This window comes from Rheinheimera sp. 1928-s (assembly GCF_029269265.1).
In the GTDB taxonomy this organism is placed as follows: Bacteria; Pseudomonadota; Gammaproteobacteria; order Enterobacterales; family Alteromonadaceae; genus Pararheinheimera.
On sequence record NZ_JARIXP010000003.1, the window covers coordinates 460,445 to 518,115 of the forward strand.

At 47.0% G+C, this 57,671-nt stretch carries 44 protein-coding genes (2 of these 44 running past the window's edge); 12 read left to right on the forward strand and 32 right to left on the reverse strand.

The features are described from left to right. Window positions 1-579: the 3' portion of a hypothetical protein gene (locus P3C17_RS09815; RefSeq protein WP_300929273.1), read on the forward strand. Its footprint begins 1,293 nt before the window's first position; the window shows 579 of its 1,872 coding nt (coding positions 1,294-1,872); its start codon lies beyond the left edge, outside the window; the stop codon is at window positions 577-579. 50 nt (window positions 580-629) lie between these two features. On the opposite strand, the gene P3C17_RS09820 is transcribed toward P3C17_RS09815, so the two are convergent. The 4 genes from P3C17_RS09820 to P3C17_RS09835 form a co-directional block, all read right to left on the reverse strand. Then, a complete protein-coding gene (locus P3C17_RS09820; RefSeq protein ID WP_300929274.1) occupies window positions 630-2,132 on the reverse strand; it encodes a HAMP domain-containing sensor histidine kinase in 1,503 nt (500 codons plus the stop codon). An 11-nt stretch (window positions 2,133-2,143) separates the two neighbouring features. Then, window positions 2,144-2,827 carry a response regulator gene (locus P3C17_RS09825; RefSeq protein WP_300929275.1) on the reverse strand — a complete coding sequence of 228 codons (684 nt, stop codon included), beginning with the start codon at window positions 2,825-2,827 and terminating at the stop codon, window positions 2,144-2,146. 81 nt (window positions 2,828-2,908) lie between these two features. Then, window positions 2,909-3,907: an SMP-30/gluconolactonase/LRE family protein gene (locus P3C17_RS09830; RefSeq protein ID WP_300929276.1), complete on the reverse strand. Its 999-nt coding sequence runs from the start codon at window positions 3,905-3,907 to the stop codon at window positions 2,909-2,911. 225 nt (window positions 3,908-4,132) lie between these two features. Further along, complete coding sequence (locus P3C17_RS09835; RefSeq protein ID WP_300929277.1) at window positions 4,133-6,559, reverse strand: TonB-dependent receptor; 2,427 nt, start codon at window positions 6,557-6,559, stop codon at window positions 4,133-4,135. Window positions 6,560-6,833: 274 nt separating this feature from the next. Between P3C17_RS09835 and P3C17_RS09840 the strand changes: the two genes are divergently transcribed. The 3 genes from P3C17_RS09840 to P3C17_RS09850 are packed head-to-tail and all read left to right on the forward strand — an operon-like array spanning window position 6,834 to window position 8,756. Next, window positions 6,834-7,442, forward strand: a complete 609-nt coding sequence (locus tag P3C17_RS09840; RefSeq protein WP_300929278.1) for a PepSY-associated TM helix domain-containing protein — start codon at window positions 6,834-6,836, stop codon at window positions 7,440-7,442. Window positions 7,443-7,453: 11 nt separating this feature from the next. Next, entirely contained in the window at window positions 7,454-7,948 is a 495-nt protein-coding gene (locus P3C17_RS09845) for a DUF2271 domain-containing protein (protein WP_300929279.1), read from the forward strand. A 4-nt stretch (window positions 7,949-7,952) separates the two neighbouring features. Then, entirely contained in the window at window positions 7,953-8,756 is an 804-nt protein-coding gene (locus P3C17_RS09850; RefSeq protein ID WP_300929280.1) for a DUF4198 domain-containing protein, read from the forward strand. A 52-nt stretch (window positions 8,757-8,808) separates the two neighbouring features. Here P3C17_RS09850 and P3C17_RS09855 read toward each other — a convergent pair whose 3' ends face one another. From P3C17_RS09855 to P3C17_RS09895, 9 genes are all read right to left on the reverse strand, one after another. Continuing rightward, on the reverse strand, window positions 8,809-9,804 hold the full coding sequence (locus P3C17_RS09855) for a LacI family DNA-binding transcriptional regulator (protein ID WP_300929281.1): 996 nt from the start codon (window positions 9,802-9,804) through the stop codon (window positions 8,809-8,811). A 100-nt stretch (window positions 9,805-9,904) separates the two neighbouring features. Continuing rightward, the gene (locus tag P3C17_RS09860; RefSeq protein WP_300929282.1) at window positions 9,905-11,236 is read right to left on the reverse strand and encodes a glycoside-pentoside-hexuronide (GPH):cation symporter; all 1,332 of its coding nucleotides are present in this window, start codon (window positions 11,234-11,236) and stop codon (window positions 9,905-9,907) included. 51 nt (window positions 11,237-11,287) lie between these two features. Then, window positions 11,288-12,616, reverse strand: a complete 1,329-nt coding sequence (locus P3C17_RS09865; RefSeq protein ID WP_300929283.1) for a GH1 family beta-glucosidase — start codon at window positions 12,614-12,616, stop codon at window positions 11,288-11,290. A gap of 143 nt (window positions 12,617-12,759) precedes the next feature. After that, on the reverse strand, window positions 12,760-13,521 hold the full coding sequence (locus P3C17_RS09870; RefSeq protein ID WP_300929284.1) for a DUF6445 family protein: 762 nt from the start codon (window positions 13,519-13,521) through the stop codon (window positions 12,760-12,762). After that, on the reverse strand, window positions 13,481-14,974 hold the full coding sequence (locus P3C17_RS09875) for a tryptophan halogenase family protein (RefSeq protein WP_300929285.1): 1,494 nt from the start codon (window positions 14,972-14,974) through the stop codon (window positions 13,481-13,483). Before P3C17_RS09875 ends, P3C17_RS09870 begins: the two co-directional genes overlap by 41 nt. Window positions 14,975-15,018: 44 nt before the next feature. Then, window positions 15,019-16,047: a cupin-like domain-containing protein gene (locus tag P3C17_RS09880; RefSeq protein ID WP_300929286.1), complete on the reverse strand. Its 1,029-nt coding sequence runs from the start codon at window positions 16,045-16,047 to the stop codon at window positions 15,019-15,021. A gap of 6 nt (window positions 16,048-16,053) precedes the next feature. Beyond that, entirely contained in the window at window positions 16,054-16,779 is a 726-nt protein-coding gene (locus P3C17_RS09885) for a SapC family protein (RefSeq protein WP_300929287.1), read from the reverse strand. 180 nt (window positions 16,780-16,959) lie between these two features. Continuing rightward, on the reverse strand, window positions 16,960-19,926 hold the full coding sequence (locus tag P3C17_RS09890) for a TonB-dependent receptor (protein ID WP_300929288.1): 2,967 nt from the start codon (window positions 19,924-19,926) through the stop codon (window positions 16,960-16,962). Window positions 19,927-20,169: 243 nt separating this feature from the next. Next, entirely contained in the window at window positions 20,170-20,415 is a 246-nt protein-coding gene (locus P3C17_RS09895; RefSeq protein WP_300929289.1) for a hypothetical protein, read from the reverse strand. 32 nt (window positions 20,416-20,447) lie between these two features. Here P3C17_RS09895 and P3C17_RS09900 point away from each other — a divergent pair, with 32 nt between their 5' ends. Next, the gene (locus P3C17_RS09900) at window positions 20,448-22,994 is read left to right on the forward strand and encodes a glycoside hydrolase family 3 protein (RefSeq protein WP_300929290.1); all 2,547 of its coding nucleotides are present in this window, start codon (window positions 20,448-20,450) and stop codon (window positions 22,992-22,994) included. A gap of 64 nt (window positions 22,995-23,058) precedes the next feature. After that, entirely contained in the window at window positions 23,059-24,279 is a 1,221-nt protein-coding gene (locus tag P3C17_RS09905; protein WP_300929291.1) for a sugar MFS transporter, read from the forward strand. Between the two features lie 67 nt (window positions 24,280-24,346). Here the strand turns inward: P3C17_RS09905 and P3C17_RS09910 are convergent, their stop codons facing one another. From P3C17_RS09910 to P3C17_RS09920, 3 genes are read right to left on the reverse strand one after another with little or no spacing between them, the layout of a single operon-like run. Further along, the gene (locus P3C17_RS09910; protein WP_300929292.1) at window positions 24,347-27,433 is read right to left on the reverse strand and encodes an efflux RND transporter permease subunit; all 3,087 of its coding nucleotides are present in this window, start codon (window positions 27,431-27,433) and stop codon (window positions 24,347-24,349) included. Beyond that, window positions 27,430-30,522: a multidrug efflux RND transporter permease subunit gene (locus tag P3C17_RS09915; RefSeq protein ID WP_300929293.1), complete on the reverse strand. Its 3,093-nt coding sequence runs from the start codon at window positions 30,520-30,522 to the stop codon at window positions 27,430-27,432. Before P3C17_RS09915 ends, P3C17_RS09910 begins: the two co-directional genes overlap by 4 nt. After that, the gene (locus P3C17_RS09920; protein ID WP_300929294.1) at window positions 30,523-31,719 is read right to left on the reverse strand and encodes an efflux RND transporter periplasmic adaptor subunit; all 1,197 of its coding nucleotides are present in this window, start codon (window positions 31,717-31,719) and stop codon (window positions 30,523-30,525) included. Window positions 31,720-32,026: 307 nt separating this feature from the next. Here P3C17_RS09920 and P3C17_RS09925 point away from each other — a divergent pair, with 307 nt between their 5' ends. Both P3C17_RS09925 and P3C17_RS09930 read left to right on the forward strand, forming a co-directional pair. Beyond that, window positions 32,027-32,350: a nuclear transport factor 2 family protein gene (locus tag P3C17_RS09925; protein WP_300929295.1), complete on the forward strand. Its 324-nt coding sequence runs from the start codon at window positions 32,027-32,029 to the stop codon at window positions 32,348-32,350. 35 nt (window positions 32,351-32,385) lie between these two features. Next, window positions 32,386-33,321, forward strand: coding sequence for a YafY family protein (locus P3C17_RS09930; RefSeq protein ID WP_300929296.1), 936 nt, complete (start codon window positions 32,386-32,388; stop codon window positions 33,319-33,321). Here P3C17_RS09930 and P3C17_RS09935 read toward each other — a convergent pair. The 3 genes from P3C17_RS09935 to P3C17_RS09945 are packed head-to-tail and all read right to left on the reverse strand — an operon-like array spanning window position 33,318 to window position 38,795. Continuing rightward, window positions 33,318-33,752 carry a response regulator gene (locus tag P3C17_RS09935; protein WP_300929297.1) on the reverse strand — a complete coding sequence of 145 codons (435 nt, stop codon included), beginning with the start codon at window positions 33,750-33,752 and terminating at the stop codon, window positions 33,318-33,320. The genes P3C17_RS09930 and P3C17_RS09935 overlap by 4 nt on opposite strands. Then, the gene (locus P3C17_RS09940) at window positions 33,742-38,226 is read right to left on the reverse strand and encodes a response regulator (protein WP_300929298.1); all 4,485 of its coding nucleotides are present in this window, start codon (window positions 38,224-38,226) and stop codon (window positions 33,742-33,744) included. The genes P3C17_RS09935 and P3C17_RS09940 overlap by 11 nt, the downstream gene beginning before the upstream one ends. After that, window positions 38,226-38,795, reverse strand: coding sequence for an Hpt domain-containing protein (locus P3C17_RS09945; RefSeq protein ID WP_300929299.1), 570 nt, complete (start codon window positions 38,793-38,795; stop codon window positions 38,226-38,228). The genes P3C17_RS09940 and P3C17_RS09945 overlap by 1 nt, the downstream gene beginning before the upstream one ends. 133 nt (window positions 38,796-38,928) lie before the next feature. On the opposite strand from P3C17_RS09945, the gene P3C17_RS09950 reads away from it, so the two are divergent. Beyond that, window positions 38,929-41,013, forward strand: coding sequence for an EAL domain-containing protein (locus P3C17_RS09950; RefSeq protein WP_300929300.1), 2,085 nt, complete (start codon window positions 38,929-38,931; stop codon window positions 41,011-41,013). A 42-nt stretch (window positions 41,014-41,055) separates the two neighbouring features. On the opposite strand, the gene P3C17_RS09955 is transcribed toward P3C17_RS09950, so the two are convergent. The 10 genes from P3C17_RS09955 to P3C17_RS10000 form a co-directional block, all read right to left on the reverse strand. Beyond that, window positions 41,056-41,490: a DUF6691 family protein gene (locus P3C17_RS09955; protein WP_300929301.1), complete on the reverse strand. Its 435-nt coding sequence runs from the start codon at window positions 41,488-41,490 to the stop codon at window positions 41,056-41,058. 10 nt (window positions 41,491-41,500) lie between these two features. Next, window positions 41,501-41,926, reverse strand: coding sequence for a YeeE/YedE thiosulfate transporter family protein (locus tag P3C17_RS09960; protein ID WP_300929302.1), 426 nt, complete (start codon window positions 41,924-41,926; stop codon window positions 41,501-41,503). Between the two features lie 218 nt (window positions 41,927-42,144). After that, window positions 42,145-43,974 carry a glutamine--fructose-6-phosphate transaminase (isomerizing) gene (glmS, locus tag P3C17_RS09965; protein ID WP_300929303.1) on the reverse strand — a complete coding sequence of 610 codons (1,830 nt, stop codon included), beginning with the start codon at window positions 43,972-43,974 and terminating at the stop codon, window positions 42,145-42,147. Window positions 43,975-43,980: 6 nt separating this feature from the next. Continuing rightward, window positions 43,981-44,760, reverse strand: a complete 780-nt coding sequence (locus tag P3C17_RS09970) for a DeoR family transcriptional regulator (protein ID WP_300929304.1) — start codon at window positions 44,758-44,760, stop codon at window positions 43,981-43,983. A gap of 222 nt (window positions 44,761-44,982) precedes the next feature. Next, window positions 44,983-45,738, reverse strand: a complete 756-nt coding sequence (locus P3C17_RS09975) for a ZIP family metal transporter (protein ID WP_300929305.1) — start codon at window positions 45,736-45,738, stop codon at window positions 44,983-44,985. Window positions 45,739-46,090: 352 nt separating this feature from the next. Then, window positions 46,091-48,421: a TonB-dependent hemoglobin/transferrin/lactoferrin family receptor gene (locus P3C17_RS09980; RefSeq protein WP_300929306.1), complete on the reverse strand. Its 2,331-nt coding sequence runs from the start codon at window positions 48,419-48,421 to the stop codon at window positions 46,091-46,093. Between the two features lie 212 nt (window positions 48,422-48,633). Continuing rightward, window positions 48,634-49,962, reverse strand: coding sequence for a DUF2271 domain-containing protein (locus P3C17_RS09985; RefSeq protein ID WP_300929307.1), 1,329 nt, complete (start codon window positions 49,960-49,962; stop codon window positions 48,634-48,636). Beyond that, window positions 49,962-50,873: a hypothetical protein gene (locus tag P3C17_RS09990; RefSeq protein WP_300929308.1), complete on the reverse strand. Its 912-nt coding sequence runs from the start codon at window positions 50,871-50,873 to the stop codon at window positions 49,962-49,964. The genes P3C17_RS09985 and P3C17_RS09990 overlap by 1 nt, the downstream gene beginning before the upstream one ends. A 9-nt stretch (window positions 50,874-50,882) precedes the next feature. Next, window positions 50,883-51,671 (reverse strand): DUF4198 domain-containing protein, encoded by a 789-nt coding sequence (locus P3C17_RS09995; protein ID WP_300929309.1) that lies wholly within the window; start codon window positions 51,669-51,671, stop codon window positions 50,883-50,885. A 150-nt stretch (window positions 51,672-51,821) separates the two neighbouring features. Further along, the gene (locus tag P3C17_RS10000) at window positions 51,822-52,391 is read right to left on the reverse strand and encodes a DUF1439 domain-containing protein (protein ID WP_300929310.1); all 570 of its coding nucleotides are present in this window, start codon (window positions 52,389-52,391) and stop codon (window positions 51,822-51,824) included. A 145-nt stretch (window positions 52,392-52,536) separates the two neighbouring features. Between P3C17_RS10000 and P3C17_RS10005 the strand changes: the two genes are divergently transcribed. Both P3C17_RS10005 and P3C17_RS10010 read left to right on the forward strand, forming a co-directional pair. After that, a complete protein-coding gene (locus P3C17_RS10005) occupies window positions 52,537-52,722 on the forward strand; it encodes a hypothetical protein (RefSeq protein ID WP_300929311.1) in 186 nt (61 codons plus the stop codon). An 84-nt stretch (window positions 52,723-52,806) separates the two neighbouring features. Next, complete coding sequence (locus P3C17_RS10010) at window positions 52,807-53,235, forward strand: hypothetical protein (RefSeq protein WP_300929312.1); 429 nt, start codon at window positions 52,807-52,809, stop codon at window positions 53,233-53,235. Between the two features lie 67 nt (window positions 53,236-53,302). Here the strand turns inward: P3C17_RS10010 and glmU are convergent, their stop codons facing one another. The 3 genes from glmU to P3C17_RS10025 all read right to left on the reverse strand — a co-directional run bounded on the left by glmU (window position 53,303) and on the right by P3C17_RS10025 (window position 56,265). Beyond that, on the reverse strand, window positions 53,303-54,667 hold the full coding sequence (gene glmU, locus P3C17_RS10015) for a bifunctional UDP-N-acetylglucosamine diphosphorylase/glucosamine-1-phosphate N-acetyltransferase GlmU (protein WP_300929313.1): 1,365 nt from the start codon (window positions 54,665-54,667) through the stop codon (window positions 53,303-53,305). Between the two features lie 389 nt (window positions 54,668-55,056). Next, entirely contained in the window at window positions 55,057-55,944 is an 888-nt protein-coding gene (locus P3C17_RS10020; RefSeq protein WP_300929314.1) for a TraB/GumN family protein, read from the reverse strand. 66 nt (window positions 55,945-56,010) lie between these two features. Then, entirely contained in the window at window positions 56,011-56,265 is a 255-nt protein-coding gene (locus tag P3C17_RS10025) for a hypothetical protein (RefSeq protein WP_300929315.1), read from the reverse strand. A 323-nt stretch (window positions 56,266-56,588) separates the two neighbouring features. Here P3C17_RS10025 and P3C17_RS10030 point away from each other — a divergent pair, with 323 nt between their 5' ends. After that, a protein-coding gene (locus P3C17_RS10030; RefSeq protein ID WP_300929316.1) for a winged helix-turn-helix domain-containing protein crosses the window boundary here: on the forward strand, window positions 56,589-57,671 show its 5' portion. 1,071 nt of this gene lie beyond the right edge of the window; 1,083 of the gene's 2,154 nt are visible here — the first part of the coding sequence; the start codon lies at window positions 56,589-56,591; its stop codon lies off the right edge, out of view.

Sequence of the window (57,671 nt, forward strand, 5' to 3'; positions counted from 1 at the left end):
GGAGCTTCATTGTTAGGTATGCAGGTTTCAGGTGTAGACCCAGCTAAAGAAGGTCTGGTCAGTGGTCAGGCGGTTACCCAGGACGGAGCGGCCAGCTTTTTTCTGACTTATCCTGCTAATCAGGACACCCTTTTAACCAGCTGTGTTTCATCCAGTTTAGACACACGCCACTCCCCCCGGGGTTCGGCTCAGGTGTGGGTTGTTGCAGAAGCCAGCGGCAGCAGCGCTACAACCATTGATGATAGGGCCTGTTTTTCCTACATCAGCCCAGCAGTTATTACATCGGGTATAACCAATATCAGCGGAAATACCATTCTGAGTCTGGAAATCCGGGATCAGGGCTTAGTGCGCTTACCTTTCCTGAATTTTGAAGCGGGTATTAGTTACGATGACGACAATATAGGTAATCTGCTGGTGTCTGTTGGTAGCTGCTTAGTCACAGGCAGCCGCCGCACAGATTTAAATGGTCAATGTGAATTAAGCATAACGACCACGGGTGGAGTTTCAGGGGATAGAGCGACTATCACCTTAGGCGTCACAAATGGCACGCCTTTAGCTATAACTGTTACTGTGCCTTAAACATCCGACGCCTGCCGTGCGGGGCTTTTTAGGCGTTAGGGTTGTTCCTGTTATTTCAGCGGTAAGCTAATCACCGCCTGAAAACCACAGGCTATACCGGAAGCTGCATAAAGGTTATGCAGCTTCAATTCTCCGCCACAGCTTTCCACTGATCGTTTAGCAATACTTAAACCTAACCCCACACCGTCTTTTTTGCTTTGACCACGAAAAAAGGGAGTAAAAAGTTTGGCTACATCATCATGCGCCACACCAGGCCCCTGATCAGAAATTTTAATCTGTACCTGCTGTTCCTGCCGCAGTAGTTCTACAGTCACTTGTGTGTCTGCCGGGGTAAATTTAATGGCATTACGGATCAGGTTTTCCAAAGCCCGATAAAGTAAGTCCGGGTCAGCTTGTACCTGCACTGCAGCATCAGCTTTTACCAGCAATTGTTTATGCTGCGACAAAGCTTCAAGTCTGCCATCTTCAGCTACCGACTCCAAAAGCTCCAGCAAGTCCACTTGCTGCAACTTGACTGCGGCGGCACCGCTTTCCAGTCGCGAATAGGTCAGAATTTCTTCCACCAACGCATTGAGTTTCTGAGTTTCTGCTTCCACCTTGTCCAATACCATGGCACTTTCTGACGGAGTTTGCCGCGCCAGCCCAACCAGTATTTGTAACCGGGCCAAAGGCGAACGGAATTCGTGAGAGACATCATGCAACAAGCGACGCTGACCACTAATGGCTTGCTCGACACTTTGAGCCATCTGATTAAAACTGCGGGCAACAGCACCAAATTCATCACGCCGCCCTGTGACTTTGGGACCCAACTGAGTCAGCCAGTGATCGGATGCCAGCGACTGCAAAGCTTGTTTTAATTGGCGTACCGGAGAGGCGAAATACCAGGCCAGCCAGAAACTGACCAATAAACTGGCCCCCAAAATAGCAGCCAGTAAAAATGCCGGGTGAAACCAGACTGGTGGCCTAGGCATAGTGGCCCTGACAGCGACACCCTGCATTTCAGGGGGCGGTCCTTTGTCACCAAAACCAGTGGGGCCAAAAGGTTGCACTGCCTCACCAGGAGGAGGACCATGGGGTCTGGCAGCTTGTGAATGTTGAATATCAATATGCTGCGCCGGTATAGATCGGCTGGACATAATACCTCTGCCACTGCGCAGCCAGTCCAATAAAAACTCATGGCGGGGTACAGCTAACAAAAACCAGCTCTGGCCAGCTTTGTCCTGCACTTTGTATTCGGGGTGTTCTTGCAATAATTCTGCCCAGTTTTCGGGCACGCCACGCTGTAAGTAATCTTCGCCCCGGTGATTCAGCAGCAAAATTTTGTCGCGGGACATAGGATCTTCTTCCCAGCGCTGCAACACGTCGCCGAGCAATTGAATACCACCAGAGTCCATCATCAGTTGAGCTGAACCTAACACCAAACGCAGCTGCGGGCCTATCCAGACAGGTTTGGGTTCATCGTCCGCAGAACGGCTGACTTCGTTAACAGCCCAGACCAAAGTGCCCGCCAGAATTAACGCGCCCCAAAAGGCCAATAGAAACTTCCAGAACACCTGCCCCATGATTAGTATCGCTGCATCAGTTGATAACCTTTGCCACGCACGGCTTCAATCCAGGCTTGTTGGTCTTCTCTTTTGCCCAGTTTTTGCCGAATATTGCTGATATGCACATCCAGACTGCGATCATATTGAGTTAAGGTTTTACCCAAAGCCTGTAGCGATAATTCGGCTTTACTGACCAGTCGCCCGGCATGACAAGCCAAAACCCAGAGCACACTGAATTCAGCACCAGTCAACTGAATCAACTGACCATTGACCCAGGCTTTACGTGCACCAGGTTCAAGTGTTAAAGGCCCGACCTTCACTTCGGTTGGCTCAGTCTGCTGCTGTTGTATACGGCGCAAAATAGCCCGAATACGAGCCACTAATTCGCGCGGCAAACAAGGTTTGGCGACATAGTCATCAGCCCCCAGTTCCAGCCCCAGCACTTTGTCGATGTCATCGCCTTTAGCTGTAAGCATGATGACCGGTACTTTGGAATGCTGACGTATTTGGCGCAGCAAAGAGATACCGTCTAAGCCTGGCATCATCACATCCAGCACCAATAATTCATACTGCCCCGAAATGGCTTGCCGCAAGCCCAGCTGGCTGTCGTTTGCAACCTGCACCACAAAGCCCTCACGCTGTAAGTAAGTGCTTAATATGGAGGTCAGTTCACGATCATCGTCAATCAGCAGTAGTGGGTTCAAGGCTGGTACTCCGGGTTCAATAAACCCTAGTTTAACCTTAAGCTGCTCCGTTTCTGAGCAGCTTTACATTTCTATACACAGTCAGGCTGCTGTTTTCAGTTTAATCCGCAGTAAGTAGCTCGAGGCGGTAATGTATAAATACTGTTTATCCAAACTCAATGCCACATTGGCTGCTGCTACTCCGGTTTGAATAGTGCCTAAATGTTCACCTTTAGCGTTAAACACCAGCACACCACCAGGACCAGTCGCCAGCAAGTGGCCAGATGGCAGTACTTTTAACCCATCTGGTAAGCCGGGCTTACTGTTCACCCAGGCTGTCGCATCAAAAAACAGCTGACCTTCACCTGCCGTGCCATCTGCTGTTAGAGGGTATTTCCACCACTGTGCAGCTTGTGGATCTGAGTTGGCAACATAAAGCCATTGTTCATCCGGCGATAACGCCAAACCGTTAGGGCGGGTTAGTTTCTCTGTGACGACAGTTACATCACTGCCCTTAAGCCAATAGACACCGTTAAAGGTCTGCTGCTTTTGTTTGGAGTTGTCCGCATCTTTTAAGCCATAAGGCGGGTCGGTGAATAAATAGCTGCCATTACTGTGTTGCACCAGATCATTAGGGCTGTTAAACAACTTGCCCTGATAACTGGTGGTCAGGCTCTGGTATACCGGGCCTTTGGCATCGATTGACGTCAATACAGCCAGTCTTCTGTCACCATGCTGTGCCAGCACCAGCTGATTGTTCTGATTAAAAATTAAGCCATTAGAACCTTCTTTGATAGAAGGTTCGTCAATATAAGCTGTATGGCCTGAAGGGCTGAGATACAAGGTTAAACCGTCTTTTTTATTCCAGCGCCAGACTTTGTTTTCCGGTACATCGGAAAACAAAATATCACCTGTTTTGGGTTCGGCCACAGGGCCTTCAGCCCAGCGAAAACCTTCAGCTAATATCTCTAACTGAGCATCGGCAGCAATCACCTGAGCAAGCTCTGGTTTTAGTTGTTGTACCGGGTTGGCTGGAATAGGGGATGGATTGGCAAAAGCCAGTGAAGATGTAAAAAAAAGCAGCGTTAAACTATGTCGCATCCTTGTCACCTTTGTTGGGTTGGAAAAGCAACAATGTAGCATTGTTAGCGCAACCAAAGCACTGCAGATGGCAGATAAACTTAGTTTCAGTTTTACTTTTTTTCTGACATTGTGCTGCTGAGCTTCCACACTAAGAATCAAATCAGCATCTACAACTAATGCCGGTAGGCAAATAAAAACCGCAGAGATCATCTGCGGTTTTCTGTGGTTAGCCTGCGGATAAGCTTAGAAGCGAACGTTTACACTCACCCATAAGTTACGGGCTTTGTCTTTGTTGTTGTAATGGTCAGTGTAGCTGCCTATGTAGCCATTTTCGCCATTGGCATCAAACACACAGTTAGTGCCGCTGTCACATTCAACAAAGTTCAGGTCGTAGGTGGTGAAGTCTTTATCCATTAAGTTATTGATCCGAGCCGTGAAGGTGACAGTGTCACTGGCTTCATAGCTGGCACCTAAGTGGAGCACTTCATAGGCTTTAAAGTACAGAGCTTCGTCTTTAATAGTGTCCCAGGTGCGGTAGCGTTTAGTACGGATTTCTGAGGTCAGAAACACTTTTAAATCGTCAGTCGCAGCCCAGTCCAGTGTCAGGTTGGCCATATGTTTGGCGGTGTTGGTCAGGGGTTGTCCTGCATTAGCACCACTTTTTTGCTCACTGTCGGTGTAAGTGTAGTTAGCACGGAAAGCGACATTGTCGATAATCTGCCAGCGTCCTGCCAGCTCAGCGCCTTGTATCGTCACTTTGTCTATATTGACCGTTTTGCTGCTGGTGGCATAACCCAATTCAGCATATTCACCTGTTTCAGTACAGACCAACGTTGTGCCTGTACCACAAGGCTGAGAGGCGATCTTGTCTTCAAATTCATTATTGAAAATAGTGATGTTGAAGTTATGGTTATCCGGGTGTTCCCAATAGGCCGCAATTTCAGTGGAGGTACTGGTTTCTGGTTTCAGATCCGGGTTACCAAACATTGGGGATGTACCCTGGCCACCAAAACCAACTACACCGTCATACAGCTGAGTGGTTTTTGGCGTTTTATAACCAGTACTGACACCGCCTTTGATAGTCCATTCCGGGCTTAAGGTATAAACACCGTACAAACGTGGACTCATCTCACTGCCAAAGACTTCGTGGTCGTCACGACGTAAGCCTGCAGTTAATGCGAATTCCTGAGTAGCGTCCCAGGTATCTTCCGCAAAAATGGACCACATATTGTGTTCCTGCACTTCACCTGGAGTGCCGCTTTCCATACCAAATACGCCATCTTCCAGTTCACCACGGATCACTTGCGTACCCACTATGGCTGTATGCTGGCCCGCCAGTTCAAATGGCATATCCATTTTGGCGTCAAAAGTATATTGATTGCTGGCCATTTTACGTTTGGCTCTTGGCAGGAAGGTTTGTGCTGCTAATTCTCTGCGATCATCCACTGACAAACCTGCATAAGCCCCAGTGCCATCGATCATTGTCAATAACTGGGCACGTTCAGCCAAAGTAAAAGGTAAAGTACGGCCATGGTTTTGTGTATCGACATAAGATAACGACATAAAACTGTTACCCAGATCCCATTTACCTTCGTGACTTAAAGACCAGGTATCACGACTAAATTCCTGAGTTGGGCTATAACCGACTCTTGGGTTAGCGCGACGGGTCCAGGTGCCGCCATTAGTGGCACAAGCGTTAGCATTGGTGCCAGCTGCGCCCCGGCAAAAGTTACCAGCGGCCCAGATACTGTCGATGTTATCCACAGTGCCGACAGGATATTCGCGGCTACCATCGTCGTTGATGATGGGGCTGTTATCGTATTCCTGAGTAGAGGTTTCGATATCAAACCAAATCGCCTGATTATTAACCGGAGTCCAGCTCAGACGCCCCCCTAATACAGAACTTTTATTGTCTACTGTTTTACCGCCAGAACCAAAGCCTAAAGAGCGATTCAGCACTTGGCCATTGGGATAAACCACAGGAGCAAAAGTTGGAGTAGAAGCCATGCGGTCATAAGCACTGCCACGAACAGACATGCCCAAAACATTAGGGATTAACGGCCCCATGACGTTGAAGTCTGTCGTGACCTCTTCACCAAATCTGTCATCTGTTTGTGCGGTGCGGCTATGACTGACCGAACCAGCCCATTCATTCGTAACTTTTTTGGTAATGATGTTGATGACACCACCTAAAGCGTCGGCACCATACAAGGTAGAAGCCGGGCCACGCACCACTTCAATACGTTCTATGGTATCCAGTGGTGGCATATGACCAAACTGGTTACCACCAAAGTTATTTGGATAAATATCACCATGGTTATTCTGACGTTTACCATCCACCAAAATCAGTGTGTAGTCCGAGCCCATGCCACGCATACTGATAGTGCCCTGGCCTGTTTTATCGCGGGTTTCTCCAATATCAACACCTTCCAGATCTCGTACCGCATCCAGCAAAGTGGTATAAGGACGAGAGCGCAGCTCTTCTGCCGTAATCACTGAAATACTGGCAGGTGCATCCACCAGCTTTTGCTCAAAACCTGAAGCCGTGACGACAATGCGTTCAATATTGTTATCTCTGGTTACCGCTGCATCTTCTGCCTGCACTGTAGCAATCAGACCTAAAGCAAGCTGAGTGGCGACTACCAGTTTGGCCGGACGGGACTTGAACATAAAAACTCCTGTTATTCGGGCAGCTCACCACAACAAAGTGGATAAAACCAACACCCGGACTATGTAAAGAAACGTAATGAAAGGGCAATGGCCGCCAATGATAGTGATTCTCATTAAAAGATCAATAGCAATTGCGAACTATTTGCAATTGCAGTTGTCGTGATAAGCCATGCAAGAGCATTTTTGCGACGAACAGCAAAATCAATCACTTGTAGATCGCTTGCAAACAAGAACAATTCTCAGTAGCATGGCGGCAGTTTTTTATGGGGGTGTTGTGAAGAGTTCAGCTTTAGCTCGTTGGATGCGTTGGTTACATACCTACAGCGCTATGTTGGTATTGTTACTGCTGTTATTTTTTGCCATCACAGGTATCACCTTAAACCACCCCGAACTCAGCAGCAGTCTGGGCAAAACCAGCCAGCAGCTGCAGTTGGAACTGCCTGAACAGTTACCTGATTTGTTGAATACTCCTGAAGATCAGCAACAAGCAGCTATAGCCTTGTATGTCGATTGGTTAAAGCAGGAGCACCAATTACAAGGCGGCTATAACCTGAGTTTTTCGCCAGAAGATGAGCTATTGGAAGTTGATTTTAAACGCCCTGCCGGTTATGCCGCTGTGGTGATTGATTTAGCAGAGCGCACTGCAGAGCTTGACGCTGAATTTGGTGGTTACCTGGCTTTGGCCAACGATTTACATAAAGGCCGTTATGCAGGCAGCAGCTGGAAATGGCTGATTGATATTACTGCAGTGTTTTGTGTGTTGTTTGCGTTGTCCGGTTTTTACTTATTGTGGCGTCAGCCCAACAGAAGAGATTTTGGCAATGCCACGGCTGTAGCTGGTTTGGTATTAGCTTTGTTGGCTTATATAGCTTCGTTTCATTAAGAGGGAAAATTATGCACAAGTATTTAGTCGCTGTGATGCTGTTTTGCTGCGGCACTGTTATGGCTCAATCAGAACTGGAAGTTCAGGTTGAGCTGCCAAAAATTGAGACAGGAACTTACCACAGACCTTATGTAGCTGTATGGATTGAAAATGAACAACAGCAACCAGTGCGTTTAGTGGAAGCCTGGTTGGAAAAACCGGACTGGATTAAAGACTTACGCCGTTTCTGGCGCAAAATCGGCCGTAGTGAGCCGCAATTAGTGGATGCAAAAACAGGTGCCACCAAAGGTCCTGGCAGCTACAAAGTACGCTGGGATGGCAAAGACGAACAAGGTAAAGCCGTGGCTGCAGGTAACTACGTTCTTTTTGTCGAAGCGGCCCGTGAACAAGGCGGACGCAATCTGGCGAAGCAAGCATTCACCTGGGACGGCAGCGCTGTTCAGATCGAAATAAAAGCCAGCACTGAGCTGGGAAAAATTAAACTTACTTCAGTACAGGGAAACTAGTCCAATGAAAAAATCTATTCTGGCTTCATTGCTGCTTGCCACAGCGGTTAGCGCTCCGGCTTTGGCTCATACCTTATGGGTAGTACCAAGTCACTTTGTATTATCTAAAACTGGTAGCTGGGTGTCTGCTGATATCAGTGCCGCCAATATGACTTTTGTGGCAGACAAAGGTATTCCGGTAGACAACGTAGCATTGTATACGCCAGACGGCAAAAAACAGGCGATTGAACATAAATACCAAGGCAAACGTAAATCTCAGGTCGATGCAGAGCTGAATGCTGAAGGTACTTACAAGCTTGAACTGGGTGGTCCTGTACGTTTTGGCACTATGTACAAAGTTGGTGATGAACGTAAACGCCTGATGGCCGATAAAAAGAGCCGCGCTAAAGAACTACCGGCTAATGCGACTGACGTCGTAACCAGTCAAAGCCGCAGCCGCTCTGTTGCTTTTATCACAGTCAACAAACCAACCTCAGAAGTGCTGGCACTGAAGAACGAAGGTTTGGAATTTAAAAGTTCAGTTCATCCAGCTGACATAGTTGCAGGCGAGCCGGTCACTTTTACCTTTTTAGTTAACGGTAAAGCCCAGGCTGGTGTTGAACTGGAAGTGTCCTATGAAGGTGAGCGTTACCGTGATGAAGCAGGCCGTGTGCAACATAAAACTGATGCCACTGGCCAGTTTACGTACACCCCTGTTGAAGCAGGCGTATTTTTAATTGAAGCTTCGTATTCTGCGAAAGCCGACTCTGAGTTAGCGGATCAAATCCGTGAGGGTTTAACTTTAACTTTAGAAGCGACTTTACCTTAAGTCTGTGACTGGGCCTCTGTGTTTTTGGCACAGAGGCTGTTCTTCCTCACCGTTAGATCGGGATAGCTGAGTTACGCACCACCAGTTCTGGTTCAAAAACATTGGCTACTTCAACATCCTTTTTATACAGATTCTTCAGTAACCACAAAGCAGCCATTTTGCCCATTTCGTGGATAGGGTTGTTCACTGTGGTCAGTTTAGGTGAAACATAACGGGCAAAAGGAATATTATCGTAGCCGACAAAAGACAACTCCTGCGGAATTTTCATACCCCGTTCCAGGCAGACTGAAATAGCGCCTGACACCATCTGGTCATTGGCGCAGACCACAGCAGTAAAAGTTTTGTTTTGACTAAACAGGTAGTTCATCCCATCCACGCCACTGTCTTCTTTGTAGTCACCTTCAAAACACAAAGCCGGATCGTAAGAAATACCCACTTCGGCCAAAGCTCTTTTATGACCTTCAAGCCGCTCTATTGCATCGTGTTTTTTTGATGGGCCTGAAATATAGGCAATCTCTCTGTGGCCTAAATCAAGCAGATGCCGGGTCGCCATATAACCCCCTAGCTCATTGTTCAAATAAATACAGCAGTCACTGATTTCAGCAATGTATCTATTGATCAGCACTATAGGGGTAGAACTTTGGCTGAGTTTGATCAGGTAGTCATCGGAGATAGCTTCCACATCCAAAATCAGCGCGTCACAGCCTTTACTCAGCAAAAACTCTACGCTGTCTATTTCCTGAGCGGCGTCGCTGTGTCCTACAGCAATAATGACATGACGATTATCGGCTCGCAGTGCAGCTTCTATTTCCGCCATCATAGGACCGTAATAAGGACCATCCAGCTGAGAAACCAAAACCCCAACACTATTCGAGCAATTTGACGCCAAAGACTGAGCAAAAGTGTTAGGCCTGTAGCCCAGTTCAGCCATAGCGGCCAGCACTTTTTGTTTGGTCTTTTCACTGACATTGGTGTTTTTATTCATCACTCTGGATACAGTCGCCAGAGATACACCTGCAAGCTGAGAAACGTCGTAAATAGTCGCCATAAATAGTGCTGTCACTTCTGGTTAAGTCTAAGAAAGTCGGGAACTACAGAGTAATTCAGCAAAGACTGAATTGCTCTGCAGAGCGCCATATTATCAGCTTCTATTCTGCAGATCTCTTCAATTCCAGAGTGATTTCATCAACTTTTTGCGTATTGAGCTTATAAGCCCCCATGACAAAAGCTACAATCAACGACCCTATAGCCGGATATAAACTGAATGCCAGCAACAAACCTGCTTTGGTTTCTTCGGTTTGAGCCACATCTGCCTGATAGCCCATACCTGCTAGCAACCAACCGCCTAAAGCACCACCTATGGCTATGCCCATTTTGATAAAGAAGATAATAGAGGAATAGACCATGCCTGCACTACGAACCCCGGTACGCCATTGGCCATAATCAACTGTGTCAGCCATTTTCGCCCAGAGCAGCGGTGTTCCAGTGTTGAATACCAAATTCCACAGTACATACAAACCTATGGCCAAAGTGACATTGTCTGCTGCAACAAAATAGCTACTGGCACAAAGGGCTGCGGCCAATATCTGTATGCCAATATAGAGCTTCACCTTGCAGTAGCGCTGGGCCAGAGGCTGCGCAATAATACAGCCCACCATACTGCCAAGCATACCCAAAGTGATAAACAAGGTGATGCTATCCGGCATTTCCAGATAGTACTTCACATAGTAAATAGCCAGCGTAGTACGCAGTACATAACCACTCAGCAGGCATAAAGCGACCAGCGCCAATACCCGCCACTGATCGTTTTTCCACAACTGACGGAAGTTGTCCATATAGCTGCGGCTAATGCTTTCTTTAGGTGGATTGATCCGCTCTTTGGTGCCATAAAAACAAGCTAGGAACATCAATACGCCCAGCACGCTCATCGCCATAATAGTCAGTTGATAACCTTTGGCTCTGTCGCCCTGACCAAAAAACTCAACCAAAGGCAAAGTTAAAGCGGTCACCATCAGACCACCGAGCATGGCAAAGACAAAACGGTAAGACTGCACCGACACCCGCTCTTTTGGATCGGCAGTTAACACCGCCCCCAAAGCACAATACGGAATATTAATGGCGGTGTAGACCAGCATCAGCAAGGTGTAAGTGACAAAGGCATAGATCATTTTGCCTTCTTCGCCAAAATCCGGCGTAGTAAAGGCTAATACACTGATCAAACCAAAAGGTAAGGCAAACCAGAGCAAATAAGGCCGGAACTTGCCATATTTGCTTTGGGTGCGGTCAGCAAGAGCGCCCATCAGCGGGTCTGTTATCGCGTCTATGATACGCACAGCCAGAAACATGGTGCCAACAAAGGCCGGCGATATGCCATAAATGTCGGTATAAAAAAACGTCAGAAACAACATGACGGTTTGGAACACTATATTGCTTGCCGTATCCCCGAGGCCGTAAGCAATTTTCTCCTTTACACTAACCATGTCAGGCGCATCCTATAAATTGTTGATTTGAAATTATTATTTTTTTATTAGTTAACGATTACTGATCAATCGTTTGTAAGCCAGACCGCTGTTTTTCACAGTTCTTTGCTGGCTGTCGTAGTCGACATAGACAATACCAAAACGCTTTAAGTAGCCTTCGGCCCACTCAAAGTTATCCATTAAACTCCAGGCAAAATAGCCCTGAATATCCACACCTTGCTCAACCGCCTGATGCACCGCATTTAAATGCAACTGATAATAGGACAAGCGCAGTTGATCATCGACTTCAGCATTGTGCAGTTGATCGGCCGCAGCAGCACCATTTTCGGTAATGTAAACCGGCGGCAGTTTGTATTTCTGATGCAAAGACACTAACAGATCGGTAAAGGCCTGTGGATAAATTTCCCAGCCAATATCTGTTTTAGGCGCATCGACCATGTCCACTTCGATAAAATCGCGGCCTTCTGTGGCTTTATACACAGTGCGGGTGTAGAAATTCACACCAAGGAAATCCAGTGGCGCTTTGATAATGTCAAAATCACCAGCTTCAATCACCGGCTTGTCTTCATCAGCCAGCAAGGCAAAAGAGTCAGGGTAGGCACCATCAAACACAGGTTTGATATACCACTGGTTAAAGTAGTCGTCGGCAAGCTGGGCCGCTCTTTTATCTGCCGCACTGTCGGTCAGTGGATAAGCTGGCGTGAAGTTCAGCACTAAACCATTCATGCTGTTGGGGCTATTTTTCTGCAGCACTTGCATGGCCAGACCGTGCGCCAACAGTAAATGATGCGCCGATTGTCGGCCATAGGCTTTTTTAGTCAGTCCAGGCGCATGAATACCAGCCTCATAACCTAAGTAAGAGCTGCAAAACGGTTCATTTAAAGTGGCATAAGAATAGACTCTGTCACCAAAAGCTTTGCTTAACTTGTCAGCATAATCCTGGAACAAATAGGCGGTGTTGCGGTTCAGCCAGCCGCCTTGATCTTCAATATGCTGAGGTAAATCCCAGTGATATAAGGTGACAAAAGACTTAATATTTTTTGCCTTGAGCTCATCCAGAATATTGATATAGAAATCCACACCTTGTTGATTCAGGCTGCCGTCTTTATTCATTACCCTGGGCCAGGCGATAGAAAAACGATAAGCATCTACGCCCAGAGAGCTGATCAAGGCTATGTCGTCACGCCATAAGTTGTAGTGATCACAAGCCAAAGCGCCATTCGAGCCATCCTTCACTTTGCCCGGCGTGGCGCAAAACGTATCCCAGATGCAAGGTAAGCGCTGTTCTATGCCACCTTCAATCTGAAAGGATGAGGTAGCGACCCCATAAGTAAATTGTTTTTTCAGCAATCTCGAGCCTTTCGGCAGTTCATAATTCATCGTTATCTTCTTTTCATCTTTTTAAAATTAGAGGGTAAAAGTAGCTTGTTCAAAACTGGCCCAAACTTGTAATCGCTTTCATTTTTTGTGTTGTGCAGACCATACTCAAATCCTTGTTTGTTATTGTTCAGGGCTGTTTGGGCTTATACGAAATCAATAAACATATTGGCGGTTAAACGCCCAGTGACAGGCGAGCCATCTATGTCTGTTGTGTTGTCCACTAGTGAAGAATGCAACAAATTGCTGGGGTAAATAATCAGTCTGTTGGCCTGGTAAGGGACTTGGTGGTACAGCTCATAATGCTCGTTGCTTTGCACCTGATAACGCTGGGGTGGAGCCCCCTGCTCGTCAATAAACTTTTGAGCAGACTGGAAATACTCTTGTCGTCTTTGATCGGTCACCCGTTCAAAACCTGTAGGTTTATGCCGGAAAAAGCCTGTGCTGCCATGAGGACTGTCATTGAGGTAATGCAAGAGTGCAAAATAATAAGGGGCACTGGTATCAAAATGTGGCATACATTGCAGCGGATGCAGGCTGTTTTCGGCCTGAGTGATCAGCGCATAAAACAGCATCTGTGGTTTTAATCGCAACTGTTCCGGCACCTGATAGACTTTATAAATCAACTGATACAACGCATTTAAACTGGCCGCTACATAGTCTTTTGGTAATACGGCGCGCTGTCCCGGGTAATAGGTTTGATTTTCCCGCATAAAATCGCTTTGCTGCGCATGCCGACGAATAGCAGACAAATCCACAGCAAAGTCATCAATCATGATCAATGGCGTTTTTTCCTGCCCAAGATAAATAATTTCGGGCCGGATGCTGCTATTCACCTGATAATTCAGCGCGTCCATCATCGCCTGCTCAGACCAAAGACGACTTGCAGTAATGCTGAATAAACTCATGGTGAGTCGGGAACTGACTCACAGTGCGTTTCACATTGTGTTTAATGCTCATCAGGAAATCATTCAGCTCAGAATCCGGCATTAAATCCACAATAGGATGATACTGCTGCGGCATTAAGCCCTGACCAATCAGCACCTGCAACCAGGAGCTTTCGCCAAATAATTCCTGTGCAAACTTGTAAACTTTACCGGATTGTTTAAACAGCTCCATACGATGAGTCAAAGTGTCCGGGATTTGCATATCTTTGCAGTAACGCCAGAACTTGGTATCGGTGCGTTCGGTGGCTTTGTAATGCAGGATGATGAAATCGCGGATATTGTCCATTTCGATTTTGGTCTGGCGGTTAAACTCATCCACATCTGCAGAGGCTATGCCGTTTGACGGAAACATCTGCAGCAGACGAATAATACTGCGATGGATCAAATGAATACTGGTCGACTCCAGCGGTTCCAGAAAACCACTGGATAATCCAATGGCCACACAGTTTTTATTCCAGTGCAGGCGACGGGTACCGGTTTTAAATTTAATCAGCCGTGGCTCAAACAGCATTTCACCTTCGACATTGTCGATCAACCTTTGTTTGGCTTCAGCTTCTGTCATAAATTTGCTGCAGAACACCAGGCCATTGCCAACCCGGCTTTGCAACGGAATTTTCCATTGCCAGCCGGCATCACGGGCTATAGCGCGGGTATAAGCCACCGGCTCCTGCGTGGTTTTAGTTTGCACTGCATAAGCGCTGTCGCAAGGTAACCAGTGACTCCAGTCTTCAAAGCCGGTATTCAGCGTTTGTTCTATTAATAAAGCGCGAAAACCCGTGCAATCAATAAATAAATCGCCTTCAATCAGCTCGCCGGACTCCAGCAATAAAGCACTGATATTACCGTCCATATGCTGCTGCACTTCACGAATTTTGCCCTCAATACGTTTAATGCCATGCTGTTCTGACAAACGGCGCAAAAACTTAGCGTATAAAGACGCATCCATATGATAAGCGTGGTTCAGATCCTGATTCGGCAGTACGGCAAAACGGCCCTGGCGGGCACCTAGATGCTCTACGCAATAATCACCAATTTCACTGGCTATGCCTTTTTGTTTGCCTTTGACCCAGAAATGCTGAAAACCACAGGCCCAGCAGTCTTTGCCTAAAAAGCCAAAAGAGTGAATATAGTCTTCGCCCAGCGTTTTCCAGTTTTCAAACTGAATACCCAATTTAAAGGTGGCATTGGTGGCCGCCATCACTTCGGACTCTTTGATATTCAATAAACGGTGGAAAATATGCATAGTGGGAATAGTAGCTTCACCCACACCTACAGTGCCAATGTCGTCCGACTCAACTAAGACTACTTCAAGGTTTTTGCCCAGTAATTTAGTCAGGCCTGCTGCAGTCATCCAGCCAGCTGTACCGCCACCTGCGATCACCACTTTTTTAATTCTGTGTTGTTCGTTATTCATCTGTTCACCCTGTTGATTGGTGCTTTTATAGTTATAGTTTGTACTCAGCGTTTTAATTTATTCAGTAAATCAGCTCTGATCTGACGCGCGTTCAGCTCATCCAGCGGCTTAGTTAACATTTTTAAAGCCTCTGGCTGAATATGCTGCTGGGATACATCATCATGTTCAAAAATGTAGTAATCAAAAATGGCCTTCCAGGCCTGACGCTGCGCTTTAGGTAAGCTGCGCAAACTCAACACCGCCATAGACAAGGCATTATTCGGCCGGCCTAAATAAGCTGGGGTGTCGCGCCACCAATGGCTGATCAGTACATTAAAAGCATCTTTTGCTTCGACGTGGTGCCACCACATACTGGGAATAAATAACAGATCGCCAGGTTCAAGATGGGCTACCTGTGCATGCTGTAAAGCTTCAGCAAACTTAGGAAAACGCTCAAAGTCAGGCGCTGCAAAATCCACCATACTGACATCCTGGCCGCCAGGCGCAAATTCCATAGGGCCTGGATACAAATTGGCAATTTGTTCCGGCGGGAACAAGGTAAAAGTACGGTGTCCGACAGCGTTGCAGGCCAGATTCTGCGGAAAGTCATAATGAGCGGCTATTCTGGATTGATTGCCTAACCAGACACTGGTTAACGGGTTCACGCCCTCCAAAGCCAGACTGTTTTGTGCTGCTAAACCCGGAAACCAATGGTTGATTTCAGTAGAGCCCATGTAATATGTAGGTACTTCTTTTTGGCCATTCAGTGCAAATAAACGCTCAATCAGCTGATTAAAATCAATTTTTCCGCCCTGATAATTAAAGCCATTTTGCTCTGCGTTATAAAATACCCGGCCTTGCTGATCGGGCTCGATATAACAGGCGCTGACAGGATTCCCCTGATAAAACTGTCGAATATAATCGGCGGCTGCAGAGGCTGAAACCAAACCAGCCTGAACTAAAGGCCAGTCTTTACACAAGCCTTTAAACACCAGCGGTTGGTTGGCGTTTGTGATCAATGCCCATGCATCCGCTAAGTCGCATCCTTCCAGCGTTTTTACTTCTGCTAATGGCTTAGTGGTCAGCGTATTCATCAGGCGTTACTCAAACTGCTTATTTTTTAACTGCAGCAAATGCCGGATATTAGCCTGAGAAGCTATGGCCATATAAATCGCCTGCAGATAACCTTTTTGATGCAAGAGCGCCAACAGCTCTGGCGATAAAGTGGCAAGGTTTTCTTCGTGAATAGTATAAAAACCTGCCAGCTGCTGTTTTTGGCCATTGCTGAACGTCAGATCCAAAGTAAAAGATTCCAGCAATTGATGTTCAAGCAACAGGTCAATAAAAGCCTTGCTGTCGAGCATGCCGAAATGAATGGTTTCCAGCATGCTGGCGACTTGATCCAGATAAGGGCTGTTGCCACCAAAAGGTAAAAATAAGCTTTCGCCTTCAGTACTGCTGACCCGCGGATTGTCTAAATCTATATGAATAACACGCTGTGCGGTTTCAATACCGTCTTCACGCACCAACTGCTGACCAATTAAAAACGGCTGACGTCTGAGCATCAGCGGCACATAGCAACCACGCCAGTTATCCTGCTGTAAAAACAGGTTTTCCTGATCCTGAAAACCAAAAAGAGTCACGGCAAAAAACTGATTGCTGTGATTGTCTTTGTGGAAAAAAATCGGGTAATGGGTCTGAACGGTACGAAATTCTTGAGGAAAAGTGATGGCAAACCAGACTGCATCACCGTATTCAGCGCCTCTGGCCGTAATCACCTTCAGGTCTCGGTGTTCAACACTGTTCAGTAAAACATTGTGACTCATACTGTATCCCGGTCTGTTATTTATATTTTTAGTTATAGTTTGTCTGAAGTTTGTGAGCGGCCATCAAGGCTGCTGTTTATTACTTCTTTATAGGGCAGAATTCATCAAGATATAGCATCTTCAATCCGGATTGAAGATGCCAGTAGAGATTGGGCCATATCCTTATGGCCCTGGTCCAGCTTAGAAGCTGTAGCGAGCACCGATACTGTAACGAGCACCGGACTCAATCAGGCTTAACACTTGCTCTTTGGCGCGGCCGTGAACACGGATATGCTCATCAGTCACGTTCAAAGCTTCAACATAAACTGTTAAACCTTCCACTTGTGGTAAGTCATAACTGACTGACATATCAATTTGGTGATAAGCCTCAGTATAACGTGGGTGAGCTCCTGTATCCTGACCTCTGGAGTTCAGGAACTGATCACGCCAGTTATAGGCGATACGAGCCTGGAAACCATCCATTTCATAAAACAAAATGGCGTTGGCTGTGTCACTTAAACCAATTACAGCAGCCTGGTCCTGCAACAGGAAGTTGTTATAGCTTGTTTCACTATCCACCATAGTGTAGTTCGCTATAGCACCAAAACCTGTTTCACCAAAAGCATGCTGAATAGCGAATTCCCAGCCATCGATCACTTCTGAATCAGTACCATTGGAAGGTGTATTGATATCAAATATCAAATCTTCATCTTCACCAGCAACACCATCAATAGTTCCAGCCGCTACATTCACGCCCGGAGCATTTGGATAGTTGGCAAAAATCCAGTCACGAATAGCACTGGCATCATTGCCAACTGCAGCTACTGCTTCATCGTACTTCTTACCATCTACCGGGTTAGGAATGTTGTAGATAGTCGATTTAACAATAGAGTTGCTGATAAAGTTACTGGTGTCTTTACGGAAATAACCAATAGAGGCGTAGCTAGATGGTGAATAGTACCATTCAGCCGACAAGTCGATATTTTTGGATTCCAAAGGCAACAGACTTGGGTTACCAGCATTACCACCACCACCAGCACGGTTGGCTATAGTAGCCACTACGGTACCGCCCTGAATGGCGACATAGTCCGGACGACCAATAGTTTCACTGTAGGCGGCACGTAACATCACGTCATCCACTACTTCAATATTGAAGTTTAAGTTAGGCAAGATGTAATCGTAATCGCCACTTTTCGTTTGAAACTCACGTTGACCACTGGCTTGTAATACAATTTCAGTGTCCGCTACCCAACGAGCACCATTGTAGGCAGCGACGGCAGAAGTGGAAGTAACGTCTGTTTGTTCATAACGTACACCGACATGAACATCGTACGGCATGCCAGAAATTTCATTTTCATAGTTGTACTGCACATAAGCAGAACGCGATTCTTCCTTCGTGTAACGGTTTACGTCGCTGTCATAGTCAGTGGAAGGGCAGAAGTTGGTGCCACAATCACCGGCGCCAACAAAACCAGCTGGGGTATAGAGCTGTTCAGCACGGGCACGTACTGTATTGAAATCCCAGAAGAAAATAGTATCCAGAACTTCAAAATCGCGATCCGGCATTAAGGAGAAATCACCTTTGCCAGCGTTAAATTTGTCATGGATAGTACCAGCCGGGAAATACGAATCGTCAAAATCGCCAGCTTGACCTACACCACCCCAGTCATTCCGTTGCACGTTGACTGATTTTGAATGGTTATCAACGTCTGTGATAGCAATACCAAAATCTATGCTGCCCGCGTTTTCAAATATATATTCGCCATCAAACTGGTACTGATCAATTTCAGACTTATTGGTCGCGTTACCAAATACGCTACCTGTTACTATCATGTCGGAAGGACGAACAGCATTACCACCTTCAACAGCCAGCAAAGGCAGTTCGCCGGTAAAGTCTGTCGCAGCACTCTGGCGAACAAAGGCGGCGGTACTTAAGGTGTTGTTTGAGCCTAAAGCATGGTTAGGTTTGAATTCAGCATCAGATTGGTGAGCATCAAAACTCAGTTTTAAATTCTCCGTGGCTTGCCATTCCAGATTCAAACCCAAAGAACCACTTTGGTTACGCACACCATAATCACCGGCCCCCATAGACAAATCGGCAAAGCTATTACCATAGTCTTCTGAATAAATCAGCGGTGAAGATACAGGGCCATCAGTCCAGACACTTTGTGACGGCACATAGGTATACCAGGCGGACACGTCATTGTATTGAGTGTCGATATCGTTGCGCATGTAGGTATAGTCTAAGGATGCGGTCAGATTATCAGTAGGAGCATATTGCAGCACTAACTGGCCGTTGGTGCGGGCACGTTGCTGCTCTTCAAATTTGTAAATGGTGGTTTGTGGCACAGAATACACATCATTGGCACCAGGACGATTCACCTGATTATCATTTGGGATACTACCCCACTGACCAGAAGTGATATCGACAGAACCAGGGAAGCTGCGCCAACCTGTGCCTACGTTGGCTTGTTGACTACCACTTTCACGCTCCTGATAACTGGCAGAAACCAAGACACCAAATTTGTCATCGTTAAAAGTTGTAGAGTACAAACCTGCTAATTCCGGAGTAGCACCGCCTTCTTCGGTTGATCTGTCATCCACCATGGCCGCACTAAATACAGCTTTTTCGCCGCCAGCACTTAAAGGTTTTAAGGTTTGAACATCAATAACTGAGCCGATACCACCTGTTGGGTTTGAAGCAAAACTGGTTTTGTTTACTTCAACACCGCTGATGGTGTCAGCAGAAATATTAGCGAAATCAAAAGAACGCGAACCTGTAGTCACAGGCATTTGACGGCCGTTCAGCGTCACTAAGTTAAAGTCCGGACCAAAACCACGGACCGATACTTTACTGCCTTCACCGTTGACACGGTCAATAGAAACACCGCTGATACGCTGCAGAGATTCTGCCAGGTTGGTATCAGGGAATTTACCTATATCTTCAGCCGAAATTGCATCCACAATACCTGTAGAAGATCGTTTGGTATCCATGGATTTAATCAGACTACCGCGAATGCCGGTCACGCTGATCACTTCAATTTTTTCTTCAGCTTTAGCGTTTTGCTCTTGTGCGGCATCCGCAAAAGCAGGCATAGCAACGCCTACTCCAAGCACTAATGACAGACTGGTGGCGAGTCTGGTCTTTTTGAACGTTTTGGATTTCATCTTAGTTCCCTGTCGACTGTTTTTTTGGCTTTTTACTTTTATAAGAAAATTATTGTGACGCCGGACAGATAGCTTAACTACTCCCCAAAACTAACTGTAAGCGCTTTCACAAACTTAGGTGATTTTTTTTAACTCGTCAATACTGAAAAACTAATTCTTACACTTTGGTTAAAAAACAGTTGGCAATACTGACTTTATCAGTTAAAAATGAAACCGCTTACAATTGCATTCTAACCAAGCATATCAAGGTGTTGTGTTTTCCTTTGCTGAAAAAATGTGATGTAAATTTAAAACAATAATAAGCAAATCAAAGATTTGCATACCGGAGCTTTTAATAAGCCCGGAGGACACGGGGACAGAACACCAAGCACCCATCAGGGTTTTTGTATGCTTTTGCTTAAACAAAAATGCTGATTTGCCTGCCAGCCCCGCCGATAAAAACTCTGTTGATACTTTGTTAAGGTCTGACTTTCCAACCAAAGCGGACACAAAGGCAAACAGAGCTCAACAGGATAATGATTATGTCTCGACACACCCCATTGGCGTTGTTGTGCAGTGCTGCACTTTTCACTACTTTGTCCGGTTGCGGTCAACAAAAGGCCACCACTGAAACAGCAACAGAAGTTAAAACAACAACTGCCGAAAGCCTTGCACTGTGGCCTGAATTAAAAAGCCCTTTAGCGAACACTGATACAGAACAAAAAGTACAGCAACTGCTGAGCACTTTAACTATTGAGCAAAAAGTAGCTCAGTTGATCCAGCCGGATATCCGCTGGATGACAGTGGAAGACATGCGCCAGTATGGTTTTGGTTCTTATTTAAATGGTGGTGGTGCTTATCCGAAGGACAATAAAAAATCCACAGCAGCAGATTGGGTGGCCTTAGCTCAGGCTTATTACGATGCAGGCGTGGACTCAAGTAAAGATGGCAGCTCTATTCCACCTATCTGGGGCACAGATGCTGTGCATGGTCACAACAATGTGTTTGGCGCTACCGTCTTTCCGCACAATATAGGTTTAGGTGCCGCCAACAACACAGAATTAGTGGAAGCTATAGGCAAAGCCACAGCAGTGGAAGTGGCTGCCACTGGTATCAACTGGATATTTGCCCCAACAGTTGCTGTAGCCAGAGATGACCGCTGGGGCCGCAGTTATGAAAGTTATTCGGAAGACCCGACTATTGTAAAAGAGTTAGGCGCAGCATTGGTCAAAGGTATTCAGGGCAATGTTGGATCTGACTTTATGCACAGCGGCCGCTTAATAGCCACAGCTAAACATTATCTGGGTGATGGCGGCACTGAAAATGGCAAAGATCAGGGCGACAACCTGAACACTGAAGCCGATTTAGTCCGCTTACATGCTCAGGGTTATATCAGCAGCCTGAATGCAGGTGTTCAAACCGTGATGGCCACCTTTAACAGCTGGCATGGCGAGAAAATACATGGCAGTCACTACCTGTTAACCAGCGTGCTGAAAGAACGTATGGGGTTTGATGGTTTAGTGGTAGGAGACTGGAACGGTCACGGCCAAATTCCGGGCTGCACCAATAATAACTGTGCCGCGGCAGTCAATGCAGGTGTGGATATTTTAATGGCGCCGGAAGACTGGAAGCTGCTGTATCAAAATACCCTGGCTCAGGCCAAAGCAGGTGAAATATCAGCAGCTCGTTTGGATGACGCCGTCAGCCGCATTTTAAGAGTGAAAATCCGTGCGGGTTTATTTGAGCGTGGCAATCCGGCGCAGTCGGAGCTGGCAGGTAAATCAGAACTGATAGGCCATGCTGATCATCAGGCTATTGCAGCCCAGGCCGTGCGTGAGTCTTTAGTGCTGTTGAAAAACAACAATCAGCTACTGCCACTGGCGCCAAAACAAAAAGTGCTGGTGACAGGCGATGGTGCTGACAATATTGGTAAACAAAGTGGTGGCTGGACTTTAACCTGGCAGGGTACAGGCAATACCAATGCCGATTTCCCGAATGGGCGCTCCATTTATTCAGGCATACAGCAACAGGTTGAAGCAGCTCAGGGCTCTGTCGAATTGAGCGTCGATGGCAGTTATCAGCAAAAGCCTGACGTTGCTATTGTAGTGATAGGTGAAAACCCATATGCCGAATTTGACGGTGATATCCGCACTCTGGATTATCAGGCTGGCAAAAACACTGATCTGGAATTACTGAAAAAACTCAAAGCGGACGGCATTCCTGTAGTCACTGTATTTTTAACAGGCCGGCCTTTATGGGTGAATCCTGAATTAAATCAGTCCGATGCTTTTGTTGCGGCCTGGTTACCTGGTACCGCAGGTCAGGCGGTGGCTGACGTTTTATTTAAAACTCAAACTGGTGAAGTTCAGTATGATTTTAAAGGCAAACTGCCATTCTCCTGGCCTAAAACAGCGGGTCAATCCCCGTTAAATCAAGGGGATAGCAACTACGATCCGCTTTTCTCCTTTGGTTATGGCCTGACCTATCAGGACAACACCACTATCGCCAATGATTTATCCGAACAAATCAACAGTGCAACCGGCTCCAGCAACGAAAGCTTAAGTTTATTTGAGCGCCGCCCGGCTTCAGGTTACAGCCTGTTGCTGCAGGATGAACAAGGTCTGGTCACAGTCACAGGCAACAAAGCCAAGAGTGCCGACCAAAGCCTGAGCTTAGCTGCAGTGAACTGGCAAAAGCAGGAAGATGCCTTATTGCTCGACTGGGCTGCGAATTCCAAAGCTAAGTTGGTGCTGCAAGCTGCAGTGCCACTGGATGCCAGTGCTTATGGTCAATTGGTGGTGGATATGAAATGGAGTTCATCGCCAACAGCTGCCGTTACATTAGCTCAATCCTGTGGTTCGGGCTGTGGTGGCACTTTGGATTTGGCTGAACTGATCAACGGCAAAGCCGCAGGCCAGTGGCACAAAGTAGTGATTGATTTAAGCTGTTTTGCTGCCAAAGGCGCAGCACTGAATCATCTGCAGCAGCCTTTTGTATTACACAGCGAAGCAGCTTATCAGTTAAGTATTTCCAATATCCGACTGACCCCTGCCACAGCAACGGCCGATTTAAGTTGCCCGGCAGCTTAATAGTTTTTTAACCACAACCTGATAACAAGAAAGGCCGTCAAGCTGCGGCCTGATGAGGAATAGAATGCAAACTGTTCAAAACGCCGAAGCGCAGGGTTCCGGCACACCAGTCAGTAGCTGGGCTTTACCTGCTCTTACTTTTTTGTTTTTTATCTGGGGTTTTATTACTTGTCTGAATGACATTTTAATTCCGCATTTAAAAGCCGTCTTCGATCTGACTTACACTCAGGCCATGTTGATCCAATTCTGCTTTTTTGGCGCTTATTTTGTGGTGTCTTTACCTGCAGGAGCCTTGATTAATAAGCTGGGTTACCAGAAAGGTATAGTCATAGGTTTAGCTATTGCTGGCTTTGGCACACTGAACTTTATTCCGGCAGCAAGCTTTCACAGTTATGCCTGGTTTTTAGCTGCTTTATTTGTGCTGGCATCCGGCATAACCATTTTACAGGTAGCAGCCAACCCTTATGTCACAGTGCTGGGTAATCCAAAAACCGCCTCCAGCCGCCTGACCATGACACAAGCCTTTAACTCTTTAGGTACTACGGTAGCGCCTCTGATTGGTGCAGCCTTGATCCTGAGCCAGCTCGACAGCACTGAAGGTGCTGATGCAGTACAACTACCTTATCTGGTGCTGACCATAGCCTTATTTGCCGTGGCTTTTGTATTTGCGCGCTTAAAATTACCTGAAGTTCAAAACACCACAGCAGCAGAAAAAATCTCCATTAAAGCCCTGCTGCCATACAACCATTTATGGCTCGGTGCTTTAGGCATATTTATGTATGTTGGCGCTGAAGTGGCTATAGGTTCAGTGATGGTCAACTTTATTGCTTTACCTGAAATCACAGGGCTGGCGGAAGCTGAAGCAGCTCACTATGTCGCCTGGTATTGGGGTGGAGCTATGGTGGGCCGTTTTATCGGTGCTTTATTGATGCAGCGTATTAACGCAGGTTTATTACTGGCTATTCACGCTGCGGCCGCTATTGTGTTGCTGGTAATGGTGATTACAGGTCAGGGTCAACTGGCCTTACTGGCACTGCTGGCCATAGGTATCGCCAACTCTATTATGTTCCCGACTATCTTCAGTCTGGCGTTACATGGTTTAGGAAAATATACCAGTCAGGGTGCTGGCTTATTGTGTCTGGCGATAGTCGGCGGGGCTTTAGTGCCGGTAGCTCAGGGCATGTTAGCCGACTCATTTGGTCTGGCTTTGTCTTTTATCTTGCCGGTATTTTGTTACATCTATATTTGCTACTTCGGTTTACGCAGTCGCAAAGTAACCAGTTAAGGCGCAAGCCGGGGCAAGGCAGTTGTTTTCCCGGTTTGGCCTTGCCTACTTTATGCCTCAGGCTGAGTTAAACCTCAGCCTTTTTTTCGTTGCTATGCTCAGGCATCAACAGGTCTTCTGCTGTTTTCCGGCGGAATTTACTTAATGCCAGATACACAGCTGGTGTGCTGTAGAGCGTCAGCAACTGACTGACCAGCAAACCACCTACTATGGTAATACCCAAAGGCTGGCGTAACTCTGAACCTTCGCCCATACCAAAGAGCAAAGGCACAGCGCCTAATAACGCAGCAAAGTTAGTCATTAAAATAGGACGCAAACGTTGTGCTGCGGCCAAAGCGACCGCCTCTTTGGCTGATAAGCCGAGATCACGTTCAGCATGTAAGGCAAAATCGACCAGCAAGATGGCGTTTTTCATCACTATGCCAATCAGCAAAAACAGCCCCAGCAAGGCTATCAGGTTAAAGTCGGTATTACTGACATACAGCGCAAGCAGAGCGCCTAAACCAGCACAAGGCAAGGTCGATAAAATAGTGATAGGCTGGATCGTACTTTCATACAACACGCCCAGCAGCAGATAGACAGTTAAAATCACGCCAATAATCAACCAAAGCTGATCGCCGGTTTTAAACATAGCGTTACGCTGATCTTCACCATTGATAGTATGAATACCGCTTGGCACCATAGCCATAGCCAGCACCCGATCTATAGCAGCTGATGCCTGTTGCAAAGTCACGCCTGGCGCTAAACCATAACCTATGCCCACAGAAGCAAACTGACCATCGCGGCGAATACGATCATTGGCCAGACTGTACTGATAACTGGCAATACTGGACAAGGGTACCCGGCTGCCATCAGTCGTCACCAGTTGCAGTTGCTTTAATACTTCAGGCTGAGCTGTGTAGCCAGGAGTCAGCTCCATCACTACCCGGTACTGGTTCATCTCATCATACAAAGTCGCGACCTGACGCTGCGAAAAGGAGTTATTCAGCAAAGTGGCAATAGTACGCATATCGACACCTAACCGCTGCGCCGCTTCGCGGTCTATCGTCAACGAGATTTGCTGTGCATCTTCACCACTGGGCGTGTCTACATCCACCAGCTCTGGCAGTTCCTGCATTTTTTCGGCAACTTGTTTGCTCCATTTACGCAGCAATTGCAGATCGCCGGATAACATCATCAGTTCGTAATCGCTACGGCCAAAAGGTGAAGACAACCGAATATCCTGATCGACATTCAAAAACACCATGCCACCCGGCACTTTAGGTGCTGTGGCTCTGATCCGGTCGACCACTTGCTGCGCAGAAATCTTCCGCTCCGCTAAAGGCTTTAACCGCACCCGCATCCAACTGTTGCTAATGCCAGTATCACCGCCACTGGAGCCTGTTACGTCAGCTATGGCCGGGTCTTTTAAGATATGCTGGCGAAAAGCCTCAATTTTGGGCTGCATAATCTGAAACGAAAAGCCATCGTCGCCACGAACAAAACCATTTAACTGGCCTGTATCCTGATTCGGTAATAAACCAGTAGGAACCTGTTTGTACAGCCAGGCATTAGCCGCAAACAACAGCACCAATGCAGCCAAAAACCAGCGGTAATGACTTAAGCTCCAATTCACACTCTGATGGTACTTGTGCTGAAATTTATGGAAAGCTCCGGTTTCACCTTCCCCCGGCTTTTTTGCTTTTAGCAACAGCGCGGACAGGCTGGGAGTCAGAGTTAAAGACACCACCAGGCTAATCGTCATAGCTGCAGCCAGGGTGATAGAGAATTCGCGGAATAAACGCTCAACCAAACCGCCCATAAATAAAATCGACAGAAAAATAACCACTAATGCCAGATTCATAGCCAGTAAGGTAAAACCCACTTCAGATGCGCCTAGCCTCGCCGCCGCTAAAGGCGTTAAACCGCGCTCTATATGGCGCTTAATGTTTTCGACCACCACTATGGCGTCATCCACCACTAAACCTGTCGCAACAATGAGTGCCATCACCGACAAATTATTCAGCGAAAAATCACAGAGATACATCACGGTAAAGGAGCCAACCAAAGACACAGGAATAGCCAGACTTGGAATTAATGCGCTGCGCAGGCTACCTAAAAAAGCCCAAACCACCAACACCACCAACACCACAGCAATCAACAAGCTGATTTGAGCTTCAGTTAAAGTTGCGCGGATCACTGGACTTCGGTCCATCACCACAGCTAAATCAGCGTCTGCTGGTATCAGCGCCTGCAACAGCGGCATTTGCTGATAAATGGCATCTATGGTTTCAACAATATTGGCGCCAGTACGACGACTCACCAGCAATATCACTGCGTTTTTATCGTTATGAAAACCTGCGCTGTAGCGATTCTCCGTAGAGTCGGTAACCAAAGCCACATCCGATAAACGAATAGGAGCACCGTTGACATACTTCACGACTAAAGACTGATAATCCGAAGCCTGCCGCAAGGTTTGACTGGTTGCCAGTTGCCAGCGCTGATCGTCGCTTTCCAGCACACCCAAAGGCACAGCCGCATTAGCACCACTGATAGCAGCGCGCACCTCATCCAAAGCCACACCATATTGAGTCAACATGCCAGGATTGAGTTGCACCCGTACAGCAGGCAATGAAGCCCCTGTCACTTCCACTTCGCCCACACCATTAATAGCGGCAAGTTTCTGCGCCAGCACAGTAGAGGCCGCATCGTATAAAGCACTGGACGCTAAATGTTCTGAACTTAAGGCCAATGCCATCACAGGAGCTTGTGACGGGTTGAATTTACGGTAACTTGGATTACGGGGCATACCGGATGGCAACTGGCTGCGGGCTGCATTAATAGCTGCCTGCACTTCACGAGCCGCTTCATCTACATTGCGGTCCAAATCAAACTCCAGTCTGATCTGCGCTGAGCCTTGATTACTGCTGGAGCTGATACGGTTGATACCAGCAATACTACCCAAAGCCCGCTCCAGCGGAGTTGCCACAGTAGAGGCCATACTTTCAGGGCTGGCACCGGGCAAACTGGCGGTAACCACTATCATAGGGAAATCGACAGCGGGCAAAGGAGATACCGGCAATAAGCGCCAGCACAACATGCCCAGCAACAATATGGCAGTGGCAATTAAGCCGCTGGCTACAGGGCGCTGAATAAAGGGCTGAGCTAAATTCATAGCGCTTTCGCCTCAGTAGCCGCCACACTTTCTTTGCTACTTTCTGTACCGCTGAAATGGCGATCAAACCATAAATACACCACAGGAGTGGTAAAGAGTGTCAGCACCTGACTGACCAATAAACCACCGACCATGACCAAACCTAAAGGCTGGCGTAGCTCAGCACCTGAACCGCTGGCCAACAACAATGGCACTGCACCAAATAACGCCGCCAGAGTAGTCATTAAAATAGGTCGGAAACGCATTAAAGCCGCCTGATAAATAGCATCTCGTGGTGACAAGCCCTGATTACGCTGTGCATCCAACGCAAAGTCGACCATCATAATGCCGTTTTTCTTCACCAAACCTATCAGCAGCACTATGCCGATCACCGCTATTAAATCCAGCGGCTGATCAGCAATCAACAACGCCAGCAAAGCGCCCACAGTAGCTGAAGGCAAAGTCGATAATATGGTGACCGGGTGAATTAAGCTTTCGTACAAAATGCCCAGCACTATATACATAGTGACCACAGCGGCCAGCACCAGCCAGAGTGTATTACTCAAAGACGCCCTAAAGGCTTCAGCAGCGCCCTGGAAGGTCAGTTCCACTTCGGCAGGCAGCTGTAATTGCTGCTGCACTTCTTCAATAGCGGCCACAGCTTCACCCAGCGAATAACCTTCTGCCAGATTAAAAGACAAAGTCACAGACGGGAACTGGCCCTGGTGGTTAATCAGTAACTTAGCAGGTCGTTGTGTCACTTTGGCCACAGCGGATAAAGGCACAGGAGTACCAGAGCCAGAGCTGATATAGAGTTTATTCAGCGCATCGACACCGTTAATTTGATCCGGATCCACTTCCAAAATCACACGATACTGGTTGGCCTGAGTAAATAAGGTGGTTACCTGGCGCTGGCTATAAGCACTTTGCAGCACAGTACTGATTTGCGACACATTAATACCCAAACGGGCTGCGGCTGTGCGGTCTATGTCGATATAAGCCTGCAGGCCCTGTTGCTGTAAATCATGGGCTACTTCAGATAATTCAGGCCGTTGTTGCAAGGCTTCGACTAAATCCGGTAGCCACTGATTCAGTACCTCCTGATCCGGCGTGGTTAAGCTGAACTGATACTGAGTCCGGCTGACTCTATCTTCAATACTCAATTCCTGTACTGGCTGGAACCAGCCTTTAATGCCAGGCACAACCAAGACTTGTTGCTCCAGCTGGCGGATCACCTCCATAGCCGACAACTCACGTTCGCCATGTTGTTTCAGATTGATCTGAATACGGCCACTGTTGATGCTGGTATTGCTGCCATCCACCCCAATAAAAGACGACAAACTGCTGACATCCGGATGCTGCAGAATATTTTCTGCCAGTTCCTGCTGGCGTGAAGCCATAGCCTTGAACGAGATGTCCTGCGGTGCTTCTGTCACCACCTGGATCACACCACTGTCTTGCAACGGGAAAAAGCCCTTAGGTACAGCAAGATACAACAGAGCTGTTAAAGCTACAGTAGCCAACATACTGAACATAGCTAAGGTTTGATGGCGTAACACCCACTGCAAACCCCGGCCATAAGAAGCAATAATGCGGTCCATCAGACCATTTTGATCATGATGTTCCGGCAGAGTTTTTAATAAACGTGCGCAGAGCATAGGAGTGAGCGTTAAAGACACCACCAGCGAAATTAAAATAGCGACTGCTAATGTGACGGCGAATTCAAAAAACAACCTGCCTACGACATCGGCCATAAACAGCAGAGGGATCAGCACTGCGATCAGCGAAAAGGTCAGTGAAATCAGCGTAAAACCTATTTCTTTGGCACCTTTGAGTGCCGCTTCCATAGGAGAAGCACCTTGTTCACGGTGCCGCGCCACGTTTTCCAGCATCACTATGGCGTCATCCACCACAAAGCCAGTGGCTATGGTCAGCGCCATTAAGGTCAGGTTATTGACGGAAAAGTCCAGCAACACCATCACAGCAAAAGTACCAATCAAGGATAAAGGCACGGCCAGACTGGGGATAATAGTGGCAGGAATACTGCGTAAAAATGCAAAGGTGACCAAGACCACCAGCACTATGGCAAAAACTAATTCTTTTTGTACGTCACGCACTGAAGCTCTAATACTGTGGGTACGGTCTGTTAAGACTTCGACCTTCACAGCCGCCGGCATAGTGGCTGTCAGTTGTGGTAACAACTCCTGCACTCTGTCGGCTACATCAATAACGTTAGCACCAGGTTGGCGCTGAATATTGACCAATACCGCAGCTTGCTGATTGGCCCAGGCGGCGAGAAAACGGTCTTCAGCACCATCTTCGATTTTAGCCACATCTTTTAAGCGGATAGGCGCACCTTCGCGGTAGGCAACTATTAACTCTTTGTATTCCTCTGTACTGCGGATTTGATCATTGGCTTCAAGCATAGTGGAGCGAAATGCTCCATCAAAGCTGCCTTTGGGCTGGTTGGTATTGGCTGCGGCTATAGCAGAACGCAAACTTTCCACACTTAAATCCAGACTGGCTAAAGCCGCTGGATTGGCTTTGATCCGAATAGCCGGACGCTGGCCACCCGCTAAGCTCACCATACCTACACCAGTCAGCTGAGCTAACTTTTGCGCCATGCGGGTGTCCACTAAATCGTAAACCGCAGGCAAAGGCAGAGTATCGGAGCTGACAGCTAAGGTCAGAATTGGCGCGTCAGCCGGATTGACCTTGCGGTAGACAGGAGGCGTAGGTAAGTCATTGGGTAGTAATGAAGAGGCTGTATTAATAGCGGCTTGTACTTCCTGCTCTGCCACGCCCATATCTACCACTAAGGCAAACTGCAAGGTAATCACAGAAGCACCAGCAGAGCTGTTGGACGACATTTGTTTTAAGCCGGGAATTTGGCCTAAACGCCGCTCCAAAGGCGCTGTGACAGTTCGCGCCATAATGTCTGGGCTTGCCCCTGGGTTAAAGCTAAATACCTGAATAATAGGGTAATCCACCTGAGGCAAAGCAGCCACAGGCAATAAACGCCAGCTTAAAATACCGGCAATTAAAATAGCCAGCATCAATAATGAGGTGGCAACAGGGCGTAATATAAAAGGCTGGGACAGGTTCATCATTTACCCCTTAGACGCGTCCTGGATCACCTCAACTTCACGGTCAGGCCGTAAGCGATCTAAGCCTTCCAGCACCACCTTATCGCCTGCGTTTAAGCCTTCCTCCACCGCGACTAAACCGTTATCCACAGCACCTAGTTTCAGCACGCGAATTTGCGCTTTGTTGTTGTCGTCTACCATATACACATAAGTACCCTGTGCACCATATTGCACTGCGTCTTGCGGAATGGTCACTGCCGCATTTTGCACCGCCACATTTAAACGCACATTGACGAATTGATTCGGGAATAACTCTTCATTCTGATTGGCAAATTCTGCCTTTAACTTCAAAGTACCAGTGGCTATATCAATCTGGTTATCCAGGGTCGTTAAAGTCCCCTTGGCCAGCGGCATTTGCTCTGCTCTGTCCCAGGCTTCCACCGACAAAGCAACTCCTGCACGAAATGCTGTACGCACTTGCTGCAACTGAGTTTCAGGAATAGTGAATACCACAGCTATGGGCGAGCTTTGAGTGATAGTGATTAAACCTTCAGCGCTGTTCGCCTGAATTAAATTACCGGGGTCGACAGCACGCAAACCTAAACGGCCACTGATAGGCGCTTTAATCTGGGTATAAGACAGTTGCAAAGAGGCAGCATCAATAGCAGCCTGATTCGACTTAATGGCGCCTTTCAGTTGATTCACTAAGGCTTGCTGCGCATTCATTTGCTGGGCAGCTATGGTATTTTGCTCTTTGAGTTTGGCAAAACGCTCTAAATCCTGCTCCGCACTTTTCAGCAGCGCGACATTTTGCTCTTTCTGACCTTGAACCTGAGCCAGTTCTGTTTTGTAATCGGCCGGGTCAATCTGAGCCAACAGCTGACCGGCTTCCACTTTTTCACCTTCTTTGAAATGCACTTGCTGCAATGGCCCAGACACCCGGCTTTGCACCAACACACTATTCAGTGGGGTTACTGTACCAATGGCTTTAATCTGCACTTTTAAATCTGTGGATCCAGCTTCAATCACCCTTACAGGCACAGGCATAGCCCATGGATTATTGGCAGCACCAGCCCCTGCAGGACGCGCGCCGCCAGGTCTTTGCCCAGCGCCAGGTTTGCCCGCAGCAGCAGATTCAGCACCAGGCCAGAACCAATACACAGCAGCAATGGCGACAGCCAAACCAGCAGCTAAAACAAAAGGCTTTTTAAGCAAAGACATACGATAAATCCCTGTAACAAAATTTAGGTTTAGTAAAACGAGCCTACTCTAATTCAGCCTGTGAAGCGCTGCAACGAAGTGAATGTCAAGATTGAGTAAAGATGGCCTGACATTCGGTCAGAAGTATTTTTACTGCGATGAAAGGCAAAAGGATCAACTGAATAACTACTGACATCAGGTTTTTAACCCAAAGCAGCTAACGGCGTATCTGCTAACAGATTTTTTCTGCATTCAGCAATCAGGCTACTGACATACAGTTGTCAGTCTGGGTTGCTAACCTCAAGCGGTCAAGTAAAAGGAGCGCATCATGACTATGTTAGATACTGCAATTGATCGTTATTTTTCAGCGACTAATACCAGAAATAATCAACTGGCGGCTGAGTGCTTTGATCCAGACGCTTGTGTGTTTGACGAAGGCCAGCAATTGACAGGGCTGGAGTCTATCAGGCATTGGTTACAACATACCCAACAAAAATATCAGCCCGTGGTGCAGGTGCTGGCAACACAACGCAGTTACGGTGAAGTCTGGGTAAAAACACAAGTATCAGGCCAGTTTCAGGGTAGCCCAATACAGCTAAACTATGTATTTGCCTTGCAAGATGGCAAAATCAGCCGTCTGATGATCCGTTAATTTTTCCTGTTCTGAGCCCATAGAATGAGAGTCCGATGAACCGAATTGATCGCCTGCTGGCGCTGATATTGTATTTACAAAGTCGCCGAACCTGCACAGCCGAAGCCATGGCAGAACACTTTGGGTTAAGTGTTCGAACTATTTACCGTGATATTGCTGCTTTGGGTGAAGCTGGAGTGCCTATTCTGGCTGAAGCCGGGGTTGGCTATAGCCTGATGAAAGGTTATTTGCTGCCACCGGTGAATTTCTCCGAACAAGAAGCTTATGCACTGTCGACGGGCGTAATGCTGGCGCAGCGCATGACCACCCATAGCTATAACGAAAAAATGCAGTCCGCTTTGGACAAAATTAAAGCCGTATTACCTGGTGAAGCTAAACATCGGCTGGAAGTTCTGGCCAAAGGCATGGCAACACCCCATACAGAACATCCGCAACAGGCCGATTTGTCAGTGTTGCAACAAGCCATAGCACGGCAACAGCTGTTGAGTTTTGACTACCAGAACGTCAGCCAAACCCCAAGCAGCCGACAAGTGGAAGCGGCAGGTTTAGTGTTTTACCTTGGTCGCTGGCATCTGATTGCCTGGTGCAGACTGCGACAGGACTACCGCGATTTTCGCACCGACCGTATGCAAAACCTGCGAATACACAGCGACAAGTTTCAGGCCAGAACCAACTTTGATGCCAAAGACTTTTTACAGCATGGCACAGCCCCAGCCCAACTGACTGCGCAAGTGCTATTTGCCCATACAGCAGCAGACAGAGCCAGGCGAGAGTGGTGGCAAGGTATTACCACAGAGCAACAAAGCGCAGAAGGCGTAGTGATGACGCTGAACTGCAGCAACTGGCTTTCATTAGCCTGTTGGTTGCTGTCCCTTGGCATAGCCGCAAAAGTATTGGCTCCGGAAGCACTAAAACTAGAAATGCGCCAACAAAGTCAGGCCATTTTAGCTTTGTATTCCAGCTTGTCTTAAGTGGGGGTATTGCTTTTCAGTTGCCGTAACAGGTCGTCTTGTTGCTTCAGTTTTAGCTGAGTTTTTATTCTGTGTTGTAAAGTAACCCTATTCACTGGCTTGATCACAAAGTCAGCACCTCCAGCTTCCCAGCACTGCGTTTCTTCTTCCTGACTTTGTAAGCCAGTGACAAAAATCACCGGAATTTGCATCAGTTCAGGCTGCTGTTTCAGTAAGCGGCAGGTGGCTAAACCATCCAGATCTGGCATCACCACATCCAGCAGAATTACATCCGGGGGATTACTTTGACAAAGGCTGATCGCCTGAGCACCAGAAGTGGCCATAAAAATCTGGTAGTCGGCATTCAACATTTGATGAATGATTTGGATATTCACCGGCTGATCATCCACCACCAGCACTTTTGCTTTGGGTTGTAACGGCTCAGGACTCATCAGACACACCTTTTAGTTGAGCGGAATACTGTTCAGTGTACAGCAGCGCTTGGGCAAAATTTAATTGCTCTAAAGCGCTTTCCAGTTGGGTTGAAAGCCTTGGATCGATGTTTTGCAGCATATTTTTCAGCACAGCAAACTGATCCAAAGCACTCATATTAAAGCTGTGTAGCGACTGTTGCAGTTGCTCTAGTTGCACAGTCAGCTCTGTTTCTGTCAGCATCACAGCAACTGAAGATGCTTCTGTTGCTGGTGCTGTTTCTGCTAATAACACAGGAGCAAAAGCAGCAAAAGCTTGCGCGTCAGCAACAAACTTCGACAGCACTCTGGGTAAATCCAGCGCCGTTTTTTGTTTAATGGATTGCTCAATAGCTGCTGCGGGTTCAGATAAACAGACAATACCTAAAGCACTGGCAGAGCCTTTCAGCGAATGCGCCAGCAAGTACAGTTCTTTTTCTGTCAAAGCAGACGCTTCAGCCTGCAGTTTGACCAGCGCGGCATCCAGCTCCATCACAAAGGATTTCAGCGTTTTATGATACACAGCCACCGAATTACCTAAGCGGTTTAACGCCGAAGTCAGTTGCACACCTTGTTGTAAAGCCGCATCAACCAAAGCCGGACTGAGCAATTGCTGTTGTTTTTCCTCGACAGGCAAATTAGCGTCAACAGGAGCTTTTGACCATTTTAAAATGGTGTTAACCAAGGTATCTATGGCAAAGGGCTTGGCCACATGATCGTTCATCCCAGCATCCAGGCAAGCCTGCTTATCCGATTGCATCGCATTGGCGGTCATGGCTACTATAGGCAAAGTCAGCATAGTGGCTTTGCTGCGAATACGTCTGGTGGTTTCATAACCATCCATATCCGGCATCTGAATATCCATCAGTACCAGATCGTATTTATCCGGCTGTTGCTCCAACATCGCCAGGGCAAAAGTGCCACCCGGCGCTATATCCACTAAAGCGCCTTCATGGGCCAATAACTCGGAGGCCACAATCTGATTGGTTGGGTTATCTTCCACCAGCAGCAGTTGCAATCCGTTTAAACGGCTTTGCCGTGGTGCAGCATCCTGCAGCGCATTGGAAAACATTTGTTTGCCCGCCAGCGCATCCAGCACAGCATCCAATAAACGACTTGGGGTGACAGGTTTGACAATAAAACCATTCAGCAGATGCTGACTGTGTTCATCCAGCTGTTTTTGCGCCAGACATTCGCGACCATGAGCAGTGACCATAATCACCACTGGCATATCCGGACCTTGCACAATCTGGCGAATTTTTTCTGCCGTTTGCCAACCATCCAGGCCCGGCATCAGCCAATCCAGCAACACCAGTTTGTAGCTGTTGTTCTGTTGCAGCAGCTCCAGCGCCTGCCCGCCGCTGTGGGCTAAATCCACCTCACAGCCATAATGCCGCATCACTTCAGAGAGGATCTGCCGTGACTGCTGGTTATCATCCACCACCAGCACTTTTAGATCCTGTAATAAAGATAAATCAGCCTGAGCAGCGTTCAGGCTGAGGCAGTTAAACCAAAGTTCAAACTCAAAACTGCTGCCAGCGCCCTGCTTGCTATCCACCGACAGTTGGCCTCCCATCAGCTCTACCAGACCTTTACTGATCGCCAGACCTAAACCTGTGCCACCATAACGACGGCTAATCGAAGATTCTGCCTGACTGAAGCTCTGGAAAATCAACGACAGCTGTTGTTCTGTCATGCCAATGCCTGTGTCCTGCACTTTAAACTTAATTTTGGCCGCTTCCGCCGTGCGCTCCGTGACTTCCAGACTAATAACCACTTCGCCTTTTTCGGTGAACTTGATGGCATTGCCTGTCAGGTTCAGCAGCACCTGCTTCAGCCTCAGGCTGTCACCTACCACTAATTGGGGTAAATCCTCGTCAAACTGATACAGCACTTCCAAATCTTTACTGCCCAGATTAGCCGACAAAATGGTGCCTAAATCTTCCATCAAAACAGCCAACTCAAAACTGTGACTGTCCATTTCCAGCTTGCCGGCTTCTACTTTGGAGAAATCCAGAATATCGTTCAGAATGGCCAGTAAAGACTTAGCCGCTATTTCGGTCTGACGAATATAATCTTCCTGCCGACGGGTTAAGCTGGTTTGCTGCACCAGTTGTAACATGCCCAAAATAGCATTCATTGGCGTACGGATTTCATGGCTCATAGTGGCCAAAAAAGCGGACTTCGCATTATTAGCCGCATCAGCCTGCTGCCGTGCCTGCGCCAGTTCCTGCTCTCTTTTATGCTGTTCAGAGCGATCCCGCGCCACCAGATAAAAATAATCCTGCTGCTCAAAACGGATCCAGGACAAATTTACGGACAAAGGTATAGTGACGCCTTCTGTATTTTCAAATTGGGTTTCAAACTGCACACTGCGTTTTTTCTCCTCACTTTGAGTCAGCTGCAGTTGCCTGTCACCCACTAACTGCATGGCTAAATCAGCCAGGCTTAACTGGCCGGCACAGCAAGCCAAAGCGGCCGGATTGGCTTTAATTACATCGGCCTTGTCGTTTAACCAGAAGACTAAATCCGTACTTTGTTCTGTTGACACTTTTGCCAGCGCCAACTCAAATTCCAGCTCTTTTTGCAGCGTTAAATCCCGGGCTATACCTAAATACCCCACCACCTGTTTTTGCTGATCCAGTAAAGCCGTGACCGCAACTTGCACAGGGCAACGACTGCCATCTTTACGAATATAAGTCCACTCTCTGTTATCGGTTTGGCCTTGTTTGGTTTTTTCAACCAACACAGTTAAATCCGCCTCAACCTGATGACCCAGCTGTGCTGTCAGTTGCTGAGAATACTCCGCCATTTCAACAGGGTCATGAATGATGGCAGGGCCATAACGACCAATAACTTCAGCTTCTTTATACTGCAACATAGCTTCTGCTGCAGGGTTAAAAGAGGTAATCATGCCATTCAGATCCGTGGTGATAATGGCATAGTTGGCGTTTTGTAAAATGCTTCGTTGTAAGGTAGATACGCGCTCAATTTCAGCGGTTCGCAATTCCACCTGATGTTCCAGCTCTTCGTTGGCTTGTTGCAGTTTTTGTTCAGCCAGTTTGATATGACTAATATCGTTAACCGTCAAAGCCGAACCTATAAATTGACCTGTTTCGTCCAGAATGGGCGAAAGATTAAGCGACACCGGATACAGCAAGCCGGATTGATGCTGACGTACACTTTGGATATACCGGATCTTCTGGCCTTTACGGACCTCTTGTTCCAAATGCCGTTGTTCGTCCAGATGAGTGGCCGGCACTATAAGCTCGCTGATAGTGCGCCCCATAGCCTGAGATTCGGTGTAACCAAACATTTGTTCTGCCGCAGGGTTCCAACTGCTGATCAATCCCAGCTGATCCGTACCTATCACCGCCTCATTGGCATTCTCTACTATGGCCGCCAACACTGCTCTGTGCCTGGTAAGCTGTAAACGCCTCGAGAGAGTGAGCTGTACAAAAGCAAAGATGACAATCAGCAAAGCAGTAATACTCAGGCTGGTGTAATACAAATTTAGTGGTTTTGGCAGCTTCAGTCCGCTGACAAACTGAGGCGTTGCCTGTAACCGTACCTGCCAGTTACGACCAAAAAGCGACAATGTATGTTCGGCCTGATAATCAGGTAAAACAGCATCTGTTACGGTTTTTGTATAAAAGGCCTGCTGAGGATCAAAAGCAATATCAATCACCTCCAGTTGCACTTCCTCTGCTCCCGCCATTTTTATACTGGATAAGATTTCATCTATGGTTAAAGGCGCATAAGCCAGCCCATATAACTGCTGATAGCGAGCTTCAGCAGTTTCAGGTGCTTTACCTTGCAGATAAATCGGCATCAACAACAAAAAGCCCTGAGACTTCTTGTTTTGCGCCTGCACCAACGTCACTGGCTCTGTAATTACAGCTTTGTTTTCCCGTACAGCTTTTAACGCAGTTTGGTAACGCAATTGTTCTGAGGCAATATCAAAACCTATAGCTTCCTCGTTGTCAGCCATAGGTTCTATGTACTGGATCACAAACAAATCATGGTTATGGCTATTTTGCTGACGAAAGCTAAAAGCATCGCCATTTTCAGCTTCAGCCTTTAGTAAAAACTGCGGCAACTCGGCCGGTGTCACTTTACGGATAATGCCAAAACCACGGGCTCCGGGAAACTCCAGGGTCAAATCTCGGCTTTGGCTGTAAGACAGTATATTCGGATAGCTAAAATGCTCAGCACCGGCACTCAGCACAGCGCCACGTACCCCACGTAAACCATATTGGTAAATGGTCATCTTTTCGACTATCGCATCCGCCAGCTGATTGGCTTTTACCTCTAAGCTTTGCTGAATTCGCTGCTGGTTTTGCTCCTGCAGGCGCTGTTGCAAATAGTCAGAGACCCAAAATCCTGTTCCTGCAAACAACAGCATCGGCAATAAAGTTGCAATCAGCTGTTTCAGGTTGCGTTTCAGCCAGACCATTATCCGGGTTCCTTGTGATTTATTTTGTGTATTAAACGCTTTGCCACAGCGATAAAATCCAACGCCATCATATCCTGCTCCATCAGTACAAACTCATCAGGTCCCAGATAACGGATCCAGCCCGCTCTTTGTTGCTGAAATAAGCTATAGGCCTGCATATCACAATTTTCAAGGTGTTGAATATACAGCTGAACATCAGGCAAGCTGCTGTCTGTGGCCTGTTCAAACTGGCTCATCCATAACTTTAATGCGACAGAAGTTTGTTCCAGACAATCCAGATACAAAGCAAAGTCAGTGGCAGAGGGCAACTCACCACTTTGCTGCAAAGCCAGCTCCAGCGGTCGTGATAATTCAGGTAAATCTATGGCGCCTAAAGTTGCATAACTGCCCCGCAACTTGTGCAAGGTATGTTCCACAGCTTTATGATTTTGTTGCTGGTATGCCTGGGTAAGTTGCTGTATTTCAACAGGGGTTGAGGCAATTAATTGAGCTACAGCCGGAGACAAATGCAAAAAGGCATCATTAGAAAAGCCGATCAACTGTTCCAGCACACTAAAATTAAACAACATATTGAGCTACTCTGACGCTTTCTCACAGCATAATGGGCTTTGGCTGAAAAATCCCGCGCTTTGTCCAGTTAATTTTGTCTGGTTAATTTTTCCGTCTACACTCAAAAGTGGGCATAAAACAGGGAAGTACCAGATGCAGACCACTCAATCCGACTTGGTAGCAGCAAAAATTTTACTCGTTGATGATCAGGCTTCATCTCTGATGTTGCTGCGCGAACTGCTACAAGGCATGGCGACTTTATACTTTGCAACCGATGGCGCTACAGCTTTGGAGCTGGCGCGTCAGCATCATCCTGAACTGATCATACTGGATATCGAAATGCCAGGTATGGATGGCATTGCAGTATGCAGAGCTTTAAAAGCAGACCCAGCAACCCGTGATATTGCCATTGTATTTATTACCTCCCATATAGATACAGAACACGAGTTATCCTCGTTATCCGAAGGCGGCATCGACTTCTTACGTAAACCTTTGCATGCGGCAACCAGCCGTATTCGCATCAAAAATCTGCTGGATTTAAGCCGTTACAGCCGACAAGTTGAAGCAGAAAAAGAATGGCTGCGGGTGACGCTCTGCTCTATAGGTGACGCCGTCATCGCCACAGACTTGAATGGAAAAATCAGCTTTATGAACCCCATAGCCGAACGAATGACAGGCTGGTTCGCTAAAGATGCCCTGAGTCGTCCTATAGAAGAAGTGATGCAATTACGTGATGCCCATACACTGCAACCACATTGGAACCCGATTTATTTTGCGCTGAAAGAACAGCGTGTGGTGGCCATGGCTCTCAATTGCCAATTGGTATCACGTACAGGCCAGCTATTTCAGGTCGAAGACTCAGCTGCACCTATTATTGACCAAAATGGTCAGTGCCTCGGCAGCATAGTGGTATTTCATGACGTCAGTGAAAGTACGGCGTTGGCGCTGAAAATGAGCCATCTGGCCAATCATGACCCTTTAACCAACTTACCCAACAGAGTGCTTTTATACGACCGTATCGAACAAGCCATTAAAAGAGCAGAGCAGTTGCATCACAAATCGGCCTTGTTACTGATCGATCTGGACCACTTTAAATACATCAACGACTCAATAGGCCACAACCTCGGCGATTTGCTGATCAAACAAGCTTCTGAGCGGTTACTGTCAATTTGTGGTACAGGCACTACGCTGGCCCGTTTAGGCGGAGATGAATTTGTGCTGGTGTTACCCGAACTTTGGTCTATCGACGAAGTGGGTTTGTTCAGCAGTCAGGTGCATAGCCAGTTCCAGCAGCCTTTTGTATTGGAACACAAAAAGTACCAGATAGCCGTCAGTATTGGCGTCAGTATTTATCCGGACGATGCCCAAACCATAGAAATGTTTATGCGCCATGCCGATGTCGCCATGTTTAAAGCAAAATCTGAGGGCCGCAACAGAACCAGCTTTTTCTCTGACGAACTGGAACAGCAAATTATCCATCGCCATCAGTTGGAGTTACTGTTACGCGAAACCTTAGCCAATCACCAACTGCAGGTGTATTACCAGCCAAAACTTTGTTTACAAACAGGTAAATTATTAGGGGCCGAAGCTTTAGCCCGTATGCAAAACCATCAGGGCCAGTGGGTGTCGCCTATTGAATTTATTCCGCTGGCTGAAGAAACGGGTTTGATTGGCGAACTGGGGCAACAAGTGCTGCGTCAAGCCTGTCTGGAGTGTTTGCGTTGGCAACAACTGGGGTATCAGGTGCCTGTTTCGGTCAATATTGCCGCAGCTCAGTTTGCCGATCCCAGTTTAGTAAAACAAATCAACAGCCTGATGGCTGAACTGAAGATGCCAGCCTACTTATTAGAACTGGAAGTGACAGAAAGTGCCTTAATGCTGGATGTCAGCAAAACCCAAAGCATGTTATGCCAGCTGAAAGCGGCCGGTATTTGTATTTCAATAGACGATTTTGGTACCGGTTATTCCAGCTTGTCTTACCTGAAAAAATTTCAGGTCGATGTGCTAAAAATCGACAAATCTTTTGTGCATGAAATGCTGACCGACAAAGGTGATATGGAAATAGTTAAAGCGGTGATCTCTCTGGCTCAGTCGATGAATTTGCAGCTCATCGCAGAAGGCATCGAACTCGAAGCACAAAAAGACAAACTGCTGGAGTTAGGCTGCCAGATGGGCCAGGGTTATCTATTCAGTAAGCCTTTGTCAGCGGAAGATTTTAAAGCCTATTTGCAACGCTAATCTGCGGATTTGCGTTGCAAATAGAGCAATATCAGGCAAGACCTAAGAACTCTGCTTCGCCTGAAAGTAATCTACCAATCGAATACCAATCAGCATAAAGACTATAAAAATCAGACCTTCAACAGAACCTGTGCCAGCCAGCACTAAAGCAGGGCCGGGGCATAACCCGACCAAACCCCAGCCTAAACCAAACAAAGCGCTGCCAACCAATAGAGGGCGGGTAATAGCAGTGGCTTCAGGCCAGCTGAATTTGGTGTTTAACAGGCTCTGTGGCATTTTCTTGCTCAACCTAAAAGCGATAAAAGCAACAGCTATAGCGCCCAGCATCACCAAAGCTAAAGACGGATCCCAAAGGCCAGTTACATCTAAAAACCCAAGCACTTTGGCAGGATTCGCCATACCAGCCATTAATAAACCTAAACCAAATAACAAGCCGCAGATAAAAGCGCTTAGGGATAAAATCCAGTGTTTTTGCATTGTACAGCCCTTACAGCAAATGACGGACGATAAAAACCGTGGCCACAGCCACACCCATAAACGTCAGAGTGGCCACCAGCGAACGCATAGATAAACGCGCTAAACCACAAACCCCATGCCCACTGGTGCAACCCGAACCTAAACGTGCACCTATGCCGACCAATAAACCGGCAGCGGCCAATAAGCCATAGTTGCCCGTGACTTCAGCCACAGGCAAAGGCGCCAGCATCAGCCATAACCAGGACGACAACAGCAAACCCAGAACAAAAGCCAGCCGCCACTGCCGTTCAGAGCCAGAGGAGGTAAAAGTTCCGGCGGTAATACCACTGATACCAGCAATACGACCGTTCAATAACCACAACAAAGCACAAGCCAGCCCAATCATCAGCCCGCCAGTTAAAGCCGACTCCGGCGTAAAATGAGACCAGTCAATCATAAGTGCCCTCTTGCTAATAGTGCTGAAGTTATAGACCTGCTGATTTTACAACCAACAAACTAAATTATGGATATAAGCATATACCATTTAGATATATTAGTGAACACTAAAAAACAGGAGTGAATAACAGCAAAAAGTCAGAGACAAGGAGCTTTTCTCTGCAAATAAAAAAGCCTGGAGAAATCCAGGCTTTACAAAAAAACTTTTAAATCAATATCTTATTCGACAGTAACGCTTTTTGCCAGGTTACGTGGCTGGTCTACGTCTGTGCCTTTGATAATGGCAACGTAGTAGCTTAATAACTGCAGCGGGATGGTGTAGATAATTGGAGCAATCAGCGGATGCACGTGTGGCACGCTGATCACACGCTGCGTAGCGTCTGATTTAAAGTGAGCATCTACGTCGGCGAATACGTACAGGATGCCGCCACGGGCACGCACTTCTTCCACGTTCGACTGCAGCTTTTCCAGCAATTCGTTGTTTGGCGCAACCACAATAATTGGCATATCGGCGTCAATCAGCGCTAAGGGGCCGTGTTTCAGCTCGCCTGCAGCATAAGCTTCAGCGTGAATGTAAGAAATTTCTTTGAGCTTCAGCGCGCCTTCCATAGCGATAGGATACTGATCGCCACGGCCTAAGAATAATGAGTTGTGTTTGTCGGCAAACTCTGTCGCCAAAGCTTCAATTTTTGGCGCCAGGGTTAAGGTTTCTTCCAGTTTGGCTGGCAGAGTTTTTAATGCCTGCACCATATCCAGTTGCTGCTCTGTTGTTAAACCATTGTATTTACCAATAGCCAGCGTCAGCATCGACAAACCAACCAGCTGAGTGGTGAAGGCTTTAGTAGACGCCACACCAATTTCAGCACCAGCACGGGTCATAAAGGCCAGATCTGATTCACGCACCAGCGAAGAACCCGCTACGTTACAAATGGTTAAGCTGCCGATATAACCCGCTTCTTTGGCTAAACGTAAGGCCGCTAAAGTATCTGCAGTTTCACCAGACTGGGAAATGCTGACCAGCAAGCTGCCTGGCTGGACAAAAGATTTGCGGTAACGGAATTCAGATGCAATTTCGACGTTACAGGAAATACCACCTAAAGATTCCAGCCAGTAACGAGCGACCATACCTGAGTGGTACGAAGTACCGCAGGCAACGATTTGCACGTGACGTACTTTTTTGAACAGTTCAGCTGCGCCGTTACCAAAAGTTTCGTCCAGCACTGAGTCAGAACCTAAACGGCCTTCTAAAGTGTTGCTGATGGCATGTGGCTGTTCGTAGATTTCTTTTAACATAAAGTGACGGTACTGACCTTTGTCACCAGCATCGTAACTGGCGGTGGATTCAGTAATAGTGCGCTCTGTTTGTTTGCCGTTTTTGTCATACACGGTCACGCTGGTACGGGTAATTTCGGCCACGTCGCCTTCTTCTAAGAACATAAAACGACGGGTGACTGGTAACAGAGCTAACTGGTCAGAAGCGATAAAGTTTTCGCCAATACCAAAGCCTATCACCAGCGGGCTGCCTGAACGAGCCACTACTAAATGACTTGGGTCGTTTTGGTCCATCAGTACAGTGCCGTAAGCGCCGTTAAATTGTTTTACCGCAGTTTGTACTGCAGCTAACAAAGAACCAGCAGTTTTCATTTCTTCAGCTACTAAATGCGCAATAACTTCAGTGTCAGTGTCTGAGTTAAACACATAACCTTTGGCTTTTAACATTTCACGCAGCGGGCCATGGTTTTCGATAATACCGTTGTGCACCACAGAAATATTGCCGGATACGTGTGGGTGAGCGTTACGCTCTGAAGGTTCGCCATGTGTAGCCCAACGAGTGTGCGCAATACCAGTGCCACCAACAACAGGGGTTAATTTTACGGCGTCAGACAGTTCTTTTACTTTACCTAAACGGCGGATACGTTGTAATTCGCCTGTTGGGCTAATGATCGCCACACCGGCAGAGTCATAACCACGGTATTCCAGACGGCGTAAGCCTTCCACCAGAATCTCTACTACGTCACGTTGTGCTACAGCACCTACTATTCCACACATAAAGTCTTACTCCACTGATCCAAGGGGGGCGCAAATCACCTTTACGCCTTGTTGTTCTATTTGTTGTTTTGCGCTGGCGGGTAACTTGTCGTCTGTTACCAGTATTCTGATGGACGACCAGGGCAATTCTAAGTTGTGGATTTTCCGGCCTATTTTGTCGGACTCCACCATCACCACCACTTCACGCGCCACTTCGGCCATCACCCGGCTTAAGCTGGTCAGCTCATTAAAAGTAGTAGTACCACGCTGCAGATCAATGCCATCGGCACCAATAAACAGCTGGTCAAAATCGTATGCACGTAAAATCTGTTCCGCCAGCTGGCCCTGAAAAGCCTCAGACTGCGGGTCCCAGCTGCCACCTGTCATCAGCAGCGTAGGCTCGTTTTCCAGTTCACGTAAAGCATTAGCTATAGACAAGGAATTGGTCATCACCACTAAACCTTGTTTATGCGACAGTTCTGGTAATAAAGCTGCTGTGGTGCTGCCGCTGTCTAGAATAATGCGGTTGTGATCACGAATAAGCTCTGCAGCGGCTTTGGCCAGAATTTTCTTTCGTTCTGAAACTTGTTCGACTGCGGCTTCCTGAATGAGTTCATGCGGCACTTGCACTGCACCACCATAACGACGCAATAACAGACCTATGTCTTCCAGCGCAGACAAGTCTTTACGAATAGTCACTTCAGAGGTTTCAAAATGATGGGCTAACTGATCCACACTCACTTCGCCCTGCTGATTAAGCAGCTCAAGAATAGCGCGGCGACGCTGTTGGGTGTTTCGTTTGTTCATTTGCCAGCCACTTAAGTTTCGTTTCGAAAGGCATTTTACAGAAACGAAACTTAAAGGCAAGAGTGAACCTTAAATTCAGCTATTGTGGGTTAGATTTTTGGTGAAGGGGGTATCGGGGCATATTAAATAAAAAATGTAGGGCCGGGTCTTGTACCCGCCCGTTTGTTGATACCGCGGTAAGCATGGAAGGACGGGGCAAGCCCACGCCCCAGCAATAACCATCTAGTGCTGATGTGAAGCTTCAGGCCCTATCAGCAACAGCATCAACAACACACCAAGGCCCATCATCAGGGCATGTAACCAAAGCGGTTGTTCGACGTTTTTGCGCAGCAGTGGCATTAAGTCGGCACTGGCCAGATAAATAAAAGCACCAGCAGTAATAGCCAGCAGAATATTCAGGTTAGGTGTTAACCAATGGCTGATAGCTAACGTAGCCACTGCACCTAAAACACAAGCGCTTGCCGATAACAGGTTATACAGCAGGGCTTTTTTACGGCTGAATCCTGCGTGCAGCAATACGGCGACATCTGCAATTTCCTGGGGAATTTCGTGGATCAGGATAGCGACTGTAGTAGTCACGCCCAATAAAGGGTCGACCAGAAAACTGCCAGCTATTAACACTCCATCAATAAAGTTATGAATGCCATCGGCCACCAGATTCACTTTGCCATAGCTGGCTGTGCTTATCGCCTGATCCGGTAGTTGCGGATGACCATGTTGCAGCGCTCGTTCCAGAAAATAAAAACCTAATAAACCTGCTAACACCCAGCCAAAGAGTTCGCGCGGTGAGTCCTGATGATGCAAGGCATCAGGCAATAAATGCAAAAAGGCATTTGCCAATAATACACCCACAGCCAAGCTTAAAATAAGCGGCAGAAATCGTTGTAGCTTAGTTTGCGGCAACAAAAATAAGATAGCCCCGGACAGGGATACCAGCATCACCAAAAAGGCAGCCAGCAGGATAAACAAAGTTAACATATACAATCCTGTCCTATGGGGAATAACAGCGGATAAAGATGATAAGGTTCAGGCAGCAAGAGCCACGCTAAAAACCTGTGACATTATAACGTTTTTTCCTCGATATAATCTTTGTTTTTTAAAGAAAAAATCGTCAGGAACGATTTTTAACCATGCGAAGCATTGGCCCGAAGGGTGAGCGCCAGGGATGGTCGCGACATACCGTCCTTCCCTGGACATAAAAAAACCACCTGTCTTCCCAGCAGGTGGTTGAGCATTCTCTCAAAAGACCAGGGTAAAGCAGAAAGCGGGGTAATATAGGGGCGCGGTTTATCCGCGCCCGCCGGAGGTTGAACCCAATCTCCGTCAAGATTTAGAAACTGTAACTCACACTCAACTTGGCATAACGGCCAGGTTCGCTGTAACGCTGAATACCGTCTGCGCTGATATTGTTACGACTGCTGGCGGCATAACGAATACGCTCCCAGCGGTAGTATTCTTTATCCAGCAGGTTATACACGCCGACATTCAGTAACCAATTGTCGCCAAACTCCATATTGCTGACTAAATCCACCACACTAGCGCTTTTTGGCAGGTAGGTGACTAATTGAGTTTGAGTGCCGTCTTCTTCAGTTTCATACGCATCTTTGGCTTTTACTTCTGAGCTGTAACTTAAGTTAGCGGCCAAACTCCACCAGTCAGTAGCGCGGTAGCTGACACCTGCAACCAGTTTGTCCGGGCTTATAGTAATCAGCGGGTCGCCATTTTCTTTTTCACCTTCATGATGGCTATAAGAGAATTGCGCACTCCAGCTTTGATTAAAGCGCCAGGCACCTTGTAACTCGACGCCTGTGACATCGACATCACCGACATTCTCGTTGATGGTATAAGGGTTACCCTGAGTGACAGTACAGCCGAAGCTGGTGCAGCTTTCATACACAGTGCCCGGGTTTTGTACTTTGGTGACATTTTCAATCATGTCGCGGTAGTTATCTTTAAACACCGCCACTTTGATTCTGCTGTTTTCACCTTGCCACTGATAAGCCAGTTCCAGGTTAGTACTGTATTCAGCTTCTAAATTTGGGTTTGATAAAGAACCATACAAACCTGTCACCACTGTACCAGTGGCTTGTTCAGTGCGGCTGACTGATGAGGTCTGGAAATACATTTCTTCTGTACTTGGTGCACGGAAGCCACGGCCTAACTGCAGCTCGACACTTTGTTGTTCTGTCAGCTGATAGTTACCCACTAATTGACCTGTCACTGCGCTGAAGCTACTGTCCTGCACTGAACCTGTCACATCAGTAAAGCCATCATTTAACTGGGGTTTGTACGACACATGATCGTAACGCAGGCCACTGGTTAAGCTAAAAGCACTGTTGTTAAATTTAATGCTGTCGCGTACGTAAAGATGCCATAAGTCAGCGTCCGTCTCTGGCACAAAATCCGGATCAATGTCCTGCCTGGCAATTTCCATGGTCTGACCGACATAGCTGGTATCAATGGCAGAGAAATCAACCGATTTTTGCTCCAAAGCTCCGCCGTATACCAGTTGATGGCTGCTGCCCTGAGTTTGCAGTTCTTTATCCAAAGCAAAAGCCCATTTCAGCAAGTCTTGCTGGTAATCGCGGTCTTCACTGCGGTAACAAGGGCCAGTGGTACATAAACGAGCGGCACTGGCTGGAGCCAACATCAGAGTGAAAGCGTCGTTGTTGGTTTTCTGGAAATCCAGGCTGGTAGAGAAGGCATCAAACAACGGATGACCTGCTAACCAATTGTATTTCAGACCAATACGGCTGCGTTCCTGCTGGTCGTCACTGGTACGGGTCAGGTAACTGCGGCTTAACCAGGATAAGTTGTTGGTGTCGATATCGGTTTTAAATAACTCAGCGGTCAGGCCAATATCCTGAGTCTCTGTCAGTTGGTACTTTAATTTGGTCAGTATATTGTGGCTGCTGTTGTCCTGCGGATCAGCGACAGGCCGGCCTGAACCTGTAATGGCCTGACGTTCGGCTGAGTCGGCATAGTTTTCCATTTCGTGGCCTTCGCGCTTGGTCAGTACAGCCAAAGCTTCCAGCTTACCGCTACGGTTTGCCACTGTCACAGTGCCTTGAGTTTCATCATTAGCACCGCTGTAAGCCGCTTTTAACCGGACAAAAGTATCGTCACCTTCCGGTTCTAAATAGTCTGCTGCATCTTTAGTGACAAAAAGTACGGCCCCCCCTAAAGAACCACTGCCTGCAGCTATGGCGTCAGCACCTTTAACGATTTCAATTTGTTTCACCGCATCAGGATCAATACCACCACGGCCGGCCGCAAAGAAATCATAAAAGGCATAAGTTGGCGGGTTTAAGGTTTCACCTACAGATAAACCGTCGACCGTAATAGCCACCTGATTCCCCTCCAGGCCACGGATGTTGAAGCCGGCAGAACCAAAGCGGCCCTGATCAGTTAAGCTAACGCCCGGGATATAACGCACCATATCTTCTAAACGCTGCACTTGCTGTTGTTCCAGCTGTTTGGCTTTGATCACAATACTATTGGCTGTGGTCGATTTTTTATCTTCAAGCGCAGTAGCAGTGACAGTCACAGCATCCAGTTGCGACAAATCTTTTGTGGCCTCTTCAGCTGCAACTTCTGCCAACAGGGAGGTGGAAAATAAGCTGCTGATAGCAACAGCAATTAACGTTTTAGAACAGGGCATGACGCTCTCCTTGACGAGCTAAAGACTTGTGGTAAGTCCACAGGATGGCGTTATCCTAGATCAAATGAGAATTATTCTCAACAATAAAATTCAACTTATTTTTATATATTTCAATGGCTTACATTTTGAAAGCGCAAAAAACTCCCTATCCAGAGAATAGGGAGAACAACAGGAGTTGGCAGGCAACTCAACAGGAATTTGATGCTAAAAACTTAACCGTCTTTGCTCTGAAGCTGCAGACGCACCAGCCCCAATTCAGCTTCACCTTGCTGCTGCACTGGCTTCAGATCGGCTTGCCAATTCAGTGGCAGAGTTAAATGTTCATGGCCACCATGTTCACGCGCCACTTCCAGATGCAACTGGTACTGCCCCCATGGCACCACAGCACCTTGTTGATCACGACCATCCCACTGCAGCTGATAAATACCGGGTTTTTGGGTTGCTCCGGCAATCTGATCAATTTGCTCCGGATTTTTTCGGCCCAACCGACGCCACCAGTGATTCAACTCCTGATACCAGCGGCTTTGCTGGCCGACCAGACTGATTTGGCGCACAGGTCTTTTCTGCTGATCGGTCAGCCATACCGAAACATAAGGTCTTTTGTAATTACCATCGCTGAATTTGGGTAACTGATAACTGATCTGTAGCCTCTGCTGCTGACTTTGGCTTTTATCCGCCAGATAGCCATACCAGGAGTTGGATGCATACCAGTTGGCCGAATCTGTTTTGATTAAAGCTGCAGCCTGCTGCTGATCGGTAAGCTGCTGGCCCTGCTTCAGATCCAGCACTGCCAGACTTTGCGCCAGTAAATAGGCTGTGACTGCATCTTTAGCCAACACAGTGGCTGTCGGGCCGTATTCAACAGGCCAGCCTTCTGCCGGGTTCAGCAGCGGGCTAAAAGTCCGGTACGATACTTTGTACCCCAGCTGAGCATTGGCAGTTTCAGTCTGAGCTAAAGCCACAGAACTCAGCTGCAGTTGCTGTAATAACGGCTGTTCAGTGCCCAGACTCAACTTTGTGCTAGCCGCATCAGACCACAACAAGCGGCTGACACCAGATTGTAAATCCATCTGCTTTAACCTTGGGAACCAGCTTTTTAACAGAACAGCGGTATCGTCCAGCAAGCGGGCATTGGCTAACCCGTCCAACTGCCATACCAGCGTACTGTAATTTGCTTCTGATACCACAACTTGTTCTATAGCTCTGGTTTGACGGCGCAACTCTACTCTATCCGGTAACACTTGGTTTTCAACAGCTTGTTGCCATTGCTGCGCTATAGCACCTAAACGGCAGCTGTAACTTTGCTGACTTAGTGCACGCCATTTTTCACAGAGCTGAATCAGCTGATACTGTTTTGGTTTAGAAGCGGCTAACCAGTGCTTAAACTGGGGTTGCCTGGCCTGCCAATCCTTTTGGCTGACACCTTCCAGTTGCAGTTTCAGCTGCTGCCCTGCAATAACCTGCTGATAGCTGACAGAGTCAGCCAGCACCAGTGCAGGACTTAGTGATAACAGCGTCAATGACCAGGCAAAAGCTTTCATTACTCAGCGGTACCTCTGGTTTGTTCGTTATTAACAACAGGCAGAGCTTCAGCCATAGTCACTTGCTGGTTTAAATCTGTATCCCAGCGTTTGAACATACGCTCACCTGAGGCATTAAACTCAGCGCTACTCACTTGCTGATTGTTGTCTTTATCCAAAGCTTTAAAGCGCACTGCAGCCTGCTTTAACTGGGCGGCACGGGTTTTGGCGATTTGACGGTCCAGACGATCAACAAACTCGTTCAGGTATTCATCGCTACTCAGCTCGCCATTTTTATCCAGATCAGTACGGGCAAAAGCGGCATCACGTTGCTCTTGGTACTCAACCTTATCGACCTTGCCGTCGCCATTCTGGTCATACATATCCAACATACCTGCCACACTGTGGGTGGTTGGCATCACTAAAGCCGGACGGGCACGTACTGTTTGTTTGGCATCGGGTTTACGTTCGCGCTCTGGCAGCGGATCGGCTTTGCTGATTACGCCATCTTTATTGCTGTCGATATAAGTAAAAGCTCTGTCACCAGAGGCCTGGTATTCATCTTTACCTATGCTTTTACTTTTGTTTTTATCCAAAGCTTCAATCCGCACCAGCGTTTGTTTAATCTGGCCAGTGCGTTCTGCGTCCAGCTTTTTATCCAGACGTCCTGCATATTCATTAACGTACTCGTCAACCGACACCTGGCCATCTTTGTTCTCGTCCATAGCGCTGTAACGCTGCTGGCGTACCTGCTCAAACTCGATTTGGCTGACAGTGCCGTCTTTATTCAGATCATAGTCCTGAATAAAACTGGCTTTGCCTTGTGCTGTTGGCTGATGTGCTGGTTTTTTTGGCGCTTTTTCATCGGCCGCTAAATAACAGCTGGTGATGGCTAAAAATAAACTAAGGGCTGTGCTTCTGCGTTGCATCATAAACTCCTGTTATTCGGTGACTTCAACTACAGCGCTATAGCTGTAACTGTAGGTGGGGGCTTTGGCACCAGCTGGTGCATCGGTACGAAAACGAGTCAGCAATAAATAAGTGCCGGTTTTATCCAGCTCAAAATTCAGCTGACCTTGTTTATCCGTCGTGAGTTCTTTTGATACTTTGGTTTCGGCTTCAGCAGAATTGGCTGAATACACCTGCACTTTTTGCTCAGCCAAAGCTTTGCCGTTATAAAGCACAGTGGCTTTGATTGGGCTTTGGATATACAAGTCGTTTGGATGGCTTTGGAACACCAATTCCAGACCCTGATTGGTTGGCTTTAATACGGTTTGGCTTGGCGCACCTTTACTAACATAAGTTTCTGCCAGAGTGACAGACTGAAAATGCGCCAATAACTTAGCACCAGCAGGAATTTGTTCTTTTGGATCTCTGCTGTTATGGGTTTTACCATCCTGCTGCCAGCTGCGAAATACAGCGCCATAACGCTGTCCCGTGCTGAATTTGTAAGTACCGTCCTGCTCCAGCTGATGAGCCACTGCAGTGCGGGTTTTGCCTACAAAAAGCTCTTTTGGTTCAACAGCTTTGCCGTCTGGTTGCAGTACTTTAAATTCGCTTTGATCAAAACGTACTTCTGGCACAAAAAACTTCTCAGCAAAAGCAGCGTCCAGCGTGACCCAGCCACCTAAAGGTTCAAAGCTGGCTGGCGCCAGATAAGGAGTGTGAGCAGTAGCAGTAAAAGCCAACAACAAAGAGGCAGAACAAAGCAGGGGTTTTAATTTAAACATAAAGCGCTCCAGTTAATGAGAATAGATCTCATTTAAATAATGGGCGCCACTTTAGATCAAATGAGAATCATTTGCAACTAGATCATTTCATCTTTACATTGAACAGGCTAAAAGGCCCTTCAATTGAGGGCCTTGCTGGTAATACAGTGGTTACTGAGCAGAGTAGTTAGGTTTTAATAGCAACTCGCCGGGTTGCAGCACTAAAGTTAACGGCATGCCACATAAGACTTTTTCCGTTACTTTGTTGCAATCGAGCTTATAGACAGGCTGACGGTTCAGCACTTGCGTCAGGATGGTTTTCGCCTCGCTGCTCAAAGGTGCCAATTTGAGTTGAGAGCTGCCACTGCCTACACTGGAATCTAGAATGGTTAAGTTTTTCAGGTAAATTGCATTTCTTTCATCGTCAAAATAGGGCAAAGCCGACAAGTGTAAATTCAGATCTGTATGTAATGGTTTGAACAACGCATCCACTTCAGCCCCCAACGCCAGCTTGAGTTCTATCTGCTGTTTATTGTCCGGAGCCAGTTGAAGCTCCAACTGACGTACCGTTAGTGTCAGTGGCAGGCCCAGCATTTTACCTTTGCCTTGCTGTTGCTCTAATTGGCTCAACAATAAGCGCTGCAATTCCTGCTGCTTCAGGCTAAACATATCCAGATGATTCAGTTGAGTGCAAGAAGCTAACAGCAGCAGTGAAAGCGCCAAAAGTGTTTGTTTATTCAATGTGATGTTGTCCGTTTAATGCTGATTTGGCGCGAACTTTAGCAAAAACTGCTGAACCTCTGCTGATTTTTTTCGTATAGCTTCCAACTATTTCACCACAAGATACGACTCAGTATTAGAACATCAGGGAGATAAAGGATAAATCATGAATACACCAGAGCAAATTCAGTTACCAGGCATTCGCCAATTACTAAGCACTTTTGTTGTGCTGGTGCTGTTCCTACTGGCTTTTGATTCAGCATTGCAGTGGTTAAGTTTTAGTTTGCACCAGCAGTCATTAATAGCGCCAGAATTATTGTTTCCTATGAGCTGGTTATCAGTTTTGTTTTAACTTTTAATCAACAAGTGTCTTGACCTGCTTTTACTGCCTTTTTATTATCTTGTTAGCAAAAATCAGGGAAATGTGAGAGAAGGAATGACTTTTAAAGAAATGATGGCAGATAAAAAGATAAAGCGCCGAGCCTGTATTTGTTGGAGCCTGAGCCTTTTGCCAGTACTTTTAACTATTTTTACGAGCCTCCCCTGGCATTCAGCGGTGCTGTATTCAACCTGGCTTCTATTTGCTCCCTTTCTTTATAAAGTTAAAGTTCAATACCCTGATCATTTCGAAGAACCGCTCAGTCAATTGCGGCTGGAAGGAAAAATGCTTCACGTGAAACAACATCAGCTTGAAATTGCTGATGTTAGCAAAGTTGCTATTGATAAAATGAATGACCACACCGCCTTCATTGATTTCCCTTACAATATGTACGGCAAACTAAAATTCAGTTTTCCGTTGGAACAACTGCCCTCAGTAAAAACATTTTTCCGGCAACATTGTCCTCATATTCAAATTGTCAGCTAAAAAGTCAAAAATACTAAAAGCAAAAACCCGCCAACAAGGACGGGTTTTGTTTATGATCTGCCGATCATTATTTCTTAATCTTCACCGGTCTTTTCCAGCCGCTGATATGACGCTGCTTAGAACGCGCTACTACCAGTTCATCTGCAGCTACACTGGCTGTAACCACAGAACCAGCACCCACAGTAGAGTTTTGGCCTAAAGTCACGGGAGCCACCAGAGAACTGTTGGAGCCAACAAAAACACCGTCTTCAATAGTAGTGACAAACTTATTAGCACCATCGTAGTTACAGGTAATGGTACCGGCACCTACATTCACTTTGCTGCCAATCACTGCATCACCTAAATAGGTTAAATGGTTGGCTTTAGAGCCCACTCCTAAAGTGGTTTTTTTCAGCTCAACAAAGTTACCGACATGGCTGTCGTCAGCCAGCACTGAATCAGGGCGAATACGGGCATAAGGGCCGACAGAACAGCCAATTCCAATAGTAGATTTTTCAATCATGCTGTTGGCTTTCACTTCAGTGTTGTCGCCTATCACTGCATCTTTTATCACACAGTTAGGGCCAATAATAACGCCATTGCCCAGCACCACTTTGCCTTCAAAAATCGCGTTGATGTCGATCATCACATCGTTGCCAACAGTGACTTCACCCCGTATATCAATACGGGCCGGATCACGTAGGTTAGCACCGTTTAACATCAGCTCTTCTGCTTTACGCGCCTGATAGGCCCGTTCTAACTGTGCCAATTGCACACGGTTATTTGCTCCTTCAGTTTCAATGGCAGTGGCAGGATGAGCCGTTGTAATGTCCACGCCTTCTTTATGAGCCATAGCGATAATATCGGTCAGGTAAAATTCGCCCTGCGCATTATTGTTCTGTAACTGGCTTAACCACTTTTTCAGTTGTTTGCCAGGTACAGCCATAATACCGCTGTTTACTTCAGTAATTTTCAGCTGTTCGGCGCTGGCATCTTTTTGTTCAACAATACCCACCACTTTACCGTTTTCACGCACCATACGACCATACCCCATAGGGTTGGCCAGATGCACAGTCAGCACAGCTAAACCATCGGCAGATTTCGCTGCCAGCAGTTGCTCTAAAGTTTCTTTGCGGGTTAAAGGCACATCACCGTACAGCACCAGTACAGTGTCATTGTCGGCGATATGAGGCACTGCCTGCTGCACAGCGTGGCCAGTACCTAATTGTTCGGCTTGTAATACCCAGTGTAAATCCTGTTCACCCAAAGCAGATTTCAGCTGGTCTGCGCCATAGCCGTACACCAGATTAATAGACTCTGCGCCTAATGAACGGGCCGTGTCGATCACATGCTGCACCATAGAGCGTTCCGCCACTTTATGCAGTACTTTAGGTAAAGCAGATTTCATCCGCGTGCCTTTACCGGCCGCCAGGATCACAACGTTTAAAGCCATAAAAGAGTCCATGTAATTTCGATGCGGTTATTCTAATAGATAATGCAGCAGATTACAGGAGCAGGGTGAAATTTTGCTGAACAGTGTTTAACTGAAGACTCTCTATCTAAAAAATATCAGGCTATGCAATAAGCTAAGATTCGCAATGACCCAGACAGTCAGCCAAATCCCACCAACGATCAGAGTATTTTTGTATTCTTGTACTGACTTATTACACCAGATCACAACATTGCTCATAGCTACCAACTTATATCCTATTGTCAGCACTGCAGGCTTTTCACCCTATCGATTCCCCCAGTCACATAGATTGGCTATGCTCGTGGGGGGATTTTTGTTTGCCACCAGGTGAAGCTCCAATGACTATAACTATCGAGTTTGAAAAACCAGGCTTACAGACTTAGTTGCTCCAGCTTGTAGCCAGCCTGCTGTAACAACGCCAGTACACTATGCTCCCCAGCTAAATGCCCACCACCAACCAACACCAGCTCTTTGTTGTTATTGCCAAACATCTTCTCAATTTGCGGCAACCAGTTCTGATTACGTTTAACATACAACGCCTGATACAACTTAGGGTCCATCTGCCGGGCTGGTTCAACAGCAAGCTTATTCAACTCAACCATGTCCCCCACGCGCCAGGCATCGATCATTGCAGAAAAATACTGTTTAAAGTCACTAACCTGTTCCAGGTTCATTTTCATAAAGGCGTCTTCGTAACCTTCCCCCATATTAGCCAACAAATTAATCTGGCTTTCTGCCGTTTCCAGATAGAGCTGTGATTTACCATCACTCTGTGCCAGCTTATCAAAATGGCTATCGACCCCTTCTCCATCCATCTGAGCTTTCATAATTTCCAGCGCCAGCATCTGAATCATAATAAAGCCGGGTTTATAACCATCCAACTGTTGCAGTTGCACACCGTAAGGGGCGAAATAGTCGCTTACCTGCTTGTACACTTCAGGTGACAACACCTTAGACAAGCTGCGGTTGTCGTTGTACGACATGGCTTTTAGCATTGCAGCTTGCAATTCAGTATCTGTAGCAGCAGGTATTTTTGCTTCCAGCACCAGAGTATCCGTATCGGCATAAGCCTTACCAAATTCGCCAGGCAAAGGGAAAGCCGATTCAGGTAACAGGTGCACAGTGCCACCTATATACAAATAATCGTCACCTTTACTCACTTTCCAGACGGAGGTTTCAGCCACAGCAGAGGCAGAAGCCAAGGCTGTGGTCAGTAATAAAGCTGCAAAGCTTGCTTTAAATAGCGTTGTTAATTTCATTGTGATAGTCCTGATGTTGTAGTTGTACATTTAGCTTTTATAGGCTGATAGTCACGCCTTTCATCATTAGCGCAGTGAATCTTTGATCAGCTCGACTGAATGGTTCAGGGCCGTATTCACCTGATGTTTAATATTAAGGCTTAATTGCTGTCTCAACTCTTGCATCAGCACATCGGTCACAGGTTTGGTAGTTACAACAACTTCCGTTTTTGGCTGAACCACTTCCGACTTTGGTTTAGCTTCTTCTGACAGTGCTGCGGTGCTGGTGAATAAAGTGGCAACAATAAGGATACGAACGCTTGCTTGTTTCAGTGTTTTCATTTTGACATTCCTTCTATTGGTTCAGTAAGTCTTGTTCAGTAAATTGCATTTAGTGTGTTGGCAACAACGGATTCACTGCTTGTCCGCCTGGTTGTTGAGCTCAATCTAGCCAACGAGTGAGGAAAAGTCGCTTATCAGAACCTAAGCAATTTATTGGTAAGGAAAATAAAAATAAACCATTGTTTTTAATGGGAATAACCAAACCTTATGAAAACCTTATGGCGAAAAAATAAGGTATATTCAGACCAGTTTTATTTCACTTGAATCGATAGCGACATCTGTTAAAGTTACAACTGGTTAAAAAATGGAAGAATAATTAACAGATGGATAAGATGCAGCTGGGACCATGGACTTTTACACCAGGCGATTACAGCATTCGTGATAAGGCTCAACGGATAGAGCTGGAACCTCTGTTGTCAAAGCTACTGCATTATTTTATTGAACATCCCGGCAAAATAATTTCCCGCCAACAGCTTGTTGACGCTATATGGCAACAAAGTTATGTGGATGACAACGCGATAAATCGTGCTATGTCAGAACTTCGTAAAGCCTTGCAGCATCCTGATGTGCCCCAGTCGCTTATAAAAACCCATCATCGTAAAGGTTATAGTTTACAACTGCCTCATCAGCCCGATGCGCCGATTGAGCCATCTGCTGACGAAAAACCAAAGACCAGTGCCGGCTCCACTCAGTACAAACGTAGCATCCCCCTTTGGTTAGTTGCACTAGCAACCCTGCTGCTTGTAGGCACAGCAGCTGTTTATTATTTTTCGAGCCAAAAGCCCGCTTCCCTCAGTAAAAATTCAAAGCTGGATGACAAACCCCAGGTTCTGCAGATGGATATTGTCACGAGGCAAAAAATAACCTGGTTTAAAGGCATTGAATCAAGACCTTTATTGTCCGCGGATAAGCAACTATTGGCTTATAGTCACTCACAGCCAGACGGCACTGTGCGTGCCATTGTACGCAAACTGGGTATGGGCACAGGCAGCGCACTGCAGGAAGTGGTGATTGAAGGCAATAATAGTTTGTACAGCATTCAAACCTGGCAACCATTGAGCCGTAATCTGTTGGTTCAGGCGATAAGTAAAGATGGTCAACGCTGTGAATACCAGAATTATGATTTCAGCAAGTATCCTCAGTATCAGGTCAAAACATTAACCTCTTGTGCAGGCTTGAACTTTGGTACAGCACAACAAAGTGCAGATGGACAATGGCTGTATTACAGCAAAGGCAGTGGCGGCTTATATTCCAGCAACGCGCTGCTGGCAGAAAATCTGACCACTGGTGCGGTACAAACTTTATTAGCAGCACCTTCCGCAGGCCTTGGCGTCACTATGCTGGCGTTGTCTGCTGATGGCAGTAAACTTGCGTATATACTGATGCCTGAATCGAACAAGCCTGAT

What these genes read in the sequence shown, in the direction of transcription:
- P3C17_RS09910 (WP_300929292.1), bottom strand. Translation starts at nt 27,433, where the DNA reads ATGAATTTAGCTCAGCCCTTTATTCAGCGCCCTGTAGCCAGCGGCTTA.
- P3C17_RS09915 (WP_300929293.1), bottom strand. Translation starts at nt 30,522, where the DNA reads ATGATGAACCTGTCCCAGCCTTTTATATTACGCCCTGTTGCCACCTCA.
- P3C17_RS09885 (WP_300929287.1), bottom strand. Translation starts at nt 16,779, where the DNA reads ATGAGTCACAATGTTTTACTGAACAGTGTTGAACACCGAGACCTGAAG.
- P3C17_RS09970 (WP_300929304.1), bottom strand. Translation starts at nt 44,760, where the DNA reads ATGAACAAACGAAACACCCAACAGCGTCGCCGCGCTATTCTTGAGCTG.
- P3C17_RS09975 (WP_300929305.1), bottom strand. Translation starts at nt 45,738, where the DNA reads ATGTTAACTTTGTTTATCCTGCTGGCTGCCTTTTTGGTGATGCTGGTA.
- P3C17_RS09990 (WP_300929308.1), bottom strand. Translation starts at nt 50,873, where the DNA reads ATGATGCAACGCAGAAGCACAGCCCTTAGTTTATTTTTAGCCATCACC.
- P3C17_RS09945 (WP_300929299.1), bottom strand. Translation starts at nt 38,795, where the DNA reads ATGTTGTTTAATTTTAGTGTGCTGGAACAGTTGATCGGCTTTTCTAAT.
- P3C17_RS09870 (WP_300929284.1), bottom strand. Translation starts at nt 13,521, where the DNA reads ATGAGTTTATTCAGCATTACTGCAAGTCGTCTTTGGTCTGAGCAGGCG.
- P3C17_RS09955 (WP_300929301.1), bottom strand. Translation starts at nt 41,490, where the DNA reads ATGCAAAAACACTGGATTTTATCCCTAAGCGCTTTTATCTGCGGCTTG.
- P3C17_RS09845 (WP_300929279.1), top strand. Translation starts at nt 7,454, where the DNA reads ATGCACAAGTATTTAGTCGCTGTGATGCTGTTTTGCTGCGGCACTGTT.
- P3C17_RS10005 (WP_300929311.1), top strand. Translation starts at nt 52,537, where the DNA reads ATGAATACACCAGAGCAAATTCAGTTACCAGGCATTCGCCAATTACTA.
- P3C17_RS09930 (WP_300929296.1), top strand. Translation starts at nt 32,386, where the DNA reads ATGAACCGAATTGATCGCCTGCTGGCGCTGATATTGTATTTACAAAGT.
- P3C17_RS09935 (WP_300929297.1), bottom strand. Translation starts at nt 33,752, where the DNA reads ATGAGTCCTGAGCCGTTACAACCCAAAGCAAAAGTGCTGGTGGTGGAT.
- P3C17_RS09995 (WP_300929309.1), bottom strand. Translation starts at nt 51,671, where the DNA reads ATGTTTAAATTAAAACCCCTGCTTTGTTCTGCCTCTTTGTTGTTGGCT.
- P3C17_RS09940 (WP_300929298.1), bottom strand. Translation starts at nt 38,226, where the DNA reads ATGGTCTGGCTGAAACGCAACCTGAAACAGCTGATTGCAACTTTATTG.
- P3C17_RS09980 (WP_300929306.1), bottom strand. Translation starts at nt 48,421, where the DNA reads ATGCCCTGTTCTAAAACGTTAATTGCTGTTGCTATCAGCAGCTTATTT.
- P3C17_RS09875 (WP_300929285.1), bottom strand. Translation starts at nt 14,974, where the DNA reads ATGAATAACGAACAACACAGAATTAAAAAAGTGGTGATCGCAGGTGGC.
- P3C17_RS09925 (WP_300929295.1), top strand. Translation starts at nt 32,027, where the DNA reads ATGACTATGTTAGATACTGCAATTGATCGTTATTTTTCAGCGACTAAT.
- glmS (WP_300929303.1), bottom strand. Translation starts at nt 43,974, where the DNA reads ATGTGTGGAATAGTAGGTGCTGTAGCACAACGTGACGTAGTAGAGATT.
- P3C17_RS09905 (WP_300929291.1), top strand. Translation starts at nt 23,059, where the DNA reads ATGCAAACTGTTCAAAACGCCGAAGCGCAGGGTTCCGGCACACCAGTC.
- glmU (WP_300929313.1), bottom strand. Translation starts at nt 54,667, where the DNA reads ATGGCTTTAAACGTTGTGATCCTGGCGGCCGGTAAAGGCACGCGGATG.
- P3C17_RS09920 (WP_300929294.1), bottom strand. Translation starts at nt 31,719, where the DNA reads ATGTCTTTGCTTAAAAAGCCTTTTGTTTTAGCTGCTGGTTTGGCTGTC.
- P3C17_RS09890 (WP_300929288.1), bottom strand. Translation starts at nt 19,926, where the DNA reads ATGAAATCCAAAACGTTCAAAAAGACCAGACTCGCCACCAGTCTGTCA.
- P3C17_RS09860 (WP_300929282.1), bottom strand. Translation starts at nt 11,236, where the DNA reads ATGGTTAGTGTAAAGGAGAAAATTGCTTACGGCCTCGGGGATACGGCA.
- P3C17_RS09900 (WP_300929290.1), top strand. Translation starts at nt 20,448, where the DNA reads ATGTCTCGACACACCCCATTGGCGTTGTTGTGCAGTGCTGCACTTTTC.
- P3C17_RS09960 (WP_300929302.1), bottom strand. Translation starts at nt 41,926, where the DNA reads ATGATTGACTGGTCTCATTTTACGCCGGAGTCGGCTTTAACTGGCGGG.
- P3C17_RS09985 (WP_300929307.1), bottom strand. Translation starts at nt 49,962, where the DNA reads ATGAAAGCTTTTGCCTGGTCATTGACGCTGTTATCACTAAGTCCTGCA.
- P3C17_RS09865 (WP_300929283.1), bottom strand. Translation starts at nt 12,616, where the DNA reads ATGAATTATGAACTGCCGAAAGGCTCGAGATTGCTGAAAAAACAATTT.
- P3C17_RS09950 (WP_300929300.1), top strand. Translation starts at nt 38,929, where the DNA reads ATGCAGACCACTCAATCCGACTTGGTAGCAGCAAAAATTTTACTCGTT.
- P3C17_RS09835 (WP_300929277.1), bottom strand. Translation starts at nt 6,559, where the DNA reads ATGTTCAAGTCCCGTCCGGCCAAACTGGTAGTCGCCACTCAGCTTGCT.
- P3C17_RS10025 (WP_300929315.1), bottom strand. Translation starts at nt 56,265, where the DNA reads ATGAAAACACTGAAACAAGCAAGCGTTCGTATCCTTATTGTTGCCACT.
- P3C17_RS09830 (WP_300929276.1), bottom strand. Translation starts at nt 3,907, where the DNA reads ATGCGACATAGTTTAACGCTGCTTTTTTTTACATCTTCACTGGCTTTT.
- P3C17_RS10020 (WP_300929314.1), bottom strand. Translation starts at nt 55,944, where the DNA reads ATGAAATTAACAACGCTATTTAAAGCAAGCTTTGCAGCTTTATTACTG.
- P3C17_RS09850 (WP_300929280.1), top strand. Translation starts at nt 7,953, where the DNA reads ATGAAAAAATCTATTCTGGCTTCATTGCTGCTTGCCACAGCGGTTAGC.
- P3C17_RS09855 (WP_300929281.1), bottom strand. Translation starts at nt 9,804, where the DNA reads ATGGCGACTATTTACGACGTTTCTCAGCTTGCAGGTGTATCTCTGGCG.
- P3C17_RS09880 (WP_300929286.1), bottom strand. Translation starts at nt 16,047, where the DNA reads ATGAATACGCTGACCACTAAGCCATTAGCAGAAGTAAAAACGCTGGAA.
- P3C17_RS10010 (WP_300929312.1), top strand. Translation starts at nt 52,807, where the DNA reads ATGACTTTTAAAGAAATGATGGCAGATAAAAAGATAAAGCGCCGAGCC.